Source organism: Citrobacter sp. Marseille-Q5395, from assembly GCF_947057495.1.
Lineage (GTDB): Bacteria > Pseudomonadota > Gammaproteobacteria > Enterobacterales > Enterobacteriaceae > Citrobacter > Citrobacter murliniae.
Genome location: NZ_CAMSEL010000013.1, coordinates 57,672 through 102,941, shown reverse-complemented (window position 1 = coordinate 102,941; position 45,270 = coordinate 57,672). Strand labels below are relative to the sequence as shown.

Sequence of the window (45,270 nt, the reverse complement as noted above, 5' to 3'; positions counted from 1 at the left end):
ACCTCAATCAGCTGGGTAATCTGCTTCATGGAGAGGAGCAATTTGTCTCAGCCGATGCCGGCTACCAAGGAGCGCCACAGCGCGAGGAGCTGGCCGAGGTGGATGTGGACTGGCTGATCGCCGAGCGTCCCGGCAGGGTAAAAACCTTGAAGCAGCATCCGCGCAAGAACAAAACGGCCATCAACATCGAATACATGAAAGCCAGCATCCGTGCCAGGGTGGAGCACCCGTTTCGCATCATCAAGCGGCAGTTCGGCTTCGTGAAAGCCAGATACAAGGGGCTGCTGAAAAACGATAACCAACTGGCGATGTTATTCACCCTGGCCAACCTGTTTCGGGTGGACCAAATGATACGTCAGTGGGAGAGATCTCAGTAAAAACCGGAAATAACGCCAGAAATGGTGGAAAAAATAGCCTAAATAGGCTGATTCGATGTGTTTGCGGGAAAAAAATCGGCCCAGATCCGCGAAATTTTAATCAGCGAGTCAGCTTGGGAAGAAATGACCTGCTTATTCGCACCTTCCTTAATATAAAGACACAAGCAGAGACATTTTTGGCACGATATAAAAACGCTAAGTTAAAAAATCACTATGACGTGTTGGGTATCAAATGTTCACTGGCATAAACCTCTGTTTCTGATGTAAAACAGATTTTCTGAGGAGGCGTAAAACCTCCTCGTACTGCGAAATTGATTTAGTGATAGCGATCGATCACGCCAACCAGATAGTGGTCGGTTTGCTGCATGTTGATGCCCGCTTTTTTAGCGCTGCGGACTTCATCCAGAATGATTTGCAACAGCGTCCCGTCCACGATTTCCTCTTTTCTGTATCGCTTCAGGAAGTTAATCGCTGACTTATCGTTTGCTGCCTGGGCGTCTTCCGTCAAAGAGGTCAGCGCATTAATGCGCTTCTGGTAATCGCTTACCGTCTGCTCAAACAGATCTTCCAGCGTGGAAAATTCACCGCACCGGGCGTGTTGCTCCTGTAACACCGGCGTGGCGCCGCTCTGTTTGATGTATTCGTACATGCGCATCATTTGCGTCACCGTATTTTGCGCCTGATGACGCAAAAATAGTGCGGTGCCATTAAGGCTATTCTCGCTGCACCTCTGGCTGAGCTGAAGATACAAATTTGAGGTATAAAACTCCTGATTCATTTGCGCATTCAGTTTTTGAACTATTCCGCTAGCGATCATAGGACTTCCTTATTTCTTGTCATCTCAGAAAACGGTCACTCTTCGAAAAAACAACCAGAATAAAAGCGATTCTTTCGCTTTTTTTATTGCGCCTGGTTACGCAGTCATATTCATTTTAAGTCGGGATGCTCCTTATTTAAATATCCAACCCTACTATCGCATTTCTATCTGGCATTATTCTGTGATGGTGTTTCGATATTCACACTCCCTGTGCCAATCCTTTCTTATCGACAGTAGGAAACTTCCTCCGGCTATTCTGCTGAACACGATTAGGGGCACTGTTGCAAAGTTAGCGATGAGGCAGCGTTTTGTCTTATTCAAAGGCCTTACATTTCAAAAACTCTGCTTACCAGGCGCATTTCGCCCAGGGGATCACCATAATAAAATGCTGAGGCCTGGCCTTTGCGTAGTGCACGCATCACCTCAATACCTTTGATGGTGGCGTAAGCCGTCTTCATGGATTTAAATCCCAGCGTGGCGCCGATTATCCGTTTCAGTTTGCCATGATCGCATTCAATCACGTTGTTCCGGTACTTAATCTGTCGGTGTTCAACGTCAGACGGGCACCGGCCTTCGCGTTTGAGCAGAGCAAGCGCGCGACCATAGGCGGGCGCTTTATCCGTGTTGATGAATCGCGGGATCTGCCACTTCTTCACGTTGTTGAGGATTTTACCCAGAAACCGGTATGCAGCTTTGCTGTTACGACGGGAGGAGAGATAAAAATCGACAGTGCGGCCCCGGCTGTCGACGGCCCGGTACAGATACGCCCAGCGGCCATTGACCTTCACGTAGGTTTCATCCATGTGCCACGGGCAAAGATCGGAAGGGTTACGCCAGTACCAGCGCAGCCGTTTTTCCATTTCAGGCGCATAACGCTGAACCCAGCGGTAAATCGTGGAGTGATCGACATTCACTCCGCGTTCAGCCAGCATCTCCTGCAGCTCACGGTAACTGATGCCGTATTTGCAGTACCAGCGTACGGCCCACAGAATGATGTCACGCTGAAAATGCCGGCCTTTGAATGGGTTCATGTGCAGCTCCATCAGCAAAAGGGGATGATAAGTTTATCACCACCGACTATTTGCAACAGTGCCATTTTTTTTTACTCAATCACATCACCCTTTTATTTTTTCCATAGTGGTTTGAAGGCCAACGGTATGAAAACGTTCGGTTTCTTACGCAAAAACGGCGTAGCAGGGTTAATTCAGGTAGTTACTGACACCTTTCTGCTAAAAAAGCCTTGGCGTAGGATCTTTTCCCTTTTCCAAGCGGCCTCCTAAATCCGCACAAATTAGTTATTTATTCGACCATGATAGTGGGGCAATCCTTTATTTTTCAAGGGGAAAAATTAAAAAACATTAACAACAGAAAGGTTTCTGCTTTTTTTAAATAAAAACAGCAGGTTATCTTCTTATCGTGGTTTTTTACATCATTGGACCTCAAACCCCTATTAGCCTTGAGCTGGAGCGCCGGGTTGCCTGTAATGGTTCTCATTTAGCCTTAGTTAGAGACGAAGCACGTCAGTGCGTAAAATCCGTGCCTGCACGCTACAACTTGACTCAATTTTTCGATCAGGCAGAGCTGGAAAAACACGATAAGGTCACAGGGCTGCGACCAGACGTGATGTTGTATGATACGACTGGCGAAAGGCGTTGCTACGTAGAGATTTGTGTCACACACCCCTGCTCTCAAGACAAGATCGAAGCCGGTATCCCGATTCTTGAGTTTAAGGTCCAATCTGCCTCTGATATTCAGATGTTGCTTACCGGGGCCTACTCGATCAAGGAGAAGATCCTGAGAGTATTCAACTGGCTTCCCCCGTTTCAATCTGTGGACACCTGTAGCGGCGTCTGCTCAGTAGGTAACGTGGATATGTCTGTCTGGAGTTTAAGTGGTTCCGGCCGACTCAACGAACAAACGATGCCGCTCGCTGAAGTGGATTTAACAATCAATTCTGACGTGAACACATGGCCTAGATCGTTAGGGGCCGCTGAGCTGGCTGATAACTTACGAGCTTTTATCCGTCACGCCGATCCTCATTCACTATTTCCCAACTGCATTATGTGCGAGCAAGCAGGCCGATGGGAGGATGGCTATCTGCAATGTCACAGTAAGGCAAAGATCGTTCCCTACACCGAGGCCCGTCAGTGCGCCAATTACAAGGTTAAGGCATGACAAAAAGACTGACTTGGGAGCAGAAAAGTATTGTCAGCCATGACACCGGACATGCGTTGGTAAAAGCCGTACCTGGTAGCGGGAAAACAACCACACTTGTAAAGCGCGTTGAGCGGCTGGTCAAGACGGGAACTGATCCTCGCTCCATTCTGATCCTGATGTACAACAAGTCGGCGCAGGTGAGCTTCACGGAGAAGTTGAAGACGGCACTGATGTCGAGCGTGATTCCAGAAATCCGCACGTTCCACAGCTTGGCCTTAAAGATTGTTGGTTACGGAGAACGCCAACAGATAATCAAGAAGAAAGACCTCATTACTCCAAGCGACTACCGCTATGAGCAACTGGTAAAGCAAGCCTACCGCTATGGCTTTGACCATGAGGCGAATTATATTGACCCCAATGAAATTGAAAACTTCGAGCTGTTTATTGCTCGCTGCCGGGCGGCGGCCGTAACTCCTGTTGATGCTGCCAATGATCCAACGTTCAGCAACATCAAACGGGAGTTTATTCGCGCCTATGGCCGCTATTGTGAGCTGCTGGAGGAAAACAGTCTGCGAACCTTTGATGACTGTTTGATTGAGGCTGTCGCACTGTTGCGTAATGACAGCAGCCTTGGTGCCCACTTCAAGCACATCATTGTTGATGAATATCAGGACGTTAACCTGATACAGCATGACATGACCCGCTTGCTATCTAAGTCGGATACGTCAGTTATGGCTGTTGGTGATGTTAACCAGTGTATTTATGAGTGGCGTGGTGCTCGACCAGACTTTATCGGCGGACTGTTTGAAAGGCACTACCCGAATACGAAGGTGTTTCAACTGTCATGCACGTTCAGATTTGGCCATGAGCTTTCCTTGATGGCTAACTCGGTAATTCGGCGCAACTCTACAAAGCTGACCAAGCTTTGTGTCAGTCATCCTAGCACCCCCAAAACAGAGGTCAGATTGCACTTTGATAACTGCCTATCCAAGGTGCTATCAAACCTCTCGGTGAGCAGTGGAACACAAGCCATATTGTCCCGCACTAAGGCGAACCTTGCTGAGGCGGAAATTGCTTTACGCCTGTGTGGGCTACCTTATCGCTACCTCAATGGTTCAAGCGCATTACACACCCGCACCGAAATCGGGATACTGGTAGTTGGCGTCTTGCTGTCTGTGTACGGCGATCTGCGGCTACTGGAAAACCATCCCAACAAACAAGCGATTGTTTACGGCTTTCTGAAGGAGGCTGGTTTTAGCTGGCAGAAAGGGCAATTCAAAGCGGCGCTCAGTGGATTGATGGCTCCGCACGCCGACCTATGGTCTGCTCTAGGTCAGTTATTCGAGGGCGCACAATACCAAAAAGATCGGCTGGGCAGGCTCGCCACTATCTGCCAGAAAGACGGAGAGGAAACGCCTGCTATCGATGTGTTACGACGCCTGAGTATGGAGGGTTTCATTGATAGTGTTGGCTCTGAGGGTGTAACTCGCACTGGATCGAACGACCAGCAACGAGGGGTCGTGAGGATCGGGGAGCTACTTGACTCCAGTAAGATCGATTCCCGCACGTTTTTAAACCTTATCTTGAATCCAGGCGAGGCTGCTACTGACTGCGATCCCTTCATTCTTTCCACATTGCATGGTTCCAAGGGGCTGGAGTGGGATAACGTAATACTGATCGGGCTGAATGAGCAGGAATTTCCTGGCGGCAAACCCGATGATGTTTACAGCGTTCGCACATCGATGAACACCCCTCCGGCCGAAGAGGAAATCGAGGAGGAACGTCGGCTGTTTTATGTCGGTATCACTCGCACAAAACAGCAGCTAAATCTGGTTGTCCCTCTTGATGAAGGGCTTGCGCGGTGGCTCAAAAACCGCTGGGATAGCACCCCGAAGAAGTCACCGATAGCTACTCGCTTCGTCTATGAGGCTGGCTGGACTGCTTGTGCGGTTGCCAGTGATGCGATCTATAACAGCACGGTAGAGAAACAGAAGGCTGACTTCAGCAAGTTTCACCAATGGTATCTAAGAGATCTTCAGCGGCTAAAAGTCTAGGGCTACCGATACTTTTCGATTTCAGACAGGTGCTCGTTATCCAGATCAATTGTGGCTTTTCTTTCAGAAGCGAGCTTCTTCGCTCGCTTTGCATACTGAAGCCCCTTGGCTGGCTGCTCTCCGCGTAGGATCTGTTCAGCCTGCTTGCTCGTGCTGTGCCCCAGAAAGCGTTCGTACTGCTCGTCAGATACCTCAGTGCTGTTGTGGTCAACTAAAACTGGCCACCGCGTTAGAGTTTTTCCAGTATCGGTTTTCTGATTCGTTTGGTGGTAACCCACCATTATATTCGTGCGGTCTTAGTGCGCTGTAATATCCAACGATATAGTCCGTTATTGCGTGAGCTGCATCGCTGAAGCTTACATAGCCCGTCGCTGGCACCCATTCGTTCTTCAGACTCCTGAAGAAGCGCTCCATTGGGCTGTTATCCCAGCAGTTTCCACGCCGACTCATACTCTGCCTGATCCGGTATCGCCACAGTAACTGCCGGAACTGCCTGCTCGTATAATGACTGCCTTGATCGCTGTGGAACATCACCCCGACGGGCTTACCACGGGTTTCCCATGCCATTTCCAGTGCTTTCATGGTAAGCCTGCTGTCCGGCGAGAACGACATGGCCCAGCCCACTGGTTTTCTTGAGAACAGGTCGAGAACAACGGCGAGGTACGCCCAGCGCTTAGGTCCATTATCCGGCACAACCCTGCAACCACCGTGATTTCTGTATATTCCGTTTCCGGAAAAGGCCATAAAGACGCCTACCCCATTAAGTTCAAATGGAGCATAATCTGCATCATTGAGAGTTAATTTGCCTTTTAACGCCATAGCGACCTACATCCATATAAATGATGTGGGTATAGTACAAATATATGAATCAAAAGCTAAGTCTAATATATTACAAGTTGTAACCACCGGTCTCATGAACCGATATTCAGAATTTTCTTAGAAACCACAACCAGGATCTCTGATTGTGGTAATGCAGGAACGCAATCCGGCAGTTCTCATTCACTCAACGTCCCCGTTGTGCAGATGAACGCTATACATAAGCCGACGTTTATAAAGGGAAACAATAACTCAGAAAGCGTGCAAGCGGTGCATTCATTGAGGGATTCTATGTGAAATAGCGAATCACTAAAGTGATGACTGCCCCTAACAGTGCCACGACCGCCAACAATTTTAAAATATGTGCTGAAATCGTATCTGTAAACATCACCATTACACCAGTGATAATAAACGCAATTGCAGCCAACCACATACTTGCTGTGGAAACTATGGGGCTCGCAACCCCGAGAATATCACCGAGACTATTGCCAAATGCAAATATAAAAGCAATCAGTGCTGGCCTAATCCACTTTTCGTTACGAGCATAATAAGAGTCATTGATATCTGCCATCATTTTTACCTCGAATTGAACGTAAGCCATTTGAATTTCTTAGTTCTTGTGAATGTTCGAAGGCTAACATAGCCTCATTGTGATCTTTGATACTAACAGTTTTTCTATTGTGTATTATTCAGTGTGAGTAGATTCATTTTTAGTGCTAACACCATGAATGACAATTGTTTTACCATCAGGCAGATGAACCCCTATCAAACGAAGGACAAAACCTCGCCAACCAGAATTTGCTTCCTTTATGCAGCGATACAGTTCGTTATTTTCGTTTTTCAGTTTATTCCATTCAAGAGAAAGGGTCTCGGAATCTAACTCTGAGATGTGTTTCACTTCATTGTTTATGCGTACAGTATTCATACCACTCCCAGTCATAAATAATCTCCATAGGTTTGATAAACAGGTTGAACATTGACAAAACTTCTTGTAGCAAGCTTTATCAAATAAGAATGCCATTAGGCTAACATAGCCTCATAGTGCATGTTGCTGCTAACTGGGCGTTTTTCATAATTGTTGATTTTTATTATTTGGCTCTTTCTTTCTGAATGGATTGCCATGACGGTTAAAAAATTCGTTCCAGTGATGTCGCAGGTATTCAATATTGATAGGCATTTGCAAGCGGGAAAAATCAATTTGCTTGCCTTCCAGTTGTAGCAAGTCTTTATCGACGGAGAGCACATCCGGGCTGAAACGGGCTTTCATTGAATCAGGGTCGATTGAAAAGTGCCAATTGTCAAAGAGGGTGTGGATGTCACTTCGCAGTAGAATCCCGTTTGTCACATCCGGCTCACCACCAGCATGACGGGGTTTAATGTGCGCTGCCTCAGTTCTTTGTCTGGCTCGAACGCCGGTAAGAACACACGTACCGGCGCAGTTTTTCCGGACATCTTCGGAAAATGGTGCCTGGTCCGGGCTCGACATTGTGATTTGTTCCTGCCCCTCCTGATACGTTCGGGAAGGAAAAGTTACTTTTGTTGATGTTACTGCGGGGATCGAGAGATAGGCAATTCCTCGCCGACTGAACTTTCCTCCATTAAAAACCTTCCGGATGGAGTAAGTCATGCCCACCAGGACAGGGTTACTCATTTCGACGATTTTGCTTTTGCAGTTTTCAACCGGATATAATTTTATGAAAGAGCCGGTGAATATGTCATAGGCTCCGTCTGGACGCTCAACACACAGAACAACATGTTCAAAGTAGTCCCTTGAGTCAGCGATAACCCAGTTGCCGGTCATGATCCGTTTCGTTTGGCAGGGACCCGTTTTGAAGATACCAGGCTTCAGGTCTGGAGTTAAGGTTCCAGTTTTCCCGTCCGTGCGAATGGAAATAATTTCCCCTGTTAACCCCAGCTCTTCCAGTTTCTGGAAGACAGGGCGAAGCCTGACGGGTTGAGGCTTATTCACTCTGGTGTTCATGTTGTTTCCGGTTTGCATCCCATTGTTCATTCAGGTTGGCACTGGCGTCCACGCCTAGTCATAAAAACGAGCCCTCGTCGCTAAGAGGCCTGTTCACGGCGTCCACATCAGAATCTCTTCAAAACTCATGAAATCCGTTATAGGTCAGGCAATCAATCAGCCAGATGCGAAGCTAGCAGGTCTCATTATCTCACAGGCAAAGCACCAACCATGCGGAGGGCATTCATTACTTCGTTAATACCAAACATTTCCTGTTCCGGCCATTCTTTCCCCGCTAATGAACATGCCGTGCAAGCTGAATTAAAACTATTAACGCGTTCACGATGCAGGGCCAGTAGTGCGACGACGATCAGCTCTCTTTCTTTTCCAACCAAATCTTGAATGCCCATAGTATGAATCCTAATTTGATTAACTTAATTGGCTATTTTACCCAGGGCATCACATAACTGTTATCCGGGCGCATCACAATGGTCCGATCCTTTTTATGTTCAATCGTCCATGTTTCCTGGCGTCGGAATTGCTTTGTCGCATCAACAACGATGACCGCGACAGTCTCAGAGTGATTCTCAATGAGGACGCAACCGCCCTCAGACGTAGTGTTGCCGTTAGCATCTGGGCATTGGCTGCTCCCGAATATAAGTGCTTCCTTGCCGTGGTCATCCATTCGCCAGCCCGGACTCATCACGATAGTCGGCTCCCTGAAAGGTCCATTCGTGTATTTCTGATACACTCCACTTTCCGTCGCACCATTTGCCAGGTCGCAACCTGACAGGCCCGCAGATAAAATAACAATGGTCGCTTTTAAATATCCCGTAAGGTAATTTGGCATTAGTGGTATCAACTCTGTCGGTTTTCAATAAAATGGTGGCGTGCAGTCAGCACATCTCAGAATGAGGTGCCTAACCAGGAAACACTGTCATCCGGTATAGGCTGGATTTTCCATCTATTCCTCGGTACCGAGGAAATCAGCCCAGCGAGCAGCCAGCCGGTCTGTATCCAGGTCATACACCAACGGGTTGAGCGTTTTGCCTTCAAACAGCTCTCCCGCCTCGATGCCCGGTTTAAAATGAACGGTGAGTGTGGACGGGTCTATACCCATCAGATCCGCGTCAAACAGCGCGTGCATTGTCGGCGTCAACAGGATGCCGTTCGAAGGGTTGTAGCGCGTCCCATGCTCGATATGAGCCGCTACCAGCACACCACCATTAACCCATCCCGTGACCGCACACCGACCCGCGAAATTCTCAACAAGGAGATTCTTGAATTTTGTCTGCGCTGCGCCGCTCCGCTGGGTCACAAAGCGCTCGCAAGGCTCTCCCTGAATGTCCACGTCAGGTTTTCGCTTCCGTTCGCTGGTGGCGTTCTCAGAGCGTTTTAACGGGATTCGTGGATAAGCCAGATTGTAGGCAGCGCCTGTGGTCATTTGTTCGATAACGGCCGGTGCATATCCATCCGCTTCGAGCTTACGGTAGGCGGCACGGTAGTCCTGCTGGGTTTTCACCGGAAAAATGTCGCCGCCGGTACCGTTACCGGGCGCGGAGATCTGTCGCACATACCGGAATATCTCCGAGCCAATCATCCACCAGCTGTTGTAGTTGAGCATGCAGCTCAGCGACCGTCATAACTTCAATTTGAGTTGTCATCAGATTTCCCTACTGAGTGATATTTAAGCAGGCAAGAACCATCCCACTGCCGAGCAAAACACAGGCCAGAAAGGTCGTACAAAGTTCCCACGCATCTCTGAGTCCTGAGCTGATGGCATTTATTTCATGATCGTCTGCCTGCTCAATGAGCCAGTCGACGTATTCATCGTGCTTTTTGTTAGAATCCATATTGGTTAGTGCTTATCATTTCCGGCCGTTCTGTGTGGCCGTCAGGAGGGTACTACTTACTTTTCTCATCTGACGGAAGGTATCGGAAAGTGTGCTGATCGGATGGCCTTCATTTCCTGCGGCCGCAGAATCACCGGCAACAAATTTCATGGCCACGGATACCTGATACGCCAGCCCAGAAAGAGCGGTATCGAACTGCTGAGCCTCTGAGCCAAAACGATAGGCATCCTCAACCGAGGCTCCTGTCAGCCATGCGTGTGCGATGAGTCTTCCTGTTTTTTCCGGGTTGTCGCGGGACACATTCGAACTGACGGTACTGCCAATAAGGTGATAAAGAAATCCGTCGCACCTCTCAGGGTATTCCCACATCGATTCACAGTACTCGTCATAGGCTCTCTGGATAGCGGCCGGGGACAACATGGACAGCTCCGGGTATATAGCCTGGAATTGCTGGTGGTATTCCGGATCGAGTTCGTCAACGTCACTGGATTTGAGCTCCAGCTGCTCCAGTCCGAACTCTCCCGCCCGGGGCCACAACGAGGCGAAACACTCCGGATTTCCCATGTACGCGCATGTCGCGGCGATAGCGTGGTTCCATTCCCACTCCGCTGATTTAACCTCGTTAAACAAAGATTCGGAAACCGGCGCGAAGCCACTGACAAAATCCGTGTTCCAGAGATGCGTGTAGGCACCGGGATTTTCATACACCGGCACATCCCATTCAGGCCGTGGGGGAAGACGGTCGAGTGTAAAGGGCTGGCGAAGGATCATGGACTGCCCCCGGTAGACAAAATCCCCCTCACCCTCGACAGGATTACCGAGAAGCAATCTGGTCGCATCCGCATTACAGGCGTCACGGTCAGGATATTTCCGGGGCAAATACGCATTGAAATAAGGGTGGTAGATCGCCTGACTATGGTCGGTATTATTGATCTCACGAGAATATGGCGCCGGGAAGACCGACCACTCCTCAATAGCCTCTGAGGCGGTCATTGTTGCCTGCGGAACGAGGTCTAAGGCTGTTGCCAGGTTATGGCCATTCTGTTTCACCAGTTGGACAAGTTTCTCGAACACGAAAACATTATCGCCATATACCTGATAGCTCACACCGGGGATACCGTCTATTGAGCGGAGCCTTTCGCGAATGACATCATCGTTCATATGATGATTGTGGAACTCATCCATACAAAAAAACCTACCAGCAGGTACTTCACGGCTCATAACGAATTCCTCACGGATTATTGAGACTCTACTTCAGACCGGTCTAAAGAGATGAAAGCGATGTACATCATAACATCAGCCAAGTCGGTGACTAATAGGTTGCATGACCTCATCATCAGTGTGAGATGTGCCCCACAGTCGTCTTACCCGTATCAACCTCCCTTGGTAGTTTGATCGGTCATATTGAAAGTCTGTTTGCGCTCTGTTGTAGGGGAAAAACAATCACGCTTTTTGCTTTCGCGCATCAAATGCACAACGCCTTTGCTGGCGTGCCCCAGATCAAACACAACGACCTGTCCAACCTCTATGCCCTGCCCAACCAGCTCCGGATCAATCATCATGACCTGGCCTAAATGCTCTGACTTTTGCTCAGTTCTAAACATAGTAACCCTCTCTTATTAAAAGCTAACGTTTATGGTGTAACTGAACTGGCGACTGCCATGAGTCAACAGCGTCAGATACATCATGAAGTTGCATGTCCTCATCCAACTAGTGCTTGTTAACTACAAAACATCGTGCCCGACATTAACAATGTGCAGCCATCAGTATCACGTATTTGACAATTGTGCCCTGGCAAGGCCGCCCGCGAATTTCGAGTAAACAGGAAGAAAATAAAAAGAAAACAAAGAGTTATAGCCTGATGTATACGCGCCGATCGGGAATCAGGCGAAGCCTGACCGCACGGAAGGGTCTGGCAGGGGGCATTAGGGATGAGGACATGCAATTGTGTTATCACGTCCGCACCAGCTGTCGTGGAAATCATCCCCGGCCGGTTAACCCGGTTTCGGATGTTCACCAGTTTTCCGGGTAGCAAGGCCAGCTCATCCAGACATCGAGCACCTCGGTATCACTGACCGCCGCAGCGTAAATCCCGGCACCCGGGAAGAAATAGACAGGCAGGCTGGCGGCGGGTGACGTGCTGTCATCCGTCAGGGAGCCGACAACCTCATGCGGCCCCCGGAGTAAATCACCCAGGTAGTCATCCGGCCTGATGCCGTTGCGGGATGCAGCCATCTCCACAAACTCCGCCAGCGGATGGCGGGTCGGATAACCCCTGAACACTTCATACGATGGCGAAACACATTCGCCGCTGGTGGACCGCCCCCAGTACCCGGCCAGTTGTTCCGGACCGAGTCCACAGGCATGTTGGGTGACCTGTGCTTTAAACTGTTCGAACGTATTCATTCCTGAAGTCCCTGTAGGGTATATTTGGCAAACCTCCCTGCCAGCGTCACTACCGGCAGGACACCGCATTGTCAGACGCGACCACCGGCTATGAACCGGCAAGACGTCAGTCGCCCGCCAGCCCGGGTGAGGTGGAATACAGTTTACCAGTTCCGGCCGACTGACTTTGCCGCCAGGAGACGCTAATTACACTATTATTGAATCTTTGCATCTTCGATGACCAATATCGCCCCGACGCTGAACGCTACTGGAATGCATCTCTTGCCACGATTGAAAGGATCAAACACACCTACCGCGCAAAAATCCGGAACTCCTGATCCAGTCTTTCGGCCATAACAGCCCAACGCTAATGTATGTCCATTAGCGTTGGGCTGTTATGATGGCTGTGCCAGTTTATATTACCGGACTGATCATGATAGGTACTCTGAGACCATGTAAGAAATGAACAACCCATTACTGCTTAAGGCGAGCAAGTAGATTTTGTTTACGTTTCCATGCCCGCCAGGCCCGTAACTCCCCAGCCCCCTTCAGAGCAATGAGAAATTTGTTGGTCCTTCAGTTGTTGCCACCTTACTGTCTTCGCAGGCCGTCAGGCAGACACTTTTAAGTCGGTGGTTGTAGAGGCCAATACGGGCGATTTCCTGGAGATAATCCCGTTCCTCCATCGTTAGCGACTGCCCTTCCTGTGATTTTGTGATCATGTCCTGCCAGTTCAGCAATTTCTCGTAATTCACATGCTCACTGGTGTCGAGACAATGCAGACGGAAGTAACGTATAAACAGCGGAAATTCATCAGTCTGGGCTATATTGGATGCTCTGACGGTGAGCCGACACAAACAAACGATGGTGTCCTGCTGCATTCTTATCAGCGTATTCATGCTCTGGGGTAAGATGTCCGGCAGCTTCATGTAGCAGTCGGAAAGACGCTGGAGAAGTGGTCCTGCTTCCGCAGGCTCACGGCCCTGATAAACCTTCAGGGGTTCAGTCCCCAGTTCCTGCATCATGGGATGATACAACCACTCTCGTGACTCCGTCTCATCAATGATAATTTTCTCGATACGTTCGCTGTAGGTTCCATCTCGCCTGCCAAGTTGTACCTGACTGATTTCGTATTCTATATCCGGCAGATCGATACGTAATGCTGCTACCATTTCCGAGGGATGGAGATGGTCGAACGTCAGCTTCCCGGCCACGCTGCGATCGGTATCAAGAAACACGGCGACACAGAGGTCGTTAACCTTCACAAACAGATCTGCCGTGGCGCCGAACATGCTTCCGCTGCCGCTTACCTCATCAAGTGGCACCTTCCCGCCTTCATAACCGGCCAGAAGATGCGGGAAACCGAGAAGATGTCTTTCCCGGACAACTTCAATAATTTTTCCCCGAATCGCCTCCATCAAGCCGTCACAATCACCGAAGAGGTCCGTGGTGTGGCTATAGTGCCAGAGTTTGACCTCACCCTGCCTGGCGATCAAATCCGTACGACACCCGGGGCAGATACAGTTGCATGCACTCCCTCTGCTTACTTCCGTGATGTCCAGATACCGTCCAGTTTCGCGATGGAGTCCGAAAGGAATCCCATAGGTATAGCTCTTTCGCATGTTATTTCCCCCGCAGCATACAGACATTCACTATATCGGACGAAAGCAGTATGACATTTCGATAAGAGGTCTTTTTTCATGAGTTTTTAAGTTGCTTTTATTACTGTGGCAGGGGCAAATGGATAAAGCGATGGCAATTCTATGCTGGTAAAAAGCTACTTTTCCGGTTGCCCGTCCCTCCACCAGCAGTGAGACTTATTAATACGGACGGAACCGGAATTAGTGAGCATTCCAACAGTGGGCTCACTTTCAGGACGAAAGCTGATTTAATATAAATACTGGACCCTACATTCAATCCAGTTTGTGTTGATCAATATAACCCATCATAAATTGCATAAGTTCCGGGTCACTCCGGGCAGAAAAAAGTACAGTCACTACGTTTTTCATCGCACTTGTCGCATTGCTGGCGTCAATAGCATTCTTGTCATTTATAATTGCATTATTCCCAATTTTATTAATCTGATTAATTACTTCATCCTCACTGATGCTTGTACTCCGGATTGAATCAAAAATCGGGTAGGCCTGCGCCGCATATTCAGTGAAGCGGACAGCATCAAGGCTCGATGCCAACGCCGCCTTTTCCTGTCGGGAATATACCGCCAAAGCGGTCTGACTCAGCAACTCCGAAGGCGTCTCGCAGGCCGCAGTACTGGTGTTCCCCTGGATCATGCCCATTCTGAAAAAATTCGAGACAACCTTGTTTATTTCATCATTCATTATCTGGCTGAAACCAACTTTTGGGTCTGAGGTAGTGAAATTTGCCCTGTAGTTCTCAAGCGCCAGAGAGGCAACCTCTGCGTTGCCCGTCTGAGTTGCGTTACAGGCGTAACGGTAACCTTCATCCAGTTTTTGACTGAACTCGTTTAGGCTCGCCGCGTTTAAATAAAAGGAGATGAATGGAAGAGTTAAAATTAATAAAGGTTTAATTCCCATGCGTTTTACCACAACAGAGCAAGTAAAGCATTTTAAGTGAAGTTATTACTTTTCTGATTAAACTAATTCCCAGAGGTGGTAATAAATAATTTAATAAATTTATATGTTCAACAGACGATTTCATAAACCTCTTTTTGTTAAACGTCGGCTGTATAATGGTTCCCGGGATTTTCATTTTACTGACGAACCAGGGTCCATACACTGGCGGGGACTTTATCGTAGAGTTTTTTCATTGTCAATTCAGCTTTTCGATGGTCATATGCCCCGGAAATTTCTAGTGAAACTATACCAACATTCTTTTCACAGAGTCGTTCAAATACTTTTTCCAGTGTGTCAAATGAAGAGCACTTACGAAATTTCATCAAATACGCCTGTTTAGTTTCGGACATGGTCAACCTTAAGTTATTTTCAGCAAAAGTACAGTATCCCAATCTTATGTGGATTTGTTCCGGGAATCTAATTTTTTTTGCAACTATTTGACGTATAACTCCGGCTCGTTGCTGAACTGGCGGGCCCCCTTTTTTTGTTTCACGATGACTCCAGCCCGGTAGTTCGCTGGACTGCGACGTAGCCCGATACAGCAGGTTTATCAATAGCTTACGCGCTTCCATCATATGCCGGTGCTTTCTGAAACTTGACCCGGTTCTCCCTCGCGCCGCTCCTATCTGGCTCCTGGAATCCGGGTCGTTCCAAGGAGTCATCATGGCAAAGATCAAGCTCACCAAGACCGCCGTAGAGTCGGCGCAACCCCAGGCGAAGGACATCGAACTACGGGATACCGTCGTGCCCGGCTTCCTTTGCAAGATTACCTCGACGGGACGCCGGGTGTTCATGCTCCAGTACCGCACGAACTCTGGCCAGCCCCGCAAGCCCTCGCTGGGACTCTACGGGGAGCTAACCGTCGAACAGGCGCGGGTCAAAGCGCAGGACTGGCTGGCCGAGGTTCGCCGGGGTGGTGATCCCGGCGGTGCCAAGGCCGAGGCGCGCAAGGCGCCCACGATGGCCGAGTTGTGCAAAAAGTTCATGGAGGACTACTCCAAGAAGCGCAACAAGGTCAGCACGCAGGACGGCTACCAGGGCGTCATCGACCGCAACATCATCCCGCTGCTGGGCCGCAAGAAGGTGCATGACGTGAAGCGGCCCGACATTGCGGGGCTCATGGAAAAGCTGGCCTACAAGCCGACCGAGGCCAACAAGACCTTCGGCGTGCTGCGCAAGATGTTCAACTTGGCCGAAGTCTGGGGCTTCCGCCCGGACGGCACGAATCCGTGCCGCCACGTCCCGATGTACCCGCCGGGCAAGGAAACCCGGCTCATCGTGGACGAGGAAATGGTGCGGATCTTCCGCCAGTTGGAGAAACTGGAGGCGGAGGGGCTGGAGAACTACGTCATCCCGTTGGCGATCCGGCTGCAATTCGAGTTTGCGGCGCGGCGCTCCGAAATCTGCCCGCTCGAATGGAGCTGGCTGGACTTCGAGAACCGGCGCGTGGTGTGGCCCGACAGCAAGGTTGGCGGCATTTCCAAGCCCATGAGCGAGGAAGCCTATCGGCTGCTTTCGACGGCGCCGCGTCTGGAAGGCTGCCCTTACGTCCTGCCGTCGCCGAACGACCCGGCCAAGCACCTGACCTTTGGCGAGCACTATGGCGGCTGGTGCCGGACGCTCAAGGCCGCCAGCGTGCCGCACGTAGGCACGCACGGCATCCGTCATCGCTCGACCACCGACATTGCCAATTCCGGTGTGCCGACCAAAGTGGGAATGAAGCTGACGGGCCACAAGACCGTGGCGATGTTCATGCACTACGTCCACACCGAGGACAAGCCGGTGCGCGAGGCGGCCGAGCTGGTGGCCAGCCGCCGCCAAGCCATCACGGGCGCGCGGCAGCTTGCGGAGGCGGTGGCATGAACGGGCGCCGGCCATCAGCAGCATCGCTCGCAGCGCCCGCGGCGCTGCTGGGCGACATTCGGGCACTGATCGAGGCGGCGCGCTTGCGCGCCGCCTCGACGGTGAATAGCGAGCTTACGATGCTCTACTGGCGCATCGGCCAACGCATCCACACGCAGGTCTTGGACAGGCGCCGGGGCGCCTACGGCAAGGAAGTTCTGCCCACCTTGGCTGCGCAGTTGGTGGAGGAGTACGGCAGCAGCTTTGCAGAGCAGAACTTGCGCCGCATGGTGCAGTTCGCCGCCACCTTCCCCGACGAGCGAATTCTCGTATCACTGATACGAGAATTGAGCTGGACGCACTTCATCGCCCTGATGCCGCTGAAAGACCCGCTCCAGCGGGACTACTACGCACAGATGGCCAGCACCCAACGCTGGAGCGTGCGGACGCTGCGCGAGCGTATCGACTCGATGCTGTACGAGCGCACGGCGCTTTCCCAAAAGCCGGAAGAAACCATAGCGCAGGAGTTGGCGACCCTGCGCGATGCGCAGCGCATGTCGCCGGCCCTGGTCATGCGCGACCCGTACATCCTCGACTTCCTGGGCCTGCGGGACACTTGGCAGGAAGGCGACTTGGAAGCGGCGATCATCCGTGAAATGGAGTCCTTCCTGCTGGAGCTGGGCGCGGGCTTCTCATTCGTCGCCCGGCAGAAGCGCATTCCGATCGACGACGAGGATTTCCACCTTGACCTTCTGTTCTACAACCGCAAGCTGCGGCGGCTGGTTGCGGTGGAGTTGAAGGTAGGTGACTTCAAGGCGGCCTACAAAGGGCAGATGGAGCTTTACCTTCGGTGGCTAGACAAGCACGAACGGGAGCCGGAGGAAGCCTCGCCGCTCGGGATCATCCTTTGCACCGGCAAGAAGCGCGAGCAGATCGAATTGCTGGAGCTGGACAAGTCCGGCATCCACGTTGCCGAGTATCTGACCGCCTTGCCGCCGAGGGGCGTGCTGGTGGAGCGGCTGCAACAGGCAACGCAACGGGCGCAGTTGCAAATCGAGCAGCGCAAGACGGACAACGAGTAGTCCTGTCCCAAGCAGTCGGGCGTCCCGGCGTGCCGCCGTCGCGCTGTCGTGCTGCGCATCGAGCTTCGCTGCGCGAGTCTCGCCCCTGTCGGGCTTCCATCACTGACGCCTCCGTCCCGGCTCGTTGATCCGGGCCTGCGCGCTCCGCTTGCCAAAAATCGACTCTGTGCAGTGGGCGGGTGTGGGCGGTCTTGCTGTTCCCTTCACCGTATCACGGCGTTCTCGCCGTCAAGGGCGGCGCGCGCCATGCGCGCTTGCGTCCTGGCGGCCGTCTGCGACCCCTGACTGCTTGCGCTGCGCCGTGCTGCCGCCGGTTCCGGGCAATTCCGCCCGAGCAACCGGAGCACGATCATGTCGCAACTGTCCTTTCCCTCGTTCGATTCCTGTCTGCTGGTGCGCGACGCGCACGGGCGCTATCTACCGGCATCGGCCGACGACATTCTGGAAGCTGCGCGCCAGGTCATTGACCGGAAAATGCGGCGCGGAGCAGAGTTCACTTCGCCGGCGGCGGTCAAGGAATACTTGCGTACAAAGTTGGCCAGCTTCGAGCATGAGGTGTTCGTAGTGCTGTTCATGGATACGCGCCATCGTCTGATCGAATACAGGGAGATGTTCCACGGCACTATTGACGGTGCGTCGGTGTATCCGCGCGAAGTGGTCAAGGAGGCGCTGCGGCTCAATGCGGCGGCGGTCGTCGTTTCGCACAACCATCCGAGCGGAAACCCCGAGCCGAGCGCGGCTGACCGGGCGCTGACCCAGCGGCTCAAGGAAGCGTTGGGTCTGGTGGACGTGCGCGTGCTCGATCACATCATCGTTGCGGGCAACGAAACGGCATCGTTCGCCGAGCATGGGCTGATCTAGCCCAAGGGGCTTCGGCCCCTTTTTGCTGCGCCTGGTGGCATAGCTATGGCCCTCGCGGCCTGATGCTCAGGCCGTCGCAACCTGAATCATCTCGTCGTAATGTTTCTTGTCCACCTCTTCCAGCCACTGGAAGATGTTCCCGATGACGCTGTGGCTTTCGCCTGCCAAGTTTTCTGCGGATTCCTCTGTTATCTCAATAACGTCGCTATGTGAATACTTATTGATAAAGCGGTAGATTTTTTCTTTAAGCTCTGGTGTCGTGATGGTGCAATCTTTTAGGCCAGCCTCCATCAATTGACTAATGTCGCTTCGACGCCTTGGATATTTGAAGGTGAAAAACGATTCAACAAGCTTTCGGGCGAGGTTGGCGGTCAAGAACGCCTCATCTCGATTGAGTGTTGTGTGCGCCCTATATTCGTAGAGCTTCTTGAAGATATAGTGGTACTCGGAACCGTAGTTCTTGAGTGAGTCGTCGGCATCCACAAGTAGGGAGTGACGAGGGGAGCCAGGTGGCGCATCCAGGCGATAAAAGAAGCAATTCTCGGCGTTGCCTTTTTTGACTCGATTCCTATTGGTGCCAGTGAACCAGTCTCTCACTAGCTTAAAGTAAGTGAAGTTGTGAGTCAGCACAAAAAGTTGCTTGGCTTCAGTGCATTGCGTTCTCAAAAACGAGTAGGCGTGAAACAAGTGATTAGAATCAAAGCTTGAGACCGGATCGTCAACGACGACGATCGTATCCTTGATGTTATTTCCATTTTCTTTGAGCTTCGTGATGAAATAGACAAATGCAATCGCAGTTTTCTCACCTTCGCTCAAATTCCCATCGTGCTCACCAACCCCGTTTCTGATGATCTCATAGCCTTTCTTCTTCTGATTGAAGTTCAGGCAAAGCTCAGAGCGGCCAATGAAGCGATGCAGGATGTCATTGAACTCCTTTGCCCCGACCGTTTCATTCGAGAGCGCCGCTTCTATGGCTCCGACCTCTAGACTAATTTTTTCAATTTCCTTATGGTCGTTCTTTGCTTCTGACTCAAGGTCATTGCACTTCTTCTCACTTCCAGCATAGTCAAACTCTTGCACCTCAGCCGCAGCAAAGTGAAGCTCCAGTGCCACCTTGCTTTTTGAGGTCTCAGATTTGAAATTTGAAGTCTTATTGTTGTGCTTTCCAACGAGAGCAACAATCGATTTCAGGATGTCATTGAAATTGGTGACATCGTCTTCAACCACATCCGAGATCTGAATGTCTGTCTTCCCAGGGTCTGTGATCTTGGCCTTCAGGGCTTCCCGCCAGGCGTCGATTTGCTGGTCGATCTTTTCAGCAGCAGTTGCGTAGTCCTTTTGAAGCTTCTCTGCCTCGGCCGATAGTTCTTTATAAAACTCGGTCGATGCGGGAAACTGATTAGCTGGAGCGCCTTGAGATTCAATCCATGTCGCCGCGTTCTGAAGTCGGCTCTGAAACTCCGTGAACTCCTTGCTGAAGTGGGCAGCAAGCGCCTCGGCACGAAGCTGGGCGAACGGAGAGCCGCAGAACTCGCAGGATTGCGAGTCGTGGTTTTTATGGATTTCCAAGCCTGCTTGAACCCATTCGCGGATTTCCGGGTTATCGGTCAGCCGCTGGATTGCTTGATTGACCGCCGTAGTCCCAATCAAATCTCTGATGCGGCCCGCCGCTTTCTTAAAGTAGTCCGGCTCAATGGCCGTTGAGGCGAAAGCAATGCTTGGAAGCTGATCTGGCTTGGCGGCATTCGTAAGGTCGATAACCCTCTCATCTGGAAGAACCGACTCCGCCTTGATAATTGTCTCGCCGTTATTCTGTATGAAGTTGAAGAGCTTGCGGCGGTCGTAATTCAAGTAATAACTGTCGCTCGTATCAATCGCCTGAAGTCCAAGCTTCATTTTCTTGGCAGCATTGGTCAGGAACTTCTCTAATGCCTCACGCTGCTTCTTGATATCGCTTTGCTTGTCGTCGTGAGCCTTCTTTTTCGACTGAAGCTCGCTCTTCAGCTTCTCCAGCTTCTGCAAGTCATCAATCTTCTCTTTCGCAATAAGAAGGATGCTCTTTACGGATTTGTCCCAATCAATGTTCTCATGCACGAAGCGTTGATTGAAAACATGAATATTCAATTGGGATGAGTGGAGTGTGGATTCCGTGATCGTTGAGCCATCCTCCAGAACTACTGAAAATTGGCCCGTGCTGAAGCGGGGAACCATCGAGCGAAGCTCAAAGCAAGAGAATAGATTCGATAACGTTGACTTGCCTGTTCCATTCCAACCATAGACCAGGTTGTACCGGCCGAACTTTTGGATCTTCGTTCCATTGAAGTCGCTGAAGATTCCGAACTGTTTGAGGCGGTTGATGCAGACAATCATCTCTATATCTCCGTGTTCTTGCTTTCCCATCATTTGCTTGCGAAACAAATGGTAAACGAAGAGTCCTCTTGCGTCTCCGCTTCGCGGATCGCGCTGCTCCAGGTTCGCTAGTCGCTCATCCCTGGCGGGACTGGCTTCGCCAGCCTTCCGCATCGCTGACGCCTACGGCCCGGCTTCCAGCTTCGGGCCTGCGCGCTTCGCTTGCGTGCGGTCAGCACAAAGGGATGGCCGTTGCCTTGTCCAGCCGTCTCCCCTGACTTCATCACCTTACCCGCGACCGTAGCCCGCGACCGTGTGCCGTCAAGGCGCGCAGGGCCGTGTCCTCGGCTGCGCCTGCGGGCCGCACCAACCCTGCGCTTGGCTCCTTGACGGCCCCCGTCCGCGCGCTCCTTTGGGCGCGGGCGATGAACTCAGGAAAGACGGTGGCAACAGGGCCAACCGGGTTCCTCGTGCCGACCGCACCAAACAGCCGAAAGGCTGGGCTCCGAATCTAGAAATCCGGTGTGCGGTGTGAACAGCAAACCTCTTTTGTCAGGAGAAAGACCATGCAACTCGCATCCCGTTTCGCTTTCCGCTCCCCCTCGCTGCGCAGCGATTACCCGCTGTCCGACGACCAGATTCACCGCGTGGCCCCGTCCATCTTCGCGGATGCCCCGCACGAGAGCCGTTCGCAGCGGTACGCCTATATCCCCACCGCCGCCGTGCTGACCGAGCTTCGCAAAGAAGGCTTCCAGCCTTTCATGGTGACGCAAACCCGCGTGCGCGACGAAGGCAAGCGCGAGCACACCAAACACATGATTCGCTTGCGCCATGCCAGCCAGATCAACGGCGCGGAGGCCAACGAAATCGTGCTGCTGAACTCGCACGACGGCACCAGCAGCTATCAGATGCTGGCCGGAATGTTCCGGTTCGTGTGCAGCAATGGCCTTGTCTGCGGCAACACCGTGGCCGATGTGCGAGTGCCCCATAAAGGCGACGTGGCCGGTCTGGTCATTGAGGGGGCTTACGAAGTCTTGAGCGGTTTCGATCGGGTGAAGGAATCGCGCGATGCCATGCGCGGCATCACCTTGGACGATGGCGAATCCGAAGTGTTCGCCCGCGCCGCGCTCGCCCTCAAGTACGACGACCCCGACAAGCCCGCGCCCATCACGGAATCGCAAATCCTGATGCCGCGCCGCTTCGACGACCGCCGCCCCGACCTGTGGAGCGTGTTCAACCGCACCCAAGAAAACCTGACCCAAGGCGGGCTGCGTGGCCGCAGCGCCAACGGGCGCCGACAGCAAACCCGCCCGGTGCAGGGCATCGACCAAAACATCCGACTAAATCGCGCCCTCTGGCTGCTGGCCGATGGCATGCGCCAGTTGAAAGCCTGAATCCCCACGCGGCAGGGGCAGGCAGCAGCCCTTGTCGCTTTCTTCGCTGCTGCATCCCTGAACCGATAGGAGTTATCACCATGAACGCCGTTACCCAAACCGAAGCCCGCGCCATCAACACCGCCGCCGCTATCCCGCTGGAAGCCGCTGATCCGACCAAGAACCTGATTCTGGTTCCGCTGTCGCGGCTGGTGTCGCGTCCCACTGGCCGCAACGTGCGCAAGACCCCGCGCATGTCCATTCCCGAACTCGCCGCCAGCATCCAGCGTGTCGGCCTGCTGCAAAACCTCATCGTGATTGCCGCCGCCGATGGCGAGCATTACGAGGTCGTGGCCGGTGACCGTCGCCTCGCAGCGTTGAAGCTGCTGGCGAAAAAGCACCGCATTAGCAAGGAATGGGAGGTGCCTTGCCTGCTGGTGGCCGATGGCACCGCCCGCACGGCCAGCCTCACCGAGAACGTGCAGCGCGAAGCCATGCACCCCGCCGACCAGTTCGAGGCGTTCGCCGCGCTCGTGGCCGAAGGCCGCAGCATCGAGGACATTGCAGCGGATTTCAGCGTCACGCCGCTGGTGGTGCAGCGCCGTCTGAAACTCGCCAACGTGTCGCCGCGCCTGCTGGCCGACTACCGGGCCGAGGCCGTGAGCCTTGACCAGTTGATGGCCCTCGCCATCACCGACGACCATGCTGCGCAGGAAGCCGCGTTCTACGATGCGCCCACATGGCAGCGCGGCCCGCACAACCTGCGCGACCGCCTGACCGAACGCGAAATCGACGCCTACCGGCATCCGCTGGTGCGCTTTGTCGGGCTGGACGGCTACGAGCAGGAAGGCGGTGGCATCCGCCGCGACCTGTTCGCGGAGGGCGACAAAGGCGTGTATCTGACCGATGCCGCACTGCTGGAACGGCTGGCGCAGGACAAGCTGGCAGGTATCGCCGCCAAGGTGCAGGCCGAGGGCTGGGCGTGGGTGGATGCCACGCCGGGCATGACCCATGCCGATCTGCAAGCCTTCCAGCGTGCGCCAAGGGAACGCCGCAGTCCGAACAAGCGCGACGCGCAGCGCATCGAGAAGCTGCAAACCAAGCTGCACGAACTGGCCGAGGCGGTGGATGCCGCGCTGGACGACGAGGACGAGGAAAAGGCCGATGCCTTGCAGGAAGAAGGCGAACGCCTGGGCGAGCAGTTGCAGGCGCTGGAAGATGGCTTGCTGGACTATGCGGCCAACGTGAAGGCCGCAGCCGGTGCCATTGTCACCATCGACCGCGACGGGCAGGCCGCGATTCATCGCGGGCTGCTGCGCGAAGCGGAGGCCAAGGCACTGCGCACGCTGGAGCGGCTGCGGCAGGGTTTCGGCAGCGAAGGCGAAGCCGCGAACGAGGACGCAGGCGAGGACGACGAGCAGCCCAAGACCGCCGCCATGTCTGACCGACTGGCGCAGCGGTTGAGCGCGCACCGTACCGCTGCGCTGCAAATCGAAGTTGCACGGCATCCGCAAGCAGCGCTGGCCGCCGTGGTGCATGGCATGGTGCAGACCGTCTTGCAGGAAAGGCACTACGGGCACGACCTGCCGCTGGGTGTGCGCCTCACGGTGCAAGACCGGCTGGAAGGCATGGCCCCGGACTGGCCGGAATCACCCGCCGCCGTGGCGCTGCGCGAACTGCAACAGGTGGCAGGCGAAACCTTGCCGGAGGACAGCGCCGAACTGTTCGCCGCGCTGCTGGCGAAATCACAGGATGAACTGGTGCGGCTGTTGGCCGTGTGCTTAGCTTCCACGGTGGACGTGGTGACGCCTCGCGCCACGCCGCACCAGCCCGGCGCGGAACTGGCGCAGGCCGTGGGGCTGGATATGGCCGCGTGGTGGCAGCCCACCAATGAGGGTTACTTCCGGCATGTGCCGAAGGCCGCGATTCTGGAAGCCGTTGGCGGGTTCGCGCCCTCGCACGTCACCCGACTGGCGAAGTTGAAGAAGGGCGACATTGCCAGCGAAGCCGAACGGCTGGCCGCTGGCACCGGCTGGATGCCCGCCATCTTCCGCTCCGAAGGCCCGCAGCAGACCGGGCAGGACGCGCCGGCGGATGGCGAAGCCGAAGCACAGGAAGAAGTGGCCGCCGTGGCGGATGACCAGCCGCAGGCCGAGGCTTTGGCCGCGTGACTTCGCACCGTAGATAGCGCCCCGGTTCCGGCCGGGGCGCTTCATGTTGAGGATGCCTGCCATGACCCACCAACCCGCAAACCGCCCCCGCATAGCTGCGACCTATGCCTCCGGCACGGTGCGCGCCCGCCGCTGGCACGGCGACGGCGACGTGCGCGGCTACCGTCCGCCGCGTGGCTGGACGGCCCGCGCCGACCTGACCGATCTGCATCCCCTCACGGGCCGCGCCTTGCCGCGCGCCGTGTGGTGGATCATCGAAACCAAGGAATAACGAGCCGCACCGGCCCCAAGCCGTGCCGCCCTGGGGCCGGTGGTCGAAAACTCCGGGCGCGGCGGTGGCCGCGCCCGGTTTCACTGCTCAAAGCCAAAACGCCCCATCGCCGCCTTCGGACAGGCGGCGATGGGGCCACGCACAAGGGCGCTCGTGCGCGAAATCCACGAAGCCAGCAAGTGTGGCGGCGCATCGCGCCGCCAACGATTCGACCGAGCCCCGCCGCAATGGGCGGGGCTGGTGTGGCTACGCCCCGGCTTGCTGCGGCAGGTTGCACGAAAGCGTGCCGTCCCCGACGCTGGCGGTTCGTTGTCTGTACGTCACGAAAGACGGTTCACCGACACGCCGCCCAGCCTCGCTTCTATGGAGCTTCCACACCACGCCTCAGTATGTGGCCGTGAGCTGCGGCAGGGGCGCTCTGGCCTTGTCGTCGGGGCATTGACCTGGCCCGCGTCAGGGCGCAAGCCGGTGCAGCCGTCACGCGGGGATGCCGAGTTGGCCACGTCTCCATTCGGGTGCGGGCGGCCTGTGCGTCCTTGTCTTGTTGTGAATCCTGGCGGTGGCGCGGCTGCGCCTTGTGCTTGATGGCCGCAACCTTGCAGCGAAAACAATTTCCCCTGCGCTGCGCGCATTCCTCGCGGGACAAATTCTTTTCGCTTCCAGGTTCTCCACGTTGTTGCGACCGCTGTGCGGTGCGACCAGCCCATCCCCCGCCGGCCGGATCACAACAAGGACGCACTGGCGCGACCTTGTTCAACCCGAAAGGAGAAACATCATGGCTAACATCGGCACCTTCACCGCAGAGAAAGACGGCTTCACCGGCACGCTTCGCACCCTGACGCTCAACGTCAAGGTCAAGCTGGTTCCCAACGACAAGGGCGACACCGAGAACGCCCCCGACTTCCACCTGCAAGCGGCTGGCCACGAAGTCGGCGCAGCGTGGAAGAAGACCAGCGAGGCCGGGCGGGAATACCTGTCCGTATCCATCGACGACCCTTCGTTCCCGGCGACGGTCTATGCCCGCCTGATCGAGAACGAGGACGGCACGCACGACCTGATCTGGTCGCGCAACAAGCCGAAGGCGGCCTGACAGCCGCTTACCGCGTCCCGCCCACTGCGGCGGGGCGCGATGCTGCTGATCGCAGCACCGCACGCGCAGGATTTCTGCTGCTGCCGCGTGCTGGATACGCCCGTCACGGCGGGCCTGCATGCGTGCCTTGTGGCTCGCAATCCGTGTCAACGAGCGGTGTGTGGCGTGTCGGCGCTGTAAGCGCCGCCGGGCTTTCGGGCTTCGCCCCGTGCCGGCAAGCCGTCACGGCCATCCGGCTTCAATCCCTCACGCCTTCGCGCCTGCGGCGCTGCGCGCTCCGCTTGCTGCAATTCAGTACCACACGCCAACGCGCTAAGGCGTGTCGGGCTCTTCCAATATCGCCCTGAGTTCCTGGCGCACCTGTGCCAGCAATTCATCAGCTTCGCGGGTGCTGTCACCGGCATAAGCCAATGTGAGCAGCGTGAGCGGATGCACTTCCATGACCTCGCACAGATCGGCCAGCTTCTGGATGGTTGGGCTTTTCAGGTCGCGCTCCAGCGTGCTCATGTAGGTGCGACTGGACACGTTGGAGAACGCTTCCTGGCTCAAACCACGCGCCTTCCTTACCGTCCGAATCGCCGCTGCCAATGAGTTCTTCGCTGCCACCTATGGTTTCCCCAAAAAACCAAGATGACAGCCCATTGCGCCCTATAGGACTACAATCTATAGTGTTCATTTGGTGGTGATGTTTTCCTTTTCCGTGCTTTTACGGAGATCCGCATCTGCGGATTTCCTCAGACCCAGGGAACCGCATCCGTGTCTTTCCTGACTTCCACCAATACGCCTTCGTGCCTCTCCGCTTTTGCGGCTTCGTGCGCTTGCGCATACGTGCATCCGTCCGCAGGCACAGATGCGCCTCGGCGATTGCGTGTGTTCGTGGAAGGGGCGCGGCCTTGACCACGCTTGTCACCGAGGAAGACCGGGTGCACCTACTGGCCCACGGCCTCACCCGCGCCGCAGGCCAGGAATGTGACCCGCTGCCCGTGGTGCGCCTGTTCACACCGGACGCACATGCGACCTGGCTATTGGCCGCGCTCGATCCGACCGATGGCGATACGGCCTACGGCCTGATCGACCTCGGGATCGGGATGCCTGCCCTGGCGACGGTGAAGCTGTCCGATCTGGCGTCCATCGTCGGGCCGCTCAAGCAGCCCGTGATACGAGATCGGTATTTCCAGCCGACGCGGCCGCTGTCGGAATACGTTCGACTGGCTCAGGAAAACGGTTCGATCACCGATTGACGCATTCCAGCGCGACCAGGCAAAAAGTATCGCATTGTGACTATTTCGGTCTTAGCCAAGACCTGGCAAGTCTTGATCCGCATGCTTGCACCAGGGTGGTGCGCTCCTGACCAAAACAGTCATGATGCCAGGCGCGAGATTCGGCACGGTGTTCAATGCTGCACCCCATTTCCGGGCGGTGCAGTCGTCGCATTTAGACGATTTCGGCAATGCACTGGAGCGAATCTGTCTTGACACCAGCAGTTAAAGCGTAACCCGAGTTTGATGACCACTTGATGGCGATTCGATAGCTCCCGCACAGCGGAATTGTGGCGACGTTCCCAGAAACAGGGAGGTTTCGCCATGACTGACCGCAGCAGCCAACACTGGTATCCCACGGCCGCGTATCTCTACACGCTGCACCTCGATGGCCCAGCGCTGGCTTGGGAGTATTTGCGCAGGAATCCAAGCTACCGGCGCGACTGGCTACGCCGGCGTCGCAAGCCTGATGCGGCGCAGGCCTGGGGCCTGCGCCTGCTGGAAGATCCCGGCCTGGATGCGCGCGACGCACATCCTGCTTGGTTCCCCGATCACGATGCCGTGGTGCAGCTATACCCCGACGCCGACCCACCACCCGATGCGCATACCTTCGAGTTCTGGCGCATTCCTGGGCGCAAGCAACTGACCCACGACGGCAAGCGCCTGGTGCTCGTATCGCATTGGCCAGGCTGCTGCGTTCGGCTGGCACTCGCACCCGACCTGGAAGATGGTTCGGCCTATCTCTACGCCACACGCGCCTGCGCCACGCCCTGTGCGCGCTACCGCACGCTCGCTGCGAAGCTGGATGCGCTATCTGCCGCAACCGTGGCCACGCCTGTGGCAACAGCCCGCTCCCGCCCCACGCCCGCCGCGCTGCTGGAACTGCATACCTTGCAAGCGCTCGACGCGACCCTCGCGGGAGCCTCCTTGCGCGAGGTGGGCGAAGGTCTGTTCGGCGCGGATGCCGTCGCGGCCGACTGGCACAAAGACAGTGCATTGCGTGCCCGCGTACGGCGGCTGGTACGCCGCGGCGATGAGCTGATGCACGGCGGCTACCGCCGACTAGCGCAGCTTCCAATGTTCCCGTCGCATTAGGGGGGACGTTTCTCGACCCGTGCGAATCGTCCCTTAGCAAGAAGCCTTGCTTTCTTGAGAGTGCCTCTATCCGGCCGCGTGGTGTGGCCGGGCTTGATGGAGGTACATCCCATGCGACCTGCTCCCTCGCGGCCTGCCGCCGCTGCCGTCACTGCGACCTCGCAGCCTCAACGCTACCTGACAAACGACGAAGCCGCCGACTACCTGCGGCTGTCGCCGCGCACGCTGGAGAAGCAGCGGGTGATCGGCGGCGGCCCCAAGTTCCGCAAGTTCGGCCGCCGCGTCATGTACGCGGTGTCCGACCTCGATGCCTGGGCCGACCAGCGCAGCTACGAGGCCACGTCCGATCCCGAATACGCCGAGCGCCACGCGGGCGACTACCGTGATGGCCGCTGATCGTCGGCGCGTGGGTGGCCTTCGCCATGTCCAGCCCGCCAGGGCAAGCCTTGCCGCAGCGCGAACAGCTCGATCTGTTCCGCGCGCTGCCGGGCGACATGGCGCCACGCGATTCCCAGGACTTGATGGCCTTTCCGTTCTTCTCGCTTGCCAAGTCGCGGCGCACGGCGCCGATCGACTTCCGCAGCGGGAACGTCACCATTCGCGTGGAAGGCACGCAGGAGCACGGCATCGCAACGATATGGGATGCCGACGTGCTGATATGGGCCGCCTCGCAGATCGTGGAGGCGCGCGACGCGGGCCTGCGCCCGTCGCGCTGGATACGCGCCACGCCTTACGAGATTTTGCGCTTCATCGGGCGCGGCACGTCCCTCAACGACTACCAGCGCCTGAAGGCCGCCCTCGACCGGCTGCAATCGACCACGGTGGCCACGTCCATCCGCGAAACCACGGGAAGGCGCTTGCATCGCTTCTCGTGGATCAACGAGTGGAAGGAACTCGCCGACGCCAGCGGCACCCCGCTGGGCATCGAGCTGATCTTGCCGGACTGGTTCTATGCCGGCGTGCTCGACGCCGCCCTGGTGCTGACCATCGACCCGGCCTATTTCCGCTTGAAGGGCGGTATCGAACGCTGGCTGTACCGCCTGGTGCGCAAGCATGGCGGGCGGCAGGAGCACGGCTGGCAATTCGACTTCCGACACCTGTACCGCAAATCCGGCAGCGCGGCCCGCTTCTCGGACTTCGCCTACGACGTGCGCGCCCTGGTGGCGCGGCAGTCGTTGCCCGGCTACGTCCTCGGCATCGAGCGGATGCCGGACGACAACACCGAGCTGCTGACCTTCCGGCCCGTGCCGCACGCGGCACGGGGATAACTGCGGGAGAACCTGTGGACGGCCTCGTGCTATCAGGAGTACCGGGTATCGTGCTATCAGGAGTACGACCCTCGTGCTATCAGGAGTACGAAAACGCCGGAAAGCCAACAACGGCGCGGGTTTGCGTTCCCTCTAACTTACCTAACAAGAAATACATAACTTTTAGTAGAAGCGCGCCGTTTCGGTGGACAACCACGAAACGGCACGGCCAGGCCGGCTTTCCAGCTCGGAGGGCCGCGCCATGATCTTCGCGTTTCTCAACCAGAAAGGCGGCGTCGGCAAGACCACGCTCGCCACGCACATCGCCGGCGAACTGGCGATGCGCGGCCTGCATGTCATCCTGCTGGATGCCGACCCGCAGGGGTCATCGCTCGACTGGACGCAGCGGCGTAGCCAGCAGGGCCTGCCCCGTCTGTTCAGCGCCGTGGGCCTTGCCCGCGAAACGCTGCATCAGGAAGCGCCAGAACTCGCCAGGCGGGCCGATCACATCATCATCGACGGCCCGCCGCGCATCGCCGCCCTCGCGCGTTCCGCGCTGCTGGCGGCCGAGCGCGTGCTGATCCCCGTGCAGCCCAGCCCCTACGACGTATGGGCTTCTGCCGAGATGGTCGCACTGATCCGCGAAGCACAGGTGTTCCGGCCAGCGCTGCGCGCGGCCTTCGTCATCAACCGGCGCGTCAGCACCACCATCATCGGCAGGGAGGCACGGCAATCGCTGGCCGAACAGCCGCTGCCCGCGCTGCGCTCGGAGATCCACCAGCGCATCGTCTTTGCCGACAGCGTAGCCGCTGGCCGGCTCGCCCGCGAAACCGCGCCCGACAGCGCCGCTGCCCGCGAGATCGCCGCGCTCACCGACGAACTGCTGCGGTGGCCGACATGACTGGGAAGCCACCACCACGCAGCAAGCGCGTCGGCATCGGTGCGCGTCCCCCAGCGAATCCGCACGCCGAAGCGTGGATTCGCCAGGGCGACGCAGATGCCGTGCAGAAAGGCGACCTCTACACCGCTCGACTGACGCTCGACATCACGCCCGCCATGCGGGCGCGCATCAAGGTGTCGGCCTTCACGCGAGGCGTGACCGTAGCCGAACTGCTGCGCGACCTGCTGGAGCGGGAGTTTCCCCCGGAGGGCACGCCGTGAACGCATCCGCTTCGACCGCCCACACCCCCAAAGCAAGTGCGCCCACGGCTGCGCCGCCGCCGGCGCCTTCGACACTCGCCGGCCAGGCCGGCAACGTGCCGCTGACGCGCGTGGCGCTGGCCTACATCGAACCGCGCTTCAAGCTCTACCTGCGCTTCGGCGAACCGGCGCGCACGCTCCAGCTCGACCGCTGGCGGCGCTGCGCCGTGTTCCTGCCGAACGCGGTTCTGTGCCGCATCCGTTGGCAGGCCAACGACTACGGCACGATCCGCTGGCAGCTCATGGTGATGCAGACCGCCACGCCGCTGGACGCCGTGCAGCGCATCCCCGGCGTGCAGCCGGGCGCGCGTCTGCTGCTGCACGCCGAAGGCGATGCCAACGTGCGCGCCGTGCTGGAACGCATCGACGGCATCGAGGCGCTGGGCATCGCAGCCGCAGACACATCGCCCGCGTACTGGCGCACGCTCGCGAACCGGCTCGCAGCGCGCTCGGCGCTACCCACATACACCGCAGAACGGCACGCCGCCTGGCTGGCCGGGAGGGCATTGCCATGACCACGATTTCCACGACCGGCCCCGTGCCGCATCCTCGCTCGCGCCTGCGCGCTCGCCTCGTGCTGGCAGGCTTCGCCACCGTCGGCCTCGCTGCGCTGGCCTGGGCGGCGTTCGTGCAGCCCCTGCCGCGAATGGCCTACAACCCGTCCGACAGCGTGGCGGTCGGTTGGTATCGCATCGAACCGTTCGACCCGCGCACCGCCTCGCGGCCACGTCCGCTGTCCGTGGACAGCATCGTGCTGATGCCGCTGCCCGACAGGGCCGCCATGCTGGCTGCGCAGCGCGGCTACCTGCCGACCCGCGTTCCGCTGCTCAAACGTGTGGGCGCAGTCGCGCCACAACACGTTTGCATCGTCGCCGGCCAGGTTCGCATCGACGGCGTGCCGGTGGCCGCCGCCCTGCCTGCCGACCGGCTGGGCCGGCCGCTGCCATCCTTGCAGCTTTGCCGCCGTCTCCAACCGGGCGAACTGTTCCTGTTGAGCGCGACCAACCCGGCGTCGTTCGACAGCCGCTATTTCGGGCCGGTCAGCGCGTTCGCCGTGATCGGCGTTGCGCATCCGATCTGGCTGGAGACACGTCCATGATGGCCGCCGATTCGCTGCACTTTGCCGCGCCTCTCATCGTGCCATCGGGCATGTCGTTCTACTGTTCGTCGCCGTGTCGTCGCGCGTGCAGTGCGGGTGCATTCGCACCGCACTTCGCGCTGCCTTCGGCGCAGCCGCCCAACGTGCAGGCGTCTTGCCTCGAACGCGCCCGGCCTGCGGCCATTGGCGTGTTCGCCGGCGGGCTGGCTGCTCGTGCAGCAGCGCCGCCGGGCCGCCGATGCCCGGAGCGGGAGCGAGGGGCAAAGGCGGAAGGCAAGACAAAAGGGTTCGGCACTCTGCCGCCCGCAAAGCCAGTCTGCACGTGGGGGTGGCGCGGCACGGCGCGGCTTCGCCGCCGTGCCGCGTGGGGCGCGAGGCACGCGCCGATGCAGGCATGTCCGCGTGCTTCGCACGCTCGGACACGCCGGAGCTTGCAGGGAGCACAGCCATGACCGACCGCGGCGACCATGATTTCTGGGTGCGCCCTGGCGCGCCGAAGAACCGAGGCAAAGGCCAGGGCCAGAGCTTCGTTTCCAAGGTGCTCAAGCAGGCTGGCAAGGCCAGCGGCGGCAAGTCGGCGGTGCGCCGTCCTACCGCTGGCGGGAGCGGCCAGCACGCCGGCCAGCGGCCCGGCTCACGGCTTGGACGCGGCCATACGGCGGCGCGCTTCGCAGGCGCAAAGCTGACCCCTATGTCACGGCGCGTGACCATCAAGACGCTGCTGGTCAACCAGCGCAACGCCAGTCCGCAGTCGCTCGCCAAGCACCTGCGCTACATCGAGCGCGACGGTGCCGGCCGGAACGGCGAGCCGGGCCGTGCCTACGGGCCGCAGACCGACGAAGCCGACCTCGATGCCTTCAAGGAACGCTGCCAGGACGACCGACATCATTTCCGCTTCATCGTCTCACCTGAAGACAGTGCGGAGCTGGACGACCTGCGCACCTACACCCGGCACCTGATGAACCGGATGGAGGCCGACCTGGGGACGCGGCTGGATTGGGTGGCGGTCGATCACTGGAACACCGACAACCCGCACACGCACCTGATCGTGCGCGGACGCGACGATACCGGCAAAGACCTCATCATCGCGGGCGACTACATCGCCCACGGCTTCCGCCATCGCGCCGCCGAGCTGGCGACGGAATGGCTGGGGCCGCGCACCGAACTGGAGATCCAGCAGACCTTGCAGCGCGAGGTGGAGCAAGAGCGGTGGACGAGCCTCGACCGCACGTTGCAGCGCGAGGCCGGCGAGGATGGCCGGGTGCAGATCGAACGCTTCAACGAACCCCGGCTGCAACGCCAGCGCCTGCTGCTGATCGGCCGCCTGCAACACTTGCAGCGCCTGGGCCTGGCCGACGAGGTGCAGCCCGGCACCTGGGCCGTCCATGCGGACGCGGAGAAGACCTTGCGTGCCCTGGGCGAGCGTGGCGACATCATCCGAACGATGCAGCGGGCCATGAGCGGCAAGCCTCGCGAGCTGGCGGTGTTCGAGCCGGGCGACGACGGCCGCACTATCGTCGGTCGCGTGGCTGCTAAGGGTCTGGCCGACGAGCTGCACGACCGCGGCTATCTGGTCATCGACGGGTTGGACGGCAAAGCCCACTACGTCGCGTTGGACGCCCGCGACGAGCTGGCGAACTATCCCATCGGCGCGGTGGTGGAGGTACGCGGTTCCGCCGAGGTGCGGGCGGCCGACAAGAACATCGCCACGCTGGCGAGCAATGGCCTGTACCGCACCGATCACCACCTGGCGATCGAGCAAGGCCGAGCCAAGCCCGGCCGCGACCCGCAAGAGGCTGTGGCGGCCCATATCCGCCGGCTGGAAGCCCTACGGCGGGCCGGCATCGTGGAGCGCGTGGCCGAGGGGTTATGGAAGGTGCCGGACGACTTGGCCGAGCGTGGCCGCCAGTACGACGCGCAGCGGCTGGGCGGCGTGGCGGTCGAACTGAAATCGCATCTGCCGATTGAACGGCAGGCCCGCGTCATCGGCGCGACCTGGCTGGATCAGCAGTTGATCGGCGGCGGCAAGGGACTGGGCGACCTGGGCTTTGGCGGCGATGCTAGGCAAGCCTTGCAGCAGCGCGCCGACTTCCTCGAAGAACAGGGGCTGGCCCAGCGGCGCGGGCAGCGGCTGATTCTCTCCCGGAATCTGCTGGAAACGCTGCGCAATCGGGAGCTGGCGCAGGCCGCCCAGCACATTGCCGCCGATAGCGGATTGGAGCATCGGCACGTCACAGACGGGCAGCGCGTAGCCGGCATCTACCGGCGCTCGGTCATGCTCGCCAGCGGTCGCTATGCGCTGCTCGATGACGGCATGGGATTCAGTCTGGTGCCTTGGCGGCCGATAATCGAGCCACGACTGGGGCAGCAGATCGCCGCGACTGTACGCGGCGGCGGTGTGTCATGGGAGGTTGGACGGCAAAGAGGTCCTGGGATTGGATCGGGGCCGTAGGCTGTCGTACCGAGTTAAGGTGTCGAGCAGCGTTTTGGCCCTAGCTTCTGTGCTCCGTTAAGACGACTAGTCTGTGCTTATCGACGACGCTGTGGGTGCATGGTTGCTTGCCAATTCCGGTGCAACTCGCAAACGCGCTGCCCCGACCTGAACTGCCCATTCAACGATCTGCCCGGCCAATATATCCGTGGCGACACCGAACGCGCTCACCACATCGGCCTCTCGCTTGCTGCCTGTGGCTTGGATTGCTTCGAAGCGTCTACTGGCAATAGCAGTCCGTTTGGCCGGATCGACCAGTTGCACATCGAGCCGAACCGCGGCGATCGCTTCAGTGCCGCGGTATTCGAGCTGGAACGCCCGCAGCGTACTGCGCAACTCCATATCGGCGCTCATTGGGGTGCTATCGGTAATCACGGAAGTCGACCGCCCATCGCGCATGAAGGCTTCGACGATTCGGTCACGCAGCAGCACCGGTGCGGGGTCGGCCCAACGCACTCCTTGCCAAGCCGACAAGCGACCATCGGGCTGCGCAATGAACAGCCGCTCCGAATCCAGGACGCGACTACTCTCAGGGGCGTAGACGCGCAGCGCCCCGGGTCCCGGAACGGCGCGCGGCGTACTCTCCGCCTGGGCGATGTGATAGTCGGGCAATTTGTAGGTGACCATTGGAGCTGCTTTGGGAAGCACACTGCACGCGGACAAGCCGAGTACTAGCGTCATAGTCACGGCAGCGACGGGAATCATCCTGGCGGAAGTGTTCACGGCTTGGTTTCCTCAATGTTCTCTCCACCGAGCAGGTATTGCGCCGGATTGCGATCCAGTCGGCGCAGCACGGTGTTTAGATTGGCCAGCGCCTGCTGGAGTTCGTGCATGGCAGGACCTGTGGCGGCCAAGCCCTGGTTCAGCGATTCCTGATTGTTTTGCAGTAGCGTCTCAACCCTGAAAGCGGCGCGTTCGAGGGATGCCGTTGCATCACGCGTGTTCACCATGATTTGCTTACCATCGTTATTTAGTAGCAGGTTGGCATCGCGAAGAGTGCTATTTGCTTGGCGCACGGCAGCTGTCGATTCTCTGCTTGCTTCGGTCAGATTGCTGATTAACGTCGCGATCTCGGCCCTCTGGTCAGCGACCGCGCCCGTGGTCTGTTCAAGATTCACCAGACTGCGGTGCACAAGAGCCAAATTCTCCTTCGACAGTAACTCCTGCGTGCGCAGCAAGATGCCGTTGAGTGTCGTCATGCTGTTCCCCTCACCGGAGACCAGGGATGCCATCGCCGAACGTGGTGCGAGGATCAACGGTTCCTCGTCCTCTCTCCGATCCAGCAATGGCACGTTTGGCCCACCGTCGCTCAACTCGATCACCGCGTTGCCGGTAATTCCCGTGATGACCAATTCAGCGCGGGTATCCTGCCGGACCGGGATGGTGGCATTGATGCGTACGCGCGCTATCGCCCGCCTTGGGTCTCGCGGTGAAAGAGAAAGTGCAACGACTTCGCCAATCGTGATTCCGCTGTACTGAACCTGGCTGCCGGGCGTAAGCCCGGTCACTGGCTCATCGAACATAATCCGGTAATACTGGTAATCGTGGTCGGAACGTGTGTCGCTGAGCCAAAGCGCGAAGCCAATACCAATCGCACCGAGCAGCACGACGAACAGACCAATGAATACATGATGGGCACGTGGTTCCATGATCAGACCACCTCGTTCTCAGAGTTTAAATATTGCGTGCGCCCAGCCCAATGCGTGCGCGACGGAAGAATGATGCAGATGCGGAGGGGTTTCATGGCTGCGTCTCTTGGCTGGAAGCACCAGTGGCCTGTGCGGCCGCACGGCCACGGGGGCCGTGAAAGTATTCCTGTATCCACGGGTGCTTGAAGCGCTCGACTGCCTCGATGCCGTCGTTGATGAGTACCTTCTGGTTCGCCAGGACCGCGACACGGTCGCATATGGTGTACAGCGTATCGAGGTCGTGGGTTACCAGAAACACCGTGAGGCCCAGTGCATTGCGCAGGGTCAGAATCAATTGGTCGAAAGATGCAGCCCCGATTGGATCCAGTCCTGCGGTGGGTTCGTCAAGAAACAGGATGTTCGCATCAAGCGCCAAGGCTCTCGCCAGTGCTGCTCGTTTCACCATGCCTCCGGACAACGAGGCCGGATACTTGTCTCCCGCTCCGGCAGGCAACCCCACCAAGCCCAGCTTGCTTCTTGCCAAACGCTCGGCAAGAGGCCGCGCCAGACCGACATGCTCGATCAAAGGAAGAGCGACGTTCTCCAAGACGGTCAGCGATGAATACAACGCGCCCTTCTGGAACAGAATGCCGAACCTTCGCTCCATACGCGCGCGCGCAAGCCATTGGGCTCGCAGTAGGTCGCGCCCCCCGATACGGACCACGCCCGAATGCGGCTTCTGCAGCCCGACGACGCTACGCAAGAGCACGGATTTCCCGGTGCCTGACCCTCCCACCACGCCAAGGATTTCCCCGCGCCGCACGTCCAGGTCTAGGTCCTGATGGACCTGCTGGGTTCCAAACCTGTTGTCCAGGCCGCGCACTTCAATAGCGTGTCGCACACCGTTGTCGGTGTCTTGCTTCACCGCGCTCACCAGCCCATCTCCATGAAGAACAGTGCAGCGATGGCGTCTATCAGGATCACCATGAAGATTGATTGCACGACACTAGACGTCGTGTGGTCGCCTACCGACTCAGCGCTACCGGCGACCTTGAACCCTTCATGGCAGCCGATAGCGGCGATCATCACCGCGAAGAGCGGGGACTTGCTCATTCCGACAAGAAAATGGCGCACCTCGATTTTTTCCTGCACGATGGCAAGGAACTGTGCGGGAGGAATTTCCAAGCTCAGTGCGCATACGGTGGCGCCGCCCGCAATGCCAGCCAAGATGCCTACTAAGGTGAGCAGTGGCAAGGACACAAGAAGCGCCAGCACGCGTGGCAGCACCAGTAACTCGATGGGGTCGAGCGCGTTGGAGCGAAGCGCATCGATCTCTTCATTTGCCTTCATCGAACCGATTTGGGCGGTGTACGCGCTTGCGGTACGGCCTGCAATCAATATGGCCGGGAGCAGCACTCCGAACTCGCGCATGAACGAGAAGGCGACCAGATGCACCGAGAAGATGCTCGCACCGAAGTTGGCCAGCACCGTTGCTCCCAGGAACGCCACCACCATTCCTACCATGAAGCTCAGTAGCGCCACGATGGGAATGGCGTCCACCGCTGATCGCTGGATTTGAGCGATCACCGAGGTCGCGCGCCAGCGACGCGGGTGACGAACGGTACGGCTCCATGTTTCGATGATCTGGCCCACGAACCCGGCCAGACCAAGACACGCACGACAGCCCTGTTCCAAGGTCAGGCCTATGCGTCCCAGACCGCGGAGCAGAGGATTCCCGCTCACCGCTGCTTTCTCCGTCTTCTGCTGATCGGTAGCAGCGGCGGCCAGCGCTCTCATTAGGGCGAGGCGATCCGAGGACAGATTTGGAGCTGCCTCCGGCCGGTCGAGTATCGAGTCTGGCCCGAGAATTTCCACCAGCAGAGCCGCGCCGGCGGTGTCCAGTCTCTGGACTTGCGTCCAGTCGAGTAAGGGAGTGGCGTACCCCTCGGCATGACTGATGCGGGCGGCGGACACGGATTTTGCCAGACTGGCGTAGTGCTCTATCGTCCAGTCGCCACCCGCCAGCCATTTGTGATCACCGCCGACCATGGCATCCTGCCGGAGCCAAGCCTGTGAAGCGTTGCTCATGGCTGCGTGTCCCGCCAAGCGCTGTCGATGCGCTCGATGCAGTTCGTGATCGCCGCTTTGGCATGACCCAGCAATGTGTACGAACCGGCGAACTCTTTAATGACGTTGCCGCGCTCGAAGCAACTGGCGGCAGCAACCCGGCGTCCCGTCCTTAAATCGACTGCTTCGAACTCTAGGCTGGCACCACCCGTCGTCACGGGTCCAACCAGCAGGGTCGTCATTGCATTGACTGCCCGATTCGGTGTCTGCAGTTCGGTGACCGCTACACGCACCCGAACCTGTCCCGCGCCACCTGGGGGGGCGGGACTTTTGCCTTCCTGGCGTTTCAGTTCGCTCGTCACATGGTCTAGCACTTCGCGCTGCTGCGCGTCATCGAGCCCATCGATGCGACCCGAGGCGGTCTTGATCTGCGCTTCTTCCACCACGACAGCGGCATAACGCTTGGGCTCGAATCCCGCTGCGCGGTACATCAGTACGTTCTCGTATCGTGTCGGCGATAACTTCTCGTAGTCGCCGAGAAATCCGGAGCGCGTCATGCTGTTGGTCGCGCATCCAGAGAGCGCGCCTGCTACGCAAAAAAAGATGCCGCCGCGGATCAATGCAGTTTTGCTCTTCATAATGGGTCTCCTTGATCAAACGAAACTAAGACAGGCAATGCCTGCTGCGATGAGGGCGGTGCCAGACCAGCGCGTTACCGATGCGACATCGCCTAGTAGGAGGGCGCCGACGCCCAAGTTTCCAAGTAGCCCGATTCCTGCCCAGGCTGCAGAGGCCGCGCTGATCGGAATCCGCTTGAGCGCGAACCACAAAAGTGCGCCGCTGGCCGCCATGCACGTCACTGCCACACAGAGGCCGACCCAGCGCATCGGACCGCCCGCCGTGATGGCCCGCAGGCCCAGTGGATAGCCGCGTCGAACGCCCGGATCATCTCGTCGATCAGTGTCACGAACAAATCGCGTTTGGTCTTGAAGTGATAGAGAAACGCCCCTTTGCTCAACCCGGCCCGCACAACGACGGCGTCCAGTGTCAAGCGACTGGCACCTTCCTCCAGCACCAGTTCGCGGGCGGCCTGCAGGATGCGGTCGCGAGTTCGCTGGGCTCCTTGCTGGAGGCCGGGCTGCGCATCGGCGCTGCTATGGGCAGTGGACGGGGGGGGCAACTTTGTTTTCGCGCGGGGCGGCATGGTCGTGCTCCAAAAAAGCTTGAGTCATATACAGTCCAGACGGTATAGTAGAAGCCATACAACAGTCCGTCAAGACTTTTTCGGAGCGCAAGGAGCTGCCATGTCTCAAATTCTTGAACGCTATCGCCTCATTGCCATGATTTCTCCGCTACTGCTTCTTGCGGCCTGCAGCCATGCCCCGCACTCTGCCGATCCACCTCGCCTGGATGTACCGGCCCATTTCTCAAATGAAGAGGGAGGTGAAGGCATCTTGGACAAATCGTCCCGCCGTACTCTTCCCGTCGATTGGTGGACGGCCTACGGCGATCCGCACCTCAATGCCTTGGTCCGGGCGGCGCTGGAGCGCAATACCGAACTGACGATTGCGCGAGCGCGCGTGGACGAGGCATCGGCCGCCACGCGGCGAGCACGGGCCTCCCTGCTCCCCTCGTTGTCCGCGGGCACGCAGGCAACTCGAGGACGCGACTATTCAGAGAACGTTGCAATCGGCAATGATGGCCGCGCCACGTTGTCCGCATCGTGGGAGGCAGACCTGTCGGGACGGCTTTCGCAGGCAGCAGAAGGTGCGCGCCTGGATGCGGTGGCAGCCGAACAAGCGTGGGTTGCCACGCGGTGGCAGGTCGCGTTTGAAACAGTGTCGGCGGCTGTGCAGCAGCGCCAAGCCAGTGAGCTCGAAGCGCTAGCCGCGGCGCGGCTGGCATCCGCAGAACGACTCGTCTTGCTGATGCAACGGAAGTTCGAGGCCGGACAAGCTACCGGCTTCGACATCGAGCGTACCCGCGCCGGCGTCGTCGCACTGCGCGTGGAGCAAGAGCAACTGCGGCGTGCGCGCGGCGAGGCGACGCATGCACTCGATGTACTAGTGGGACAAACGCCCGGAGCGCCTGCAGCTTCCCCAACTCTTGCGTCGCTCGCCGTCCCGGACTGGACACCGACACGCATACCTGCGGACCTGCTGAGTGAGCGGCCCGACGTGCGCGCCGCCGAAGCGAAGTTCGCCGCCGAAACCGCGCGCTGGAACGCAGCCGAAGGCGAACGCTTCCCCAGGCTGGTGTTGGACCTGAGCGGCGGACGGCAGCGCGTAGAGAGTGTGGGAACCCGCATCACTGGAAACATTTTTTCACTTGGGGCCGGGGTGTCGTTGCCGATCTTCGATGGTGGCGCGATCCGTGCCGGCATCGAGACCGGAGAGGCGCGCAGCCGAGCTGCCCGTGCGGAGTTCGAGCGCACTTTGTTGAGTGCTTTGCAGGACGTAGAGAACGCATATCTCGGTTGGCATACGCAGCACGCAGCACTGGAGCATCAGGCCGAGGGTGTCGCAGTCGCGGAGCGTCAGCTCGATCGCAGCCGACGTCTGTTCGAGGCGGGACAAGTGGACGCCACGGTGGTGGCCGAGGCTGAGGCCGGGGTGCTGTCAGCGCAGGCTTCGCTGATCCGCACGCGGGCCGAGACAGCCATGCAATGGGGCGTCCTGGCAAAAGCATTATCCGGCTCTCCTGTTTGATCGCAGAAACATGCTGGAGCAGCTTGCGAAGGCTAGCTAAATAGCGTGACGCAAGGCGAAGGTGGTGAGGCCTGAGTGATGAGGAATGCGAACATGGAAATTCGACACCTGCGCTACTTTCTGGCGGTGGCAGAGGAGCTGCACTTTGCCCGAGCCGCAGAGCGCCTCCACATAGAGACATCGCCGCTGTCGCGCGCCATCAAGGAACTTGAGGAAGAGTTGGGCGTAGCGCTATTTGCGAGAACCACTCGGAGCACCCGCTTGACTCGTGCGGGCAGGCTCTTCTTTGAGAGCGTGCCGCGTGTCTTCGCAGCTTTGCAGCAGGCGCGCGACAGTGTGAACGCCGCAGCCAATGGCTTTCATTGCCAGCTCCGTATTGCATTGTCTGATGGAATCACGCCATCGCGCCTGCCTGCGTTGTTGGCGCTCTGCCGGCAGGAAGAGCCGGAAGTGGAAGTTCGCTTCTTCGAGGTGCCTTTGGCACAGCAAATCAAGGGATTGTGTGGCGAACTGTACGATCTCGGCTTCGCTCAATCGGATGAAGTCGGCGAAGGCATCATCGCCGTGCCGGTGTGGAGTGACCCTCTGATGGTAGCTGTGCCCGCACGGCACCCCTTGCTATCCCACAAACAGATTCCCCTAGAAGAGCTGTTGCGGTATCCGCTGGTGCTCTGCGACGCGGTGGCGTGTGAGGGCCATGCTCGGCAAGTTGAACGGGTGCTACGTCGCGTGGACATAGAGCCACTGATTGCCGAACGCGTGACTTCCAGCGATCTAATGATGGTCCTGGTTTCGGCGGGACTTGCACTAGGCCTCACAGGAGGCGCGCATATCACAGCCAGCAGGGAACAGGGGGTGGTCGCACGGCCGCTGACTGGACGTTCGCCAATGCTCACGACCTATCTACTACGGCCGGCCAGCGAGCCGTCAGAAATGCTGACTCGCTTCATGGAACGCGTTCATTCGATCAAATCTCCAGATGCCAAAGGTCGGCGGTAAACCATCACACAATCTCCCAAAGAAAATTAACCATGAAGAAGATTGCTCTCATATTGCTTTCCTCGACATTGGCAGCCTGCAGCCCATCTGGGAAACCAGATAAAGCCAACCTTCCGACAGTCGATGAATTAGCGCTCAATCCTGAGCGTCTGAAAGAGTTGCGCAAGCAATGCAAGTTGGATCGACCAATGCTGGGCGACCAACTATGTAACCGGGTTGCCGAGGCTACGCGAAAGCGCTTTTACGAAGATGGCGATGTGCCCCACACCACGCCTAAAGAGCCGCCGAAGTTCTAAGCTGGTGGTCATGCCGGAGTATGTATGCCGGATATGAAAAATTTGAAGGAGAATCGCAATGGGTTGGATCTATCTTGTTTTGGCTGGATTGTTTGAAATCGGATGGCCGGTCGGGCTGAAAATGGCGCAAGAGCCAACATCGCGTTGGAGTGGGGTCGCAGTAGCCGTCTCTTTCATGACAATTAGCGGCGCCTTCCTATGGCTTGCTCAGCGTCAGATACCGATTGGGACTGCTTATGCGGTGTGGACGGGTATCGGAGCGGCGGGAACTTTCTTAGTCGGAATTCATTTCTATGGCGACCCAACCTCCCTGATGCGATACCTTGGCGTGGCGTTGATCATCCTGGGCGTTATCACGCTCAAGTTATCGAGTTGATCGCTAGCTCCATTGGTAGCGTAGTCGCTAGGCGACCCAGCTCCCAGAGTGGATCGGGCGCTGGGAACTCGTACGGTCACCTCCTCTCTCTAGTCGCTATGTGACGAGCTTGCCGGCGCCTCGGGAGAGTTCGAGCCAGTGCGCGTAAGGCGGTGGGAGCACCCATTCCGGGTGGCTCCACCTTCAGTGCCTGCGCCAAGGTGACCTGAGTACGAACTTTGTAGCCAGTCAGGCAGTGAGTTCGGAGGGGATGCTATCGGATTGGATCCAGTTGCGCCGGATCGTCGCCGGCGGTTTGTAAGCATGCGCGCTATGCGGCCGCTGCTCGTTGTAGAACTGTCGCCAACGTTCGATCAGCACCTTCGCTTCGGTCCGACTGCGGAACCATTCGCGGTTGAGCAGTTCGTCGCCCATCGTTGCCTGCGAAGTCAGGACCAGCAGAATCCTGAGGGGAGTTCTCATCATGGTTTTCTCCGTTCAGACGCTTGGGATCAAGCGGCCGGAGACCACTACGCCTGCTTGGCTTTGCGCGCTGCCTCGACCAAGCTGTCGAGCCAGTCCTGATGGCCGTTGATCATCGGGTTGGGTTTGGCGTTGTGCAGCTCCTCGGCCGGTTTGCCCTTCTGAGTTTCCTGCGTGAGGATGCGCACGCGCCTGCCGTCCAGGTTCTCAACCAGCCAGGCGTGATGCACATCCAGGCGCGTATCTGTGCCTTCCTCGCCGGACCAGCCGTGCCAGGCCACGCGGCCGGGTTGCCCATCCGCAGGTGGCACGTATTCGTTGCACTGCCCCTCTACCGGGAAGCCGAAGGTCTCGAAGTAAAACCGATCGCCGTCGGCCAGTACCGGGCCTTTGCCGTCATGAAAGCACACGTTAGCCGAGTTGGCGTAGTAGCTTGGCCACAGCGATGGTGTGACGAGTAGAGGCCATACGTCGGCCGCGCTCAAGCCGGCGGCGATGATCTCATTGGAGGCGAAATTCTCAGTAAAGCCCGGCGTGTAGCCTTCGGGCCAGAGGATGGCGTTCTGTTGCTTGCTCATATCGAAGCTCCTTCACAAAATGTCGATGACGCAACAGGGGTGGCTGCGTCATTCAAGTGGTCATGGAGCAAATCATGAGCCTCCATCTGCAATAAGTGAAATCCTAAGTTTCTATTTTTGATATCATAAAATATGATATCAAGGCCTAGGTTCTGCCATCCACCGACTAGGCTATCTCGCAGCGGCGCTACGAAAGGGCGCGTCTCCAATTGAGCCGACTGATTGCTTATTTGTAGTGCGAGGTAGAGTTGTGCTGAGCATGACGATAGGAGCGATCTTGCCTACTTGTTGTTAGCACAGGAAGTGAACAGCAGTGCTCGTATCCAGCGATGTGCTGGATCGTGATGGGTGCGTTCGTGCCAAGCAGCCGTCTTGGTGAACCCCGGTATCTTCACCGGCGGCAGGGAGATAGCCAGCTTGTCCATACCGGCGACCAAGCGGCTCGGCAAGATCGCAACCATGTCACTGGCACGCAGGATGTCTGGCAAGATCAGAAAGCTCTTGACCGACAGTGTGACGCTGCGTCGTTTGCCCAACTGTTCTAGCGCATCGTCGGTGACGCCGCGGAAACCTCCACCATCGTAGGAAACAAGCGCATGGTCGAGAGCACAGAACTGTTTAACGGTCAGCTTGCGCCCCATAGCCGCAGGATGGTCTTCCCGCAGGACACACACATAGTGTTCCTTGAACAGCTCTCGGGCATGCAGATTTGGCGGAGTGATCTCTGGCGTCAGGAGGGCTAAATCGATCTGACCGCGCTCAAGCTGGTTCTGTAGCTGCCCGCTCTCGACTGGCACTAATGAGACTCGTACACGCGGTGCGTGCCGTTTAAGTGCCGATAGAAATGGGACAGCAACGGCACGCAGCGCATAGTCCGTCGCGGCGATGGAGAAGGTCAGTTGTGCGGTGGCCGGATTGAAGGAAGGTGGCTGGAGCAGCGCGTCGATTTCGGCGAGCACCTGCTTGACAGGCATCCCTAGATCCAGCGCCCGCTGCGTTGGAACGATACCCCGCTGCGAGCGCGCGAAAAGCGGGTCACCGAAGCTCTCGCGCAACCGCGTCAGCATGCCACTCAAGGCCGGCTGGGTTAGTCCCAGACGGGCCGCCGCCCGTGTCACATTGCGTTCGTCTAACAATGCGTCCAGCGCCTTGAGCAAGTTGAGATCCATACTCTTGATATTTTTCATTTTTATTCCAATCTTAAATATCATCGTTTTTCATGATATCTAAATATTGCCTATGAGTGGAAGCAAGGCCCATTGACGGCTTTTTTTGGGTAACTTGCTTGGAACTCTGTATGCGCCGCAGTGCGCTTTCGCTTGCGGCGCTTTTCTTTGACTCGCCACCGCGCTCATTCTTTCTTTTCCCTCGACCATTGTGCTGCGAACGGTCTTTGACCGGCACTAGCCCAGAACCGATCCTGACGCCTGCGACACCCCCTGTGCAACGCTTTCAATGAGACACCAGCGCAGGAGAAATCGGAGGACAGGTCATGCAAGGGACGAACGTTCTGTTCGGCCAGATCGCTGTGGTAATCGGCATCGTGATCGCCGGCGTCTGGGGCGCCACACAATGGACAGCAGCGACCCTTGGCTATCAAGTACGCCTCGGATCGCCCTGGTTCGATCTTCTAGGTGTACCGGTTTATCACCCGTGGCGCTTGTTCGAATGGTGGTTCTTCTTTGATGCCTACGCGCCGCACGTCTTCGACAC

Annotated in this window: 50 protein-coding genes and 2 pseudogenes (1 of these 52 cut by a window edge); 25 read left to right on the top strand and 27 right to left on the bottom strand. The window is 57.5% G+C overall.

The window, feature by feature from the left end; translation table 11 throughout:
* A partial coding sequence (locus OH663_RS16005; RefSeq protein WP_134360136.1) for a transposase occupies positions 1-377 on the top strand: 377 nt, incomplete at its 5' end.
* Positions 378-693: 316 nt separating this feature from the next.
* On the opposite strand, the gene OH663_RS16000 is transcribed toward OH663_RS16005, so the two are convergent.
* Entirely contained in the window at positions 694-1,194 is a 501-nt protein-coding gene (locus OH663_RS16000; protein WP_001752509.1) for a non-heme ferritin-like protein, read from the bottom strand.
* 326 nt (positions 1,195-1,520) lie between these two features.
* Entirely contained in the window at positions 1,521-2,225 is a 705-nt protein-coding gene (locus OH663_RS15995) for an IS6-like element IS26 family transposase (protein WP_001067855.1), read from the bottom strand.
* Positions 2,226-2,610: 385 nt separating this feature from the next.
* Here OH663_RS15995 and OH663_RS15990 point away from each other — a divergent pair, with 385 nt between their 5' ends.
* Positions 2,611-3,369: a hypothetical protein gene (locus OH663_RS15990; protein ID WP_223866328.1), complete on the top strand. Its 759-nt coding sequence runs from the start codon at positions 2,611-2,613 to the stop codon at positions 3,367-3,369.
* Positions 3,366-5,405 (top strand): ATP-dependent helicase, encoded by a 2,040-nt coding sequence (locus OH663_RS15985; protein WP_040115271.1) that lies wholly within the window; start codon positions 3,366-3,368, stop codon positions 5,403-5,405. The genes OH663_RS15990 and OH663_RS15985 overlap by 4 nt, the downstream gene beginning before the upstream one ends.
* A 207-nt stretch (positions 5,406-5,612) precedes the next feature.
* Here the strand turns inward: OH663_RS15985 and OH663_RS15980 are convergent.
* From OH663_RS15980 to OH663_RS15920, 13 genes and pseudogenes are all read right to left on the bottom strand, one after another.
* Positions 5,613-6,080 (bottom strand): annotated as a pseudogene (locus tag OH663_RS15980) (IS3 family transposase); the annotation flags it as partial.
* Positions 6,081-6,510: 430 nt separating this feature from the next.
* Positions 6,511-6,822 (bottom strand): hypothetical protein, encoded by a 312-nt coding sequence (locus OH663_RS15975; RefSeq protein WP_032610398.1) that lies wholly within the window; start codon positions 6,820-6,822, stop codon positions 6,511-6,513.
* A gap of 84 nt (positions 6,823-6,906) precedes the next feature.
* Positions 6,907-7,161: a hypothetical protein gene (locus tag OH663_RS15970; protein ID WP_022652197.1), complete on the bottom strand. Its 255-nt coding sequence runs from the start codon at positions 7,159-7,161 to the stop codon at positions 6,907-6,909.
* Positions 7,162-7,290: 129 nt separating this feature from the next.
* Positions 7,291-8,202, bottom strand: a complete 912-nt coding sequence (locus OH663_RS15965) for an HNH endonuclease (protein WP_022652196.1) — start codon at positions 8,200-8,202, stop codon at positions 7,291-7,293.
* Between the two features lie 185 nt (positions 8,203-8,387).
* Positions 8,388-8,591 (bottom strand): hypothetical protein, encoded by a 204-nt coding sequence (locus OH663_RS15960; RefSeq protein WP_022652195.1) that lies wholly within the window; start codon positions 8,589-8,591, stop codon positions 8,388-8,390.
* A 32-nt stretch (positions 8,592-8,623) separates the two neighbouring features.
* Positions 8,624-9,031, bottom strand: coding sequence for a hypothetical protein (locus OH663_RS15955; protein WP_015063157.1), 408 nt, complete (start codon positions 9,029-9,031; stop codon positions 8,624-8,626).
* Between the two features lie 114 nt (positions 9,032-9,145).
* Positions 9,146-9,754 (bottom strand): HNH endonuclease, encoded by a 609-nt coding sequence (locus OH663_RS15950; protein ID WP_225622165.1) that lies wholly within the window; start codon positions 9,752-9,754, stop codon positions 9,146-9,148.
* A 295-nt stretch (positions 9,755-10,049) separates the two neighbouring features.
* On the bottom strand, positions 10,050-11,255 hold the full coding sequence (locus OH663_RS15945) for a hypothetical protein (protein WP_015063155.1): 1,206 nt from the start codon (positions 11,253-11,255) through the stop codon (positions 10,050-10,052).
* Positions 11,256-11,407: 152 nt separating this feature from the next.
* Positions 11,408-11,638, bottom strand: coding sequence for a hypothetical protein (locus OH663_RS15940; RefSeq protein ID WP_022652194.1), 231 nt, complete (start codon positions 11,636-11,638; stop codon positions 11,408-11,410).
* A 409-nt stretch (positions 11,639-12,047) separates the two neighbouring features.
* Positions 12,048-12,440 carry a hypothetical protein gene (locus OH663_RS15935; RefSeq protein ID WP_022652193.1) on the bottom strand — a complete coding sequence of 131 codons (393 nt, stop codon included), beginning with the start codon at positions 12,438-12,440 and terminating at the stop codon, positions 12,048-12,050.
* Positions 12,441-12,967: 527 nt separating this feature from the next.
* On the bottom strand, positions 12,968-14,041 hold the full coding sequence (locus tag OH663_RS15930; RefSeq protein WP_022652192.1) for a competence protein CoiA family protein: 1,074 nt from the start codon (positions 14,039-14,041) through the stop codon (positions 12,968-12,970).
* A gap of 291 nt (positions 14,042-14,332) precedes the next feature.
* Positions 14,333-14,974: a hypothetical protein gene (locus OH663_RS15925; RefSeq protein ID WP_040115272.1), complete on the bottom strand. Its 642-nt coding sequence runs from the start codon at positions 14,972-14,974 to the stop codon at positions 14,333-14,335.
* 176 nt (positions 14,975-15,150) lie between these two features.
* On the bottom strand, positions 15,151-15,363 hold the full coding sequence (locus OH663_RS15920; protein ID WP_022652191.1) for an Hha/YmoA family nucleoid-associated regulatory protein: 213 nt from the start codon (positions 15,361-15,363) through the stop codon (positions 15,151-15,153).
* A 313-nt stretch (positions 15,364-15,676) separates the two neighbouring features.
* Here OH663_RS15920 and OH663_RS15915 point away from each other — a divergent pair, with 313 nt between their 5' ends.
* From OH663_RS15915 to radC, 3 genes are all read left to right on the top strand, one after another.
* The gene (locus OH663_RS15915; RefSeq protein WP_001062689.1) at positions 15,677-16,876 is read left to right on the top strand and encodes a tyrosine-type recombinase/integrase; all 1,200 of its coding nucleotides are present in this window, start codon (positions 15,677-15,679) and stop codon (positions 16,874-16,876) included.
* Entirely contained in the window at positions 16,873-17,937 is a 1,065-nt protein-coding gene (locus OH663_RS15910; protein WP_003092331.1) for a PDDEXK nuclease domain-containing protein, read from the top strand. The genes OH663_RS15915 and OH663_RS15910 overlap by 4 nt, the downstream gene beginning before the upstream one ends.
* Positions 17,938-18,288: 351 nt before the next feature.
* A complete protein-coding gene (radC, locus tag OH663_RS15905; protein WP_003092330.1) occupies positions 18,289-18,798 on the top strand; it encodes a RadC family protein in 510 nt (169 codons plus the stop codon).
* A 66-nt stretch (positions 18,799-18,864) separates the two neighbouring features.
* Here the strand turns inward: radC and OH663_RS15900 are convergent, their stop codons facing one another.
* Positions 18,865-21,321, bottom strand: a complete 2,457-nt coding sequence (locus OH663_RS15900) for an ATP-binding protein (RefSeq protein WP_001223964.1) — start codon at positions 21,319-21,321, stop codon at positions 18,865-18,867.
* A gap of 392 nt (positions 21,322-21,713) precedes the next feature.
* Between OH663_RS15900 and OH663_RS15895 the strand changes: the two genes are divergently transcribed.
* The 5 genes from OH663_RS15895 to OH663_RS15875 all read left to right on the top strand — a co-directional run bounded on the left by OH663_RS15895 (position 21,714) and on the right by OH663_RS15875 (position 26,052).
* Positions 21,714-22,541 carry a DUF932 domain-containing protein gene (locus OH663_RS15895; protein WP_003092327.1) on the top strand — a complete coding sequence of 276 codons (828 nt, stop codon included), beginning with the start codon at positions 21,714-21,716 and terminating at the stop codon, positions 22,539-22,541.
* An 80-nt stretch (positions 22,542-22,621) separates the two neighbouring features.
* Complete coding sequence (locus OH663_RS15890; protein WP_000994919.1) at positions 22,622-24,691, top strand: ParB/RepB/Spo0J family partition protein; 2,070 nt, start codon at positions 22,622-22,624, stop codon at positions 24,689-24,691.
* A 61-nt stretch (positions 24,692-24,752) separates the two neighbouring features.
* Complete coding sequence (locus OH663_RS15885) at positions 24,753-24,962, top strand: hypothetical protein (protein WP_022580212.1); 210 nt, start codon at positions 24,753-24,755, stop codon at positions 24,960-24,962.
* Positions 24,963-25,202: 240 nt separating this feature from the next.
* Entirely contained in the window at positions 25,203-25,547 is a 345-nt protein-coding gene (locus OH663_RS15880) for a hypothetical protein (RefSeq protein WP_263525776.1), read from the top strand.
* A gap of 190 nt (positions 25,548-25,737) precedes the next feature.
* Positions 25,738-26,052 (top strand): DUF736 domain-containing protein, encoded by a 315-nt coding sequence (locus OH663_RS15875; protein ID WP_001273857.1) that lies wholly within the window; start codon positions 25,738-25,740, stop codon positions 26,050-26,052.
* Between the two features lie 312 nt (positions 26,053-26,364).
* On the opposite strand, the gene OH663_RS15870 is transcribed toward OH663_RS15875, so the two are convergent.
* The gene (locus tag OH663_RS15870) at positions 26,365-26,658 is read right to left on the bottom strand and encodes a helix-turn-helix domain-containing protein (protein ID WP_006379425.1); all 294 of its coding nucleotides are present in this window, start codon (positions 26,656-26,658) and stop codon (positions 26,365-26,367) included.
* A 287-nt stretch (positions 26,659-26,945) separates the two neighbouring features.
* On the opposite strand from OH663_RS15870, the gene OH663_RS15865 reads away from it, so the two are divergent.
* The 9 genes from OH663_RS15865 to OH663_RS15825 all read left to right on the top strand — a co-directional run bounded on the left by OH663_RS15865 (position 26,946) and on the right by OH663_RS15825 (position 34,404).
* Positions 26,946-27,293: a DUF2958 domain-containing protein gene (locus OH663_RS15865; protein WP_016487838.1), complete on the top strand. Its 348-nt coding sequence runs from the start codon at positions 26,946-26,948 to the stop codon at positions 27,291-27,293.
* Between the two features lie 342 nt (positions 27,294-27,635).
* Entirely contained in the window at positions 27,636-28,406 is a 771-nt protein-coding gene (locus OH663_RS15860) for a DUF2285 domain-containing protein (RefSeq protein WP_003092318.1), read from the top strand.
* 111 nt (positions 28,407-28,517) lie between these two features.
* Positions 28,518-28,802, top strand: coding sequence for a helix-turn-helix transcriptional regulator (locus tag OH663_RS15855; protein ID WP_001247107.1), 285 nt, complete (start codon positions 28,518-28,520; stop codon positions 28,800-28,802).
* A 50-nt stretch (positions 28,803-28,852) separates the two neighbouring features.
* Positions 28,853-29,674 (top strand): replication initiator protein A, encoded by an 822-nt coding sequence (locus OH663_RS15850; RefSeq protein WP_022580213.1) that lies wholly within the window; start codon positions 28,853-28,855, stop codon positions 29,672-29,674.
* A 241-nt stretch (positions 29,675-29,915) separates the two neighbouring features.
* Positions 29,916-30,554 carry a ParA family partition ATPase gene (gene parA / locus OH663_RS15845; RefSeq protein WP_003092312.1) on the top strand — a complete coding sequence of 213 codons (639 nt, stop codon included), beginning with the start codon at positions 29,916-29,918 and terminating at the stop codon, positions 30,552-30,554.
* Positions 30,551-30,814 (top strand): hypothetical protein, encoded by a 264-nt coding sequence (locus tag OH663_RS15840; RefSeq protein ID WP_000147048.1) that lies wholly within the window; start codon positions 30,551-30,553, stop codon positions 30,812-30,814. The genes parA and OH663_RS15840 overlap by 4 nt, the downstream gene beginning before the upstream one ends.
* Entirely contained in the window at positions 30,811-31,368 is a 558-nt protein-coding gene (locus tag OH663_RS15835) for a DUF2840 domain-containing protein (protein WP_023093372.1), read from the top strand. The genes OH663_RS15840 and OH663_RS15835 overlap by 4 nt, the downstream gene beginning before the upstream one ends.
* Positions 31,365-31,952: a S26 family signal peptidase gene (locus OH663_RS15830; RefSeq protein ID WP_003092304.1), complete on the top strand. Its 588-nt coding sequence runs from the start codon at positions 31,365-31,367 to the stop codon at positions 31,950-31,952. The genes OH663_RS15835 and OH663_RS15830 overlap by 4 nt, the downstream gene beginning before the upstream one ends.
* A 448-nt stretch (positions 31,953-32,400) precedes the next feature.
* The gene (locus OH663_RS15825) at positions 32,401-34,404 is read left to right on the top strand and encodes a relaxase/mobilization nuclease domain-containing protein (protein ID WP_000132148.1); all 2,004 of its coding nucleotides are present in this window, start codon (positions 32,401-32,403) and stop codon (positions 34,402-34,404) included.
* Between the two features lie 66 nt (positions 34,405-34,470).
* Here the strand turns inward: OH663_RS15825 and OH663_RS15820 are convergent, their stop codons facing one another.
* The 7 genes from OH663_RS15820 to OH663_RS15790 form a co-directional block, all read right to left on the bottom strand.
* The gene (locus tag OH663_RS15820) at positions 34,471-35,070 is read right to left on the bottom strand and encodes an ABC-type transport auxiliary lipoprotein family protein (RefSeq protein ID WP_003124411.1); all 600 of its coding nucleotides are present in this window, start codon (positions 35,068-35,070) and stop codon (positions 34,471-34,473) included.
* 92 nt (positions 35,071-35,162) lie between these two features.
* Positions 35,163-36,092 carry an MlaD family protein gene (locus OH663_RS15815; RefSeq protein ID WP_000433686.1) on the bottom strand — a complete coding sequence of 310 codons (930 nt, stop codon included), beginning with the start codon at positions 36,090-36,092 and terminating at the stop codon, positions 35,163-35,165.
* 91 nt (positions 36,093-36,183) lie between these two features.
* Complete coding sequence (locus tag OH663_RS15810) at positions 36,184-36,996, bottom strand: ABC transporter ATP-binding protein (protein ID WP_024944155.1); 813 nt, start codon at positions 36,994-36,996, stop codon at positions 36,184-36,186.
* Between the two features lie 5 nt (positions 36,997-37,001).
* Positions 37,002-38,159: an MlaE family ABC transporter permease gene (locus OH663_RS15805; protein ID WP_000063629.1), complete on the bottom strand. Its 1,158-nt coding sequence runs from the start codon at positions 38,157-38,159 to the stop codon at positions 37,002-37,004.
* Positions 38,156-38,776, bottom strand: a complete 621-nt coding sequence (locus tag OH663_RS15800; protein WP_000837791.1) for a DUF3313 family protein — start codon at positions 38,774-38,776, stop codon at positions 38,156-38,158. The genes OH663_RS15805 and OH663_RS15800 overlap by 4 nt, the downstream gene beginning before the upstream one ends.
* Positions 38,777-38,791: 15 nt before the next feature.
* Positions 38,792-38,989, bottom strand: coding sequence for an SMR family transporter (locus OH663_RS15795; RefSeq protein WP_230145850.1), 198 nt, complete (start codon positions 38,987-38,989; stop codon positions 38,792-38,794).
* A 5-nt stretch (positions 38,990-38,994) separates the two neighbouring features.
* Entirely contained in the window at positions 38,995-39,342 is a 348-nt protein-coding gene (locus OH663_RS15790) for a TetR/AcrR family transcriptional regulator (RefSeq protein WP_223866330.1), read from the bottom strand.
* Between the two features lie 100 nt (positions 39,343-39,442).
* Here OH663_RS15790 and OH663_RS15785 point away from each other — a divergent pair, with 100 nt between their 5' ends.
* The 4 genes from OH663_RS15785 (at position 39,443) to OH663_RS15770 (ending at position 42,517) form a co-directional block, all read left to right on the top strand.
* Positions 39,443-40,846, top strand: coding sequence for an efflux transporter outer membrane subunit (locus tag OH663_RS15785; RefSeq protein ID WP_000078291.1), 1,404 nt, complete (start codon positions 39,443-39,445; stop codon positions 40,844-40,846).
* Positions 40,847-40,939: 93 nt separating this feature from the next.
* Positions 40,940-41,845: a LysR family transcriptional regulator gene (locus OH663_RS15780; protein WP_000405670.1), complete on the top strand. Its 906-nt coding sequence runs from the start codon at positions 40,940-40,942 to the stop codon at positions 41,843-41,845.
* 32 nt (positions 41,846-41,877) lie between these two features.
* Complete coding sequence (locus tag OH663_RS15775) at positions 41,878-42,141, top strand: EexN family lipoprotein (RefSeq protein ID WP_000717310.1); 264 nt, start codon at positions 41,878-41,880, stop codon at positions 42,139-42,141.
* A gap of 58 nt (positions 42,142-42,199) precedes the next feature.
* Positions 42,200-42,517 (top strand): DMT family transporter, encoded by a 318-nt coding sequence (locus OH663_RS15770; protein WP_000539741.1) that lies wholly within the window; start codon positions 42,200-42,202, stop codon positions 42,515-42,517.
* 228 nt (positions 42,518-42,745) lie between these two features.
* On the opposite strand, the pseudogene OH663_RS15765 reads toward OH663_RS15770, so the two are convergent.
* From OH663_RS15765 to OH663_RS15755, 3 genes and pseudogenes are all read right to left on the bottom strand, one after another.
* A pseudogene (locus OH663_RS15765) lies at positions 42,746-42,925 on the bottom strand (integrase core domain-containing protein); the annotation flags it as partial.
* 101 nt (positions 42,926-43,026) lie between these two features.
* Positions 43,027-43,557, bottom strand: a complete 531-nt coding sequence (locus OH663_RS15760; protein WP_000043569.1) for an SRPBCC family protein — start codon at positions 43,555-43,557, stop codon at positions 43,027-43,029.
* Between the two features lie 281 nt (positions 43,558-43,838).
* On the bottom strand, positions 43,839-44,744 hold the full coding sequence (locus tag OH663_RS15755; RefSeq protein ID WP_023093368.1) for a LysR family transcriptional regulator: 906 nt from the start codon (positions 44,742-44,744) through the stop codon (positions 43,839-43,841).
* A 305-nt stretch (positions 44,745-45,049) separates the two neighbouring features.
* On the opposite strand from OH663_RS15755, the gene OH663_RS15750 reads away from it, so the two are divergent.
* Positions 45,050-45,270, top strand: partial view of a conjugal transfer protein TraG gene (locus OH663_RS15750; RefSeq protein ID WP_001163195.1) — the start only. It continues 1,777 nt past the right edge of the window; 221 of the gene's 1,998 nt are visible here — the first part of the coding sequence; the start codon lies at positions 45,050-45,052; its stop codon lies off the right edge, out of view.

What these genes read in the sequence shown, in the direction of transcription:
- OH663_RS15855 (WP_001247107.1), top strand. Translation starts at nt 28,518, where the DNA reads ATGCGACCTGCTCCCTCGCGGCCTGCCGCCGCTGCCGTCACTGCGACC.
- OH663_RS15805 (WP_000063629.1), bottom strand. Translation starts at nt 38,159, where the DNA reads ATGAGCAACGCTTCACAGGCTTGGCTCCGGCAGGATGCCATGGTCGGC.
- OH663_RS15815 (WP_000433686.1), bottom strand. Translation starts at nt 36,092, where the DNA reads ATGGAACCACGTGCCCATCATGTATTCATTGGTCTGTTCGTCGTGCTG.
- OH663_RS15820 (WP_003124411.1), bottom strand. Translation starts at nt 35,070, where the DNA reads ATGGTCACCTACAAATTGCCCGACTATCACATCGCCCAGGCGGAGAGT.
- OH663_RS15960 (WP_022652195.1), bottom strand. Translation starts at nt 8,591, where the DNA reads ATGGGCATTCAAGATTTGGTTGGAAAAGAAAGAGAGCTGATCGTCGTC.
- OH663_RS15780 (WP_000405670.1), top strand. Translation starts at nt 40,940, where the DNA reads ATGGAAATTCGACACCTGCGCTACTTTCTGGCGGTGGCAGAGGAGCTG.
- OH663_RS15760 (WP_000043569.1), bottom strand. Translation starts at nt 43,557, where the DNA reads ATGAGCAAGCAACAGAACGCCATCCTCTGGCCCGAAGGCTACACGCCG.
- radC (WP_003092330.1), top strand. Translation starts at nt 18,289, where the DNA reads ATGTCGCAACTGTCCTTTCCCTCGTTCGATTCCTGTCTGCTGGTGCGC.
- OH663_RS15970 (WP_022652197.1), bottom strand. Translation starts at nt 7,161, where the DNA reads ATGACTGGGAGTGGTATGAATACTGTACGCATAAACAATGAAGTGAAA.
- OH663_RS15935 (WP_022652193.1), bottom strand. Translation starts at nt 12,440, where the DNA reads ATGAATACGTTCGAACAGTTTAAAGCACAGGTCACCCAACATGCCTGT.
- OH663_RS15775 (WP_000717310.1), top strand. Translation starts at nt 41,878, where the DNA reads ATGAAGAAGATTGCTCTCATATTGCTTTCCTCGACATTGGCAGCCTGC.
- OH663_RS15995 (WP_001067855.1), bottom strand. Translation starts at nt 2,225, where the DNA reads ATGAACCCATTCAAAGGCCGGCATTTTCAGCGTGACATCATTCTGTGG.
- OH663_RS16000 (WP_001752509.1), bottom strand. Translation starts at nt 1,194, where the DNA reads ATGATCGCTAGCGGAATAGTTCAAAAACTGAATGCGCAAATGAATCAG.
- OH663_RS15860 (WP_003092318.1), top strand. Translation starts at nt 27,636, where the DNA reads ATGACTGACCGCAGCAGCCAACACTGGTATCCCACGGCCGCGTATCTC.
- OH663_RS15785 (WP_000078291.1), top strand. Translation starts at nt 39,443, where the DNA reads ATGTCTCAAATTCTTGAACGCTATCGCCTCATTGCCATGATTTCTCCG.
- OH663_RS15770 (WP_000539741.1), top strand. Translation starts at nt 42,200, where the DNA reads ATGGGTTGGATCTATCTTGTTTTGGCTGGATTGTTTGAAATCGGATGG.
- OH663_RS15975 (WP_032610398.1), bottom strand. Translation starts at nt 6,822, where the DNA reads ATGGCTTACGTTCAATTCGAGGTAAAAATGATGGCAGATATCAATGAC.
- OH663_RS15985 (WP_040115271.1), top strand. Translation starts at nt 3,366, where the DNA reads ATGACAAAAAGACTGACTTGGGAGCAGAAAAGTATTGTCAGCCATGAC.
- OH663_RS15955 (WP_015063157.1), bottom strand. Translation starts at nt 9,031, where the DNA reads ATGCCAAATTACCTTACGGGATATTTAAAAGCGACCATTGTTATTTTA.
- OH663_RS15755 (WP_023093368.1), bottom strand. Translation starts at nt 44,744, where the DNA reads ATGAAAAATATCAAGAGTATGGATCTCAACTTGCTCAAGGCGCTGGAC.
- OH663_RS15900 (WP_001223964.1), bottom strand. Translation starts at nt 21,321, where the DNA reads ATGCGGAAGGCTGGCGAAGCCAGTCCCGCCAGGGATGAGCGACTAGCG.
- OH663_RS15925 (WP_040115272.1), bottom strand. Translation starts at nt 14,974, where the DNA reads ATGGGAATTAAACCTTTATTAATTTTAACTCTTCCATTCATCTCCTTT.
- OH663_RS15875 (WP_001273857.1), top strand. Translation starts at nt 25,738, where the DNA reads ATGGCTAACATCGGCACCTTCACCGCAGAGAAAGACGGCTTCACCGGC.
- parA (WP_003092312.1), top strand. Translation starts at nt 29,916, where the DNA reads ATGATCTTCGCGTTTCTCAACCAGAAAGGCGGCGTCGGCAAGACCACG.
- OH663_RS15895 (WP_003092327.1), top strand. Translation starts at nt 21,714, where the DNA reads ATGCAACTCGCATCCCGTTTCGCTTTCCGCTCCCCCTCGCTGCGCAGC.
- OH663_RS15890 (WP_000994919.1), top strand. Translation starts at nt 22,622, where the DNA reads ATGAACGCCGTTACCCAAACCGAAGCCCGCGCCATCAACACCGCCGCC.
- OH663_RS15930 (WP_022652192.1), bottom strand. Translation starts at nt 14,041, where the DNA reads ATGCGAAAGAGCTATACCTATGGGATTCCTTTCGGACTCCATCGCGAA.
- OH663_RS15945 (WP_015063155.1), bottom strand. Translation starts at nt 11,255, where the DNA reads ATGAGCCGTGAAGTACCTGCTGGTAGGTTTTTTTGTATGGATGAGTTC.
- OH663_RS15885 (WP_022580212.1), top strand. Translation starts at nt 24,753, where the DNA reads ATGACCCACCAACCCGCAAACCGCCCCCGCATAGCTGCGACCTATGCC.
- OH663_RS15795 (WP_230145850.1), bottom strand. Translation starts at nt 38,989, where the DNA reads ATGGCGGCCAGCGGCGCACTTTTGTGGTTCGCGCTCAAGCGGATTCCG.
- OH663_RS15920 (WP_022652191.1), bottom strand. Translation starts at nt 15,363, where the DNA reads ATGTCCGAAACTAAACAGGCGTATTTGATGAAATTTCGTAAGTGCTCT.
- OH663_RS15965 (WP_022652196.1), bottom strand. Translation starts at nt 8,202, where the DNA reads ATGAACACCAGAGTGAATAAGCCTCAACCCGTCAGGCTTCGCCCTGTC.
- OH663_RS15830 (WP_003092304.1), top strand. Translation starts at nt 31,365, where the DNA reads ATGACCACGATTTCCACGACCGGCCCCGTGCCGCATCCTCGCTCGCGC.
- OH663_RS15790 (WP_223866330.1), bottom strand. Translation starts at nt 39,342, where the DNA reads ATGCCGCCCCGCGCGAAAACAAAGTTGCCCCCCCCGTCCACTGCCCAT.
- OH663_RS15840 (WP_000147048.1), top strand. Translation starts at nt 30,551, where the DNA reads ATGACTGGGAAGCCACCACCACGCAGCAAGCGCGTCGGCATCGGTGCG.
- OH663_RS15915 (WP_001062689.1), top strand. Translation starts at nt 15,677, where the DNA reads ATGGCAAAGATCAAGCTCACCAAGACCGCCGTAGAGTCGGCGCAACCC.
- OH663_RS15940 (WP_022652194.1), bottom strand. Translation starts at nt 11,638, where the DNA reads ATGTTTAGAACTGAGCAAAAGTCAGAGCATTTAGGCCAGGTCATGATG.
- OH663_RS15825 (WP_000132148.1), top strand. Translation starts at nt 32,401, where the DNA reads ATGACCGACCGCGGCGACCATGATTTCTGGGTGCGCCCTGGCGCGCCG.
- OH663_RS15800 (WP_000837791.1), bottom strand. Translation starts at nt 38,776, where the DNA reads ATGAAGAGCAAAACTGCATTGATCCGCGGCGGCATCTTTTTTTGCGTA.
- OH663_RS15910 (WP_003092331.1), top strand. Translation starts at nt 16,873, where the DNA reads ATGAACGGGCGCCGGCCATCAGCAGCATCGCTCGCAGCGCCCGCGGCG.